The organism is Polymorphobacter megasporae (assembly GCF_018982885.2).
Classification (GTDB): domain Bacteria; phylum Pseudomonadota; class Alphaproteobacteria; order Sphingomonadales; family Sphingomonadaceae; genus Polymorphobacter_B; species Polymorphobacter_B megasporae.
Genome location: NZ_CP081848.1, coordinates 3,640,416 through 3,697,377, shown reverse-complemented (window position 1 = coordinate 3,697,377; position 56,962 = coordinate 3,640,416). Strand labels below are relative to the sequence as shown.

The 56,962-nt window shown below is 67.1% G+C and carries 49 protein-coding genes, 1 tRNA gene and 1 pseudogene (2 of these 51 only partly in view); 28 read left to right on the top strand and 23 right to left on the bottom strand.

Going from position 1 to position 56,962, the window contains the following annotated elements; genetic code table 11:
- A protein-coding gene (locus KTC28_RS17225) for an ABC transporter permease (protein WP_216709256.1) crosses the window boundary here: on the top strand, positions 1-2,415 show its 3' portion. The gene continues 66 nt to the left of window position 1, outside the view; the window shows 2,415 of its 2,481 coding nt (coding positions 67-2,481); its start codon lies off the left edge, out of view; the stop codon is at positions 2,413-2,415.
- 3 nt (positions 2,416-2,418) lie between these two features.
- Here the strand turns inward: KTC28_RS17225 and KTC28_RS17220 are convergent, their stop codons facing one another.
- Positions 2,419-3,144, bottom strand: coding sequence for a hypothetical protein (locus tag KTC28_RS17220; RefSeq protein ID WP_216709257.1), 726 nt, complete (start codon positions 3,142-3,144; stop codon positions 2,419-2,421).
- A gap of 159 nt (positions 3,145-3,303) precedes the next feature.
- On the opposite strand from KTC28_RS17220, the gene KTC28_RS17215 reads away from it, so the two are divergent.
- Positions 3,304-4,047, top strand: coding sequence for a Bax inhibitor-1/YccA family protein (locus tag KTC28_RS17215; protein WP_216709258.1), 744 nt, complete (start codon positions 3,304-3,306; stop codon positions 4,045-4,047).
- 108 nt (positions 4,048-4,155) lie between these two features.
- On the opposite strand, the gene KTC28_RS17210 is transcribed toward KTC28_RS17215, so the two are convergent.
- From KTC28_RS17210 to KTC28_RS17175, 8 genes are all read right to left on the bottom strand, one after another.
- Positions 4,156-4,629 (bottom strand): PaaI family thioesterase, encoded by a 474-nt coding sequence (locus KTC28_RS17210; protein WP_216709259.1) that lies wholly within the window; start codon positions 4,627-4,629, stop codon positions 4,156-4,158.
- Between the two features lie 27 nt (positions 4,630-4,656).
- Positions 4,657-5,541 carry a dienelactone hydrolase family protein gene (locus KTC28_RS17205; RefSeq protein ID WP_216709260.1) on the bottom strand — a complete coding sequence of 295 codons (885 nt, stop codon included), beginning with the start codon at positions 5,539-5,541 and terminating at the stop codon, positions 4,657-4,659.
- A 53-nt stretch (positions 5,542-5,594) separates the two neighbouring features.
- Positions 5,595-6,224, bottom strand: coding sequence for a glutathione S-transferase family protein (locus tag KTC28_RS17200; RefSeq protein WP_216709261.1), 630 nt, complete (start codon positions 6,222-6,224; stop codon positions 5,595-5,597).
- 71 nt (positions 6,225-6,295) lie between these two features.
- The gene (gene pstB / locus KTC28_RS17195; protein ID WP_216709364.1) at positions 6,296-7,099 is read right to left on the bottom strand and encodes a phosphate ABC transporter ATP-binding protein PstB; all 804 of its coding nucleotides are present in this window, start codon (positions 7,097-7,099) and stop codon (positions 6,296-6,298) included.
- A 27-nt stretch (positions 7,100-7,126) separates the two neighbouring features.
- On the bottom strand, positions 7,127-7,963 hold the full coding sequence (pstA, locus tag KTC28_RS17190; RefSeq protein WP_216709262.1) for a phosphate ABC transporter permease PstA: 837 nt from the start codon (positions 7,961-7,963) through the stop codon (positions 7,127-7,129).
- Complete coding sequence (gene pstC, locus KTC28_RS17185) at positions 7,963-8,940, bottom strand: phosphate ABC transporter permease subunit PstC (protein ID WP_255602122.1); 978 nt, start codon at positions 8,938-8,940, stop codon at positions 7,963-7,965. The genes pstA and pstC overlap by 1 nt, the downstream gene beginning before the upstream one ends.
- 52 nt (positions 8,941-8,992) lie before the next feature.
- Positions 8,993-10,015, bottom strand: coding sequence for a phosphate ABC transporter substrate-binding protein PstS (pstS, locus tag KTC28_RS17180; RefSeq protein ID WP_216709263.1), 1,023 nt, complete (start codon positions 10,013-10,015; stop codon positions 8,993-8,995).
- Between the two features lie 168 nt (positions 10,016-10,183).
- Entirely contained in the window at positions 10,184-11,092 is a 909-nt protein-coding gene (locus KTC28_RS17175; RefSeq protein WP_216709264.1) for a helix-turn-helix domain-containing protein, read from the bottom strand.
- A gap of 183 nt (positions 11,093-11,275) precedes the next feature.
- Here KTC28_RS17175 and KTC28_RS22925 point away from each other — a divergent pair, with 183 nt between their 5' ends.
- Entirely contained in the window at positions 11,276-12,088 is an 813-nt protein-coding gene (locus KTC28_RS22925; protein WP_255602121.1) for a PEPxxWA-CTERM sorting domain-containing protein, read from the top strand.
- Between the two features lie 51 nt (positions 12,089-12,139).
- On the opposite strand, the gene clpA is transcribed toward KTC28_RS22925, so the two are convergent.
- The 4 genes and pseudogenes from clpA to lepA all read right to left on the bottom strand — a co-directional run bounded on the left by clpA (position 12,140) and on the right by lepA (position 18,357).
- Positions 12,140-14,518, bottom strand: a complete 2,379-nt coding sequence (clpA, locus tag KTC28_RS17165) for an ATP-dependent Clp protease ATP-binding subunit ClpA (RefSeq protein ID WP_216709265.1) — start codon at positions 14,516-14,518, stop codon at positions 12,140-12,142.
- Positions 14,519-14,781: 263 nt separating this feature from the next.
- Positions 14,782-15,930, bottom strand: coding sequence for a toll/interleukin-1 receptor domain-containing protein (locus KTC28_RS17160; RefSeq protein ID WP_500797310.1), 1,149 nt, complete (start codon positions 15,928-15,930; stop codon positions 14,782-14,784).
- Positions 15,931-15,990: 60 nt separating this feature from the next.
- Positions 15,991-16,497, bottom strand: a pseudogene (locus KTC28_RS22920) (Clp protease N-terminal domain-containing protein); the annotation flags it as partial.
- Positions 16,498-16,548: 51 nt separating this feature from the next.
- Positions 16,549-18,357, bottom strand: a complete 1,809-nt coding sequence (gene lepA / locus KTC28_RS17155) for a translation elongation factor 4 (protein ID WP_216709267.1) — start codon at positions 18,355-18,357, stop codon at positions 16,549-16,551.
- Between the two features lie 74 nt (positions 18,358-18,431).
- Between lepA and KTC28_RS17150 the strand changes: the two genes are divergently transcribed.
- The 3 genes from KTC28_RS17150 (at position 18,432) to KTC28_RS17140 (ending at position 21,552) form a co-directional block, all read left to right on the top strand.
- Positions 18,432-19,751 (top strand): FAD-dependent oxidoreductase, encoded by a 1,320-nt coding sequence (locus tag KTC28_RS17150; protein ID WP_216709268.1) that lies wholly within the window; start codon positions 18,432-18,434, stop codon positions 19,749-19,751.
- A 15-nt stretch (positions 19,752-19,766) separates the two neighbouring features.
- Positions 19,767-19,843, top strand: a tRNA-Pro gene (locus tag KTC28_RS17145).
- Between the two features lie 92 nt (positions 19,844-19,935).
- The gene (locus tag KTC28_RS17140; protein ID WP_216709269.1) at positions 19,936-21,552 is read left to right on the top strand and encodes a diguanylate cyclase; all 1,617 of its coding nucleotides are present in this window, start codon (positions 19,936-19,938) and stop codon (positions 21,550-21,552) included.
- A 37-nt stretch (positions 21,553-21,589) separates the two neighbouring features.
- On the opposite strand, the gene KTC28_RS17135 is transcribed toward KTC28_RS17140, so the two are convergent.
- Positions 21,590-22,279 carry a pirin family protein gene (locus KTC28_RS17135; protein ID WP_216709270.1) on the bottom strand — a complete coding sequence of 230 codons (690 nt, stop codon included), beginning with the start codon at positions 22,277-22,279 and terminating at the stop codon, positions 21,590-21,592.
- A gap of 146 nt (positions 22,280-22,425) precedes the next feature.
- On the opposite strand from KTC28_RS17135, the gene KTC28_RS17130 reads away from it, so the two are divergent.
- From KTC28_RS17130 to KTC28_RS17115, 4 genes are all read left to right on the top strand, one after another.
- Positions 22,426-23,328: a UDP-2,3-diacylglucosamine diphosphatase gene (locus tag KTC28_RS17130; protein ID WP_216709271.1), complete on the top strand. Its 903-nt coding sequence runs from the start codon at positions 22,426-22,428 to the stop codon at positions 23,326-23,328.
- Between the two features lie 74 nt (positions 23,329-23,402).
- The gene (locus KTC28_RS17125) at positions 23,403-23,681 is read left to right on the top strand and encodes an antitoxin of toxin-antitoxin stability system (protein ID WP_216709272.1); all 279 of its coding nucleotides are present in this window, start codon (positions 23,403-23,405) and stop codon (positions 23,679-23,681) included.
- On the top strand, positions 23,678-23,959 hold the full coding sequence (locus tag KTC28_RS17120; RefSeq protein WP_216709273.1) for a type II toxin-antitoxin system RelE/ParE family toxin: 282 nt from the start codon (positions 23,678-23,680) through the stop codon (positions 23,957-23,959). The genes KTC28_RS17125 and KTC28_RS17120 overlap by 4 nt, the downstream gene beginning before the upstream one ends.
- Entirely contained in the window at positions 23,950-25,011 is a 1,062-nt protein-coding gene (locus KTC28_RS17115; protein ID WP_216709274.1) for a glycosyltransferase family 4 protein, read from the top strand. Before KTC28_RS17120 ends, KTC28_RS17115 begins: the two co-directional genes overlap by 10 nt.
- A 184-nt stretch (positions 25,012-25,195) precedes the next feature.
- Here KTC28_RS17115 and KTC28_RS17110 read toward each other — a convergent pair whose 3' ends face one another.
- The 4 genes from KTC28_RS17110 to KTC28_RS17095 are packed head-to-tail and all read right to left on the bottom strand — an operon-like array spanning position 25,196 to position 30,658.
- Positions 25,196-25,717, bottom strand: coding sequence for a GNAT family N-acetyltransferase (locus KTC28_RS17110; RefSeq protein ID WP_216709275.1), 522 nt, complete (start codon positions 25,715-25,717; stop codon positions 25,196-25,198).
- Positions 25,710-27,239, bottom strand: a complete 1,530-nt coding sequence (locus KTC28_RS17105; protein ID WP_216709276.1) for a class I adenylate-forming enzyme family protein — start codon at positions 27,237-27,239, stop codon at positions 25,710-25,712. The genes KTC28_RS17110 and KTC28_RS17105 overlap by 8 nt, the downstream gene beginning before the upstream one ends.
- A gap of 38 nt (positions 27,240-27,277) precedes the next feature.
- On the bottom strand, positions 27,278-28,303 hold the full coding sequence (locus KTC28_RS17100) for an extracellular catalytic domain type 1 short-chain-length polyhydroxyalkanoate depolymerase (protein WP_216709277.1): 1,026 nt from the start codon (positions 28,301-28,303) through the stop codon (positions 27,278-27,280).
- Positions 28,304-28,360: 57 nt separating this feature from the next.
- Positions 28,361-30,658 (bottom strand): PAS domain-containing protein, encoded by a 2,298-nt coding sequence (locus KTC28_RS17095; protein WP_216709278.1) that lies wholly within the window; start codon positions 30,656-30,658, stop codon positions 28,361-28,363.
- Between the two features lie 249 nt (positions 30,659-30,907).
- Between KTC28_RS17095 and KTC28_RS17090 the strand changes: the two genes are divergently transcribed.
- A complete protein-coding gene (locus tag KTC28_RS17090; protein ID WP_216709366.1) occupies positions 30,908-32,110 on the top strand; it encodes an MFS transporter in 1,203 nt (400 codons plus the stop codon).
- A gap of 150 nt (positions 32,111-32,260) precedes the next feature.
- On the opposite strand, the gene KTC28_RS17085 is transcribed toward KTC28_RS17090, so the two are convergent.
- Together KTC28_RS17085 and KTC28_RS17080 are read right to left on the bottom strand one after the other, a co-directional pair.
- On the bottom strand, positions 32,261-34,645 hold the full coding sequence (locus tag KTC28_RS17085; protein ID WP_216709279.1) for a TonB-dependent receptor: 2,385 nt from the start codon (positions 34,643-34,645) through the stop codon (positions 32,261-32,263).
- 296 nt (positions 34,646-34,941) lie between these two features.
- The gene (locus KTC28_RS17080) at positions 34,942-36,021 is read right to left on the bottom strand and encodes a Gfo/Idh/MocA family protein (RefSeq protein ID WP_216709280.1); all 1,080 of its coding nucleotides are present in this window, start codon (positions 36,019-36,021) and stop codon (positions 34,942-34,944) included.
- 29 nt (positions 36,022-36,050) lie between these two features.
- Between KTC28_RS17080 and KTC28_RS17075 the strand changes: the two genes are divergently transcribed.
- Genes KTC28_RS17075 through KTC28_RS17065 form a run of 3 tightly spaced genes read left to right on the top strand, consistent with a single transcriptional unit; the run spans position 36,051 to position 39,424 of the window.
- Positions 36,051-36,965 (top strand): aldo/keto reductase, encoded by a 915-nt coding sequence (locus KTC28_RS17075; protein ID WP_216709281.1) that lies wholly within the window; start codon positions 36,051-36,053, stop codon positions 36,963-36,965.
- The gene (locus tag KTC28_RS17070) at positions 36,962-38,014 is read left to right on the top strand and encodes an LLM class flavin-dependent oxidoreductase (RefSeq protein WP_216709282.1); all 1,053 of its coding nucleotides are present in this window, start codon (positions 36,962-36,964) and stop codon (positions 38,012-38,014) included. The genes KTC28_RS17075 and KTC28_RS17070 overlap by 4 nt, the downstream gene beginning before the upstream one ends.
- A gap of 57 nt (positions 38,015-38,071) precedes the next feature.
- Positions 38,072-39,424 (top strand): FAD/NAD(P)-binding protein, encoded by a 1,353-nt coding sequence (locus KTC28_RS17065; RefSeq protein ID WP_216709283.1) that lies wholly within the window; start codon positions 38,072-38,074, stop codon positions 39,422-39,424.
- Between the two features lie 137 nt (positions 39,425-39,561).
- On the opposite strand, the gene KTC28_RS17060 is transcribed toward KTC28_RS17065, so the two are convergent.
- Positions 39,562-40,275, bottom strand: coding sequence for a dienelactone hydrolase family protein (locus KTC28_RS17060; protein ID WP_216709284.1), 714 nt, complete (start codon positions 40,273-40,275; stop codon positions 39,562-39,564).
- Between the two features lie 103 nt (positions 40,276-40,378).
- Between KTC28_RS17060 and KTC28_RS17055 the strand changes: the two genes are divergently transcribed.
- The 4 genes from KTC28_RS17055 (at position 40,379) to bchO (ending at position 44,978) form a co-directional block, all read left to right on the top strand.
- The gene (locus KTC28_RS17055; protein ID WP_216709285.1) at positions 40,379-41,188 is read left to right on the top strand and encodes a DUF2189 domain-containing protein; all 810 of its coding nucleotides are present in this window, start codon (positions 40,379-40,381) and stop codon (positions 41,186-41,188) included.
- Positions 41,189-41,251: 63 nt separating this feature from the next.
- A complete protein-coding gene (bchI, locus tag KTC28_RS17050) occupies positions 41,252-42,289 on the top strand; it encodes a magnesium chelatase ATPase subunit I (RefSeq protein WP_216709286.1) in 1,038 nt (345 codons plus the stop codon).
- On the top strand, positions 42,286-44,115 hold the full coding sequence (locus KTC28_RS17045) for a magnesium chelatase subunit D (protein WP_216709287.1): 1,830 nt from the start codon (positions 42,286-42,288) through the stop codon (positions 44,113-44,115). Before bchI ends, KTC28_RS17045 begins: the two co-directional genes overlap by 4 nt.
- Positions 44,112-44,978, top strand: coding sequence for an alpha/beta fold hydrolase BchO (gene bchO / locus KTC28_RS17040; protein ID WP_369426560.1), 867 nt, complete (start codon positions 44,112-44,114; stop codon positions 44,976-44,978). Before KTC28_RS17045 ends, bchO begins: the two co-directional genes overlap by 4 nt.
- A gap of 110 nt (positions 44,979-45,088) precedes the next feature.
- Here bchO and KTC28_RS17035 read toward each other — a convergent pair whose 3' ends face one another.
- Together KTC28_RS17035 and crtD are read right to left on the bottom strand one after the other, a co-directional pair.
- Positions 45,089-45,904: a carotenoid 1,2-hydratase family protein gene (locus KTC28_RS17035; protein WP_500797309.1), complete on the bottom strand. Its 816-nt coding sequence runs from the start codon at positions 45,902-45,904 to the stop codon at positions 45,089-45,091.
- 77 nt (positions 45,905-45,981) lie between these two features.
- A complete protein-coding gene (crtD, locus tag KTC28_RS17030; protein ID WP_216709289.1) occupies positions 45,982-47,472 on the bottom strand; it encodes a 1-hydroxycarotenoid 3,4-desaturase CrtD in 1,491 nt (496 codons plus the stop codon).
- 277 nt (positions 47,473-47,749) lie between these two features.
- Here crtD and KTC28_RS17025 point away from each other — a divergent pair, with 277 nt between their 5' ends.
- The 10 genes from KTC28_RS17025 to pufC form a co-directional block, all read left to right on the top strand.
- Positions 47,750-48,811: a methyltransferase gene (locus KTC28_RS17025; protein WP_216709290.1), complete on the top strand. Its 1,062-nt coding sequence runs from the start codon at positions 47,750-47,752 to the stop codon at positions 48,809-48,811.
- Positions 48,812-48,924: 113 nt separating this feature from the next.
- On the top strand, positions 48,925-49,854 hold the full coding sequence (gene bchC / locus KTC28_RS17020; protein ID WP_216709291.1) for a chlorophyll synthesis pathway protein BchC: 930 nt from the start codon (positions 48,925-48,927) through the stop codon (positions 49,852-49,854).
- Positions 49,851-50,843, top strand: coding sequence for a chlorophyllide a reductase iron protein subunit X (locus KTC28_RS17015; RefSeq protein WP_216709292.1), 993 nt, complete (start codon positions 49,851-49,853; stop codon positions 50,841-50,843). Before bchC ends, KTC28_RS17015 begins: the two co-directional genes overlap by 4 nt.
- Positions 50,833-52,347 carry a chlorophyllide a reductase subunit Y gene (gene bchY, locus KTC28_RS17010; protein ID WP_216709293.1) on the top strand — a complete coding sequence of 505 codons (1,515 nt, stop codon included), beginning with the start codon at positions 50,833-50,835 and terminating at the stop codon, positions 52,345-52,347. The genes KTC28_RS17015 and bchY overlap by 11 nt, the downstream gene beginning before the upstream one ends.
- A complete protein-coding gene (bchZ, locus tag KTC28_RS17005) occupies positions 52,344-53,804 on the top strand; it encodes a chlorophyllide a reductase subunit Z (protein ID WP_216709294.1) in 1,461 nt (486 codons plus the stop codon). The genes bchY and bchZ overlap by 4 nt, the downstream gene beginning before the upstream one ends.
- A gap of 123 nt (positions 53,805-53,927) precedes the next feature.
- The gene (gene pufB, locus KTC28_RS17000; RefSeq protein WP_216709295.1) at positions 53,928-54,155 is read left to right on the top strand and encodes a light-harvesting antenna LH1, beta subunit; all 228 of its coding nucleotides are present in this window, start codon (positions 53,928-53,930) and stop codon (positions 54,153-54,155) included.
- Positions 54,156-54,166: 11 nt separating this feature from the next.
- Positions 54,167-54,424 carry a light-harvesting antenna LH1, alpha subunit gene (gene pufA, locus KTC28_RS23485; RefSeq protein WP_216709296.1) on the top strand — a complete coding sequence of 86 codons (258 nt, stop codon included), beginning with the start codon at positions 54,167-54,169 and terminating at the stop codon, positions 54,422-54,424.
- A 74-nt stretch (positions 54,425-54,498) separates the two neighbouring features.
- Positions 54,499-55,326 (top strand): photosynthetic reaction center subunit L, encoded by an 828-nt coding sequence (gene pufL / locus KTC28_RS16990; RefSeq protein ID WP_216709297.1) that lies wholly within the window; start codon positions 54,499-54,501, stop codon positions 55,324-55,326.
- Positions 55,327-55,340: 14 nt separating this feature from the next.
- Positions 55,341-56,312, top strand: a complete 972-nt coding sequence (pufM, locus tag KTC28_RS16985; RefSeq protein ID WP_216709298.1) for a photosynthetic reaction center subunit M — start codon at positions 55,341-55,343, stop codon at positions 56,310-56,312.
- On the top strand, positions 56,309-56,962 hold the 5' portion of the coding sequence (pufC, locus tag KTC28_RS16980; RefSeq protein WP_255602113.1) for a photosynthetic reaction center cytochrome PufC. The gene runs 549 nt beyond the window's last position; only the first 654 of its 1,203 coding nucleotides appear in the window; the start codon lies at positions 56,309-56,311; the stop codon falls past the right edge of the window. The genes pufM and pufC overlap by 4 nt, the downstream gene beginning before the upstream one ends.

The following is a 56,962-nucleotide window of genomic DNA, read 5'->3' as shown; positions in this document are numbered from 1 at the left end:
GTCTGCCTCGTCCTCGGCGTCGCCGCACTCGCCGGTGTCGGCAGCCTGAGCCGCGCGATCACCACCGGGCTGAGCGATCGCGGCCAGTCGATCCTCGGCGGCGACATCGCGGCGCAACTGACCCAGCGCCGCGCGACCGACGCCGAGCGCGCGGCGCTGGCGAAGCTCGGACCTGTTTCGGAGGTGGTCAAGCTGCGCGCGATGACCGGGCGGGCGGGGTCGGACGACCGCACGCTTGCCGAGGTCAAGGCGGTCGACGCGGCGTATCCGCTCTATGGCGCGCTGCGCCTAGCGAACGGCATGGCGCTGGTCCCCGGCAGCGTAGCGGTCGCCCCTGTGCTAGCCGACCGCTATGCCCTCCACGCCGGCGACCGGATCGCGATCGGGTCCGCAACCTTCAGCGTCGCCGGGGTCGTCGCCGACGAGCCCGACGCGACCGGCGACGGCTTCGCCTTCGGCCCGCGCGTGCTGATGCGGACGGACGATCTCGCCGCGACCGCGCTGCTCGAGCCGGGCAGCCTGTTCCGCGCCAGCTACCGGGTTCGCCTGCCCGCCAGCGTCGCCCCGAAGTCCGCCGCCGCGAGCCTCAAGGCAGCGCTCCCCGACACCGGCTGGACGCTGACCGACCGGTCGAACGGCGCGGCGGGCACGCGCCAGTTCGTCGAGCGGCTTGGCCAGTTCCTCACCCTCGTCGGGCTGACCGCGCTCGTCGTCGCCGGCGTCGGCGTCGGCAACGGCGTCACCGCGTACCTCGCGGGCAAGAGCACGACGATCGCAGCGTTGAAGGCGATGGGCGCGGGGTCGCGGCTGATCTTCCAGAGCTACCTATTCCAGATCGGCTTCGTCGCGCTCGTCGCCGTCGTCGTCGGCGCGGGCATCGGCGCAGCGGTGCCGTGGGTGATCGTGCAGGCTGCAGGCGACGCGCTACCGGTGCCGCCCGCGCTCGGCATCTACGCCGGGCCGCTGCTCACCGCCGCCGCCTACGGCCTGCTGATCGCCGCCGCCTTTGCCGTCGCCCCGCTCGCCCGCGCGCGCGACCTGCCTGCGGCACGCCTGCTGCGCGATACCGGCGAGGCGGCGCGCTGGCCCGGCTGGGGTCCGGCGGCGCTGATCGCGCTGGCGGGAGCGGGGATCGCCGGGCTCGCGGTCGGCCAGTCCGACAACCCCGAATTCGCCGCGATCTTCGTCGCCGCCGCGCTCGGCCTGCTCGCGCTGCTGACCGCGCTCGCGGCGCTGATCCGCTGGCTCGCTGCCCGCGCGCCGCGCCCAAAAGGAGTCCTAGCCCGCCTCGCGCTCGGCAATCTCCACCGCCCGGGAGCCCTGACCCGGCAGCTCGTCGTCGCGCTCGGCCTCGGTCTGACGCTGTTCGCGACGCTCAGCGTGATCGAGACCAACCTCGCCGGGCAACTCGACAAGTCGATCCCGACGCGCGCGCCGAGCTTCTTCGCGATCGACATTCCGACCGACGGCATCGACAGCTTCCGCGCCCTCGTCGCGCGCACTGCCCCGGGCGCGACGCTACGAACGGTGCCGTCGCTGCGCGGCCCGGTGACCGCGGTCAACGGCGTCCCCGTGGCGAAGCTCAAGGTGCCCGACGACGCTTGGATCCTGCGGGGCGACCGCGGCCTGAGCTACGCCGCCGCCTTCCCCGAACATAATGTCCTGACCGCGGGCAAATGGTGGCCCGCCGATTACGCCGGGCCGCCGCTCGTCTCGATCGATCAGGACGCCGCGACGGCGCTCGGGCTCAAGATCGGCGACACGCTGACGATCGCGGTCCTCGGCGTCGACATCACCGCGCGGATCGCCAGCTTCCGCAAGATCGACTGGCGCTCGTTCGGCTTCAACTTCGCGATCCTGTTTGCGCCGGGAACGCTTGAGGGCGCGCCGCACAGCTGGATGGCGACCGTCGCGATGCCGCCGGCCGACGAGAAAGCCTTTGCCGCCGCCGTCACCCACGACCTGCCGACGACGTCGCTGGTGCTGGTCAAGGACATCATCGGGCAGGTCGCGAGCGTCTTCGGGCAGTTGTCGGCGGCGGTTCGCGCGGCGGCGTCGGTGACCGTCGCCGCCGGCATCGCGGTCCTGATCGGCGCGCTCGCCGCGAGCCGCCAGGCGCGGATCTACGACGCCGTGCTGCTCAAGGTCCTCGGCGCGACGCGCGGGCAGATCGTCGTTGCGACGTTGCTCGAATACGCACTGCTCGCCGGGGTCGTCGCGGGGCTGGCGCTGCTGCTCGGGGCGGGGGCGGGGTGGTACGTCGTCACGCGGACGCTGCAGCTCGAATGGGCCCCGGCGTGGGGACCCGTGGTCGCGACGGTCGGGGTCGGGGCGGTCGTCACCGTCCTGCTTGGGCTGGCGGGGTCGTGGGCGGCGCTGTCGGCGCGGCCGAACACGGTGTTGCGGACGCTTTAGCGGTCAGTTGATATCGACTAGGATACCGCGCAGGGTGGTAAGGATGCCGGCGCTGACGTTGCCGAAGTTGACAGCCGGATAATCGATCTTCGCCGCAGCGAGCTTCGCGACGAAATCTCCGGCGCGGACCGCACCATGCGGATTGACCAGATCGATCGGGATCTTCTTTTGGTACGCCACATAGGCACCGAGCTTGAACATCCCTGGCTCGGTATCGCCGATGCAATAACACCAGGTCGAACTTATCTGTTGCCAGTACAGGATCGAATATGTTCCGAAACTGCCGCTGGTCGATTCGGGCATCGACTTTAGCTTGATTGCCTTTAGCGCGGTGCTAGAACTATACTTGAGGCCGCGCTTGATTTGTTTGGCCATCGAATTGTTGATACGCGAGAACGGGTGCGCAAGTTGGCTACGCCAGAATGTTGCGGGCGCGACGCCGCCTGGATGATCGACAAAGTGGCGTGAGTTGCAGGTGATGATCTCGACGTTTCGTAGACCAGGGTTGATGTCACGCCACGCCTTGATGAGCGCGATCATCGCCTGCGCGTTCCTGCCGCAAAGCGCGGTATCGTTGCCGTGCCCCCATAAAACCAATGTCGACAGCCCCGCCACGACGGCTGGGACGACGGTGATGATGTCGGAGACAGCGTCGTGCGCCAGCGAATTCATCAGCGTGTCGGCCCGGATCTTATGGTCGGCCTCGGACAATATCTGGATCGACGGCATCGACTTTCCCCCTTGGATTTGGCAGCGATCTATCACGGAAGCGTTACGATTAACATCTTCGGGATAGGGTCGAGGCGGCACGGCCGCCTGCTTGAAAACTTGCTCTCAAGCGCCGATATCAGTGTTGTTCGGTATATTGCCGATCCAATGGAGACCATGATGGCCAACCAGTTCGATCCCCGCGCCGCCTACCCGCGCGCGACCGGGCCGGTCGCGGACGGCGTGACGTTCGACGCCGGGCTGCGCACGTATATGCTGTCCGTTTACAATTACATGGCGTCGGGCGTCCTGCTCACCGGCGTCGTCGCGCTGCTGTTCGCGCAGTCGGGTCTGGTCTACTCGCTGTTCAACGAGGCTGGCCGCCCGTCGCTGCTCGGCTGGGTCGCGATGATCGCTCCGCTCGGCGTCGTCCTGACGATGAGCTTCGGCATCAACCGCCTGTCCGAATTCAGCGTCAAGGCGCTGTTCTGGGGCTACGCCGCGATCATGGGCGTGTCGCTGTCGACGATCTTCCTGCGCTACACCGGCAGCTCGATCGCAGTGACGTTCTTCGCCACCTCGGCATCGTTCGCCGCACTCAGCCTGTACGGCTACACGACCAAGCGCGACCTTGGCGCGATGGGCAAGTTCTTGATGATGGGCGTCGTCGGTCTCGTCGTCGCGATGCTGCTCAACGCGTTCTTCCCGTCGAACACCGCGTCGTTGATGATCTCGGCGGTCGGCGTGCTGTTGTTTGCGGCGTTGACGGTCTATGACACGCAGAAGATCAAGAACATGTACGACGTCGTCGGCAACAGCGACTTCCGCGGTAAGTCGATCGTTATGGGCGCGCTTACGCTCTATCTCGACTTCATCAACCTGTTCCTGTTCCTCCTCCGCTTCATGGGCGGCAACCGCAACTAGGCAGTTCGTGGCGATCTCGAAGGGCCTCGCGGGAAACCGCGAGGCCCTTTTTTGTGTCACACGTCCACCGCAGGAGCAAGGAGGGAGTTAGACGCGACCCCCTCTGCCCTACTTTATCTCAAAGATCAGGCACGACGACGTGCCGTGTGCGAGCACCTTGCCCGCAGCGTCGGTTAGCGTCCCGCGTACCGTCCCGACGCGCCGCCCGACGTTAATAACCTCACCGCGCGCGGTGACCGGTCCGGTCGCGTGGGTGATCGCGCGGACAAAGGTGATGTTGATGTCGATCGAGGTGTAGCCGATCCCGGCGCCGAGCATGGTATGAACCGCGCAGCCCATGCAACTGTCGAGCAGCGTCGCCGCATAGCCGCCGTGGACGCTGCCGATCGGATTGTAATGCTCGGGGCCGGGCATGCCCTCGAAGACGATGAAGCCGGGGCCGGCCTCGACCCCGCGCATGTTCATCAACCCACCGATCGGTGCCCCGGGGAGCGACCCGTCGATCATCCCGCGCATCAATTCGAGCCCGGTCATCGCACGGACGGCGTCGAGAGGCAGCGGCGCGCGAGCGACGTCGGTCACGGCTTGTTCTGGCGGCTGCATCGCAAGCTATCCGAGTGAGTCGTGCAACATCGCCGTCGTCCGACTCCACGCCAGATCGGCCGCCGCCTTGTTGTAGCGCTCGGCGGAGGTGTCGTTGTTGAAGGCGTGGTTGGCGTCAGGATAGACAAAGACCTCGTACTTGACGTTCGCCGCCTTGAGCGCGGCTTCGTACGCCGCGATGCCCGCGTCGATCCGCTGGTCGAGGCCGCCGTAATGGAGCAGCATCCGCGCCTTGATCGCGGGAACCAGCGCGACCGGCGGCTGCGGGCCGTAATACGCGACTGCAGCGCGCAGGCGCGCACCGGCGGCGCAGGCGACCGCGTTGACCATGCCGCCGCCCCAGCAGAAGCCGACTGTCCCGACCCGGGCGTTCGCGCCCCGGATCTTCGCCATATAGTCGAGCGTCGCGACGCCATCGGCGACCGTCGCGTCGCGGCCGAGTGCGCCGATCATCGCGCGCGCCTTGTCCTCGTCGGCGGGAGTGCCGCCGTCGGGCGAGAGAAAGTCGGGAGCGAGGACGATGAACCCTTCGAGTGCGAGCCGTCGCGCGACGTCGCGGATGTGCTCGGTCAGCCCGCGATTTTCGTGGATCACCATCACTGCGCCGAGCGTGAGCTTGTTGCTGACTGCCGGGCGGACGAGATAGCCGCTCAGGCGATGGACGGTGCCGCCGGGCCATTCGACCGTCTTGGCGATGACGCGCTTGTCGTCGTCGGCGACGATCGACGCGGCGGCGGGGGAGGCCTCGATCAGCGGCAGGATCGCCGCCGCCGCCGCGGTCCCGCCCGCGAGCCGCGCCAGCCCCGTCATCAGCGCGCGACGGTCGAGGCCCTCATGGGTGAAATGATCGTAGAGGTCGATCATCGCCTGGGTGATTTTCGGCGGGGTCATCGGATTTTCCTGTCGCGGACGGTCTCGAGTTGCATAGCATCAACGAGCAGTGGCTACATCTTGCCGCGCATCTCCTGCGGGAGCAACGCGTCGTCGATCTCGCGCGCGCGGATCGCAGCGGGGCGGTCGCGATGCCGGGCCGCATAAGTCGCGAGCGTCGGCCGATCCGTGATCATGCCAAAGGCGAGCCCGAAGCCGATCTGCGAGGTGACGTAGAGGTCGGTGGCGGAAAACCGGTCGCCGGCGATAAATTCGCGCCCGTCGACCGCGGTTTCGAGCGCATCGAGCGTTTCGGGGGTGCTCGCATAGCCGACCATCGCGCGCCGTTCGGGCGGCGGCACGAAGCCGAGCGATGCGTTGGTCATCGCCGGTTCGACACAGCCGGCGGCAAAGAACAGCCAGCGGTAATAGGCGCCGCGATCGCTCGGCGCGGGGGCGAGCCCGGCTTCGGGAAAGGCGTCGGCAAGATAGGCGCAGATCGCGGCGACTTCGCTGACGACGACGTCGCCGTGCGTGATCACGGGGACCTTCAACATCGGATTGAGCTTCCGGAAGGCATCGGCCTTCATCGACGTCGCATAGTCGAGGATCTCGGTCCGATACGGGGCCCCGACCTCCTCGAGCATCCACCGCACCATCCGTCCGCGCGACCGCGGGTTGGTGTAGAAGACGAGTTCGGTCATGGTCGCAATCCCCCCCTGGGTTCGGCGCAGCTTATCGCCGATGCGTGCGATCACCTATCGCCGATACGGCGTCAGCCAAAGCGCCCGGTGACATATTCGCGGGTGCGCTGCTCGCGCGGCTTGGTGAAGATATCGGCGGTCGATCCGACCTCGACGACCTCGCCGATATACATGAACGCGGTCTGGTCCGAGCATCGCGCCGCCTGCTGCATCGAATGGGTGACGATGACGATGGTGAAATCGGCGCGGAGCTCCGCGATCAGCTCCTCGACCTTGGCGGTCGAGATCGGATCGAGCGCCGAGGTCGGCTCGTCGAACAGCAGCACTTCGGGCTTCACCGCGATCGTCCGGGCGATGCACAACCGCTGCTGCTGCCCGCCCGACATGCCGAGCGCCGAGGTGTGCAACCGGTCCTTGGCCTCGTCCCAGATCGCCGCTTTCTTGAGGCTCCACTCGACGCGCTCGTCCATCGCGCTCTTGCCGAGCCGCTCGTGGAGGCGGACGCCGAACGCGATGTTCTCGTAGATCGTCATCGGAAAGGGCGTCGGCTTCTGGAAGACCATGCCGATCCGCGCACGCAGGTCGGTCGGATCGACCTTGGCGTCGATCAGGTTTTCGCCCTGCATCAGCACTTCGCCGGTTGCGCGTTGGCCGGGGTAAAGGCTGTACATCCGGTTGATCACGCGGAGCAGCGTCGACTTCCCGCACCCCGACGGGCCGATCAATGCGGTGACGCGCTTTTCCGGAAAGTCGAGATTGACCGACTTCAGCGCGTGGTTGTCGCCGTAATAGAAGTCGAGATTGCGCGTCTTGATGAACGGCGCCGTCCCCGCAAGGGTGTCATGGCGGCCGACTGCCCCGGCGAGGCTCGACATTTCGGGCGTCTCGGCCATGATATTCTCCTAGCGCCGGCGGCCGACGGTCAATTGTGCGATGATGTTGATCGCCAGCACGCCGAGCGTGATCAACAGCGCCCCGGCCCAGGCAAGCTGGACGAGGTCCTCATACGGGCTCGACGCGAATTGATAGATCGCGACCGGCAGGCTCGCCATCGGCTTGCCGAGCGAAGTCGACCAGTTGAGGTTGCCGAGCGACGTGAACAGCAGCGGCGCGGTCTCGCCCGCCGAGCGTGCGAGCGCGAGCAGGATGCCGGTCAGCATCCCCGATCCCGCCGCGCGCCAAGCGATCTGTGTCACGACCTTCCACTTCGGCGCGCCAAGTGCCGCCGCGGCTTCGCGTAGTGCGACCGGGACGAGCGACAGCATGTCCTCGGTCGTGCGGATGATGATCGGGATCGCGATAACGGCAAGCGCGACGCCGCCGGCGAACCCCGAATAGGTCTTCGTCGTCGCGACGAGGAGAACGTAGACGAACAGGCCGATCAGGATCGAGGGGGCCGACAGCAGGATGTCGCTGACGAAGCGCGTGACGTCGCCGAGCTTCGAGCCCTTGGCATATTCGGACAGATAGGTGCCGGCCAGAACGCCGATCGGTGTCGCGATCAGCATGCCGATGCCGACCTGTATCAGGCTGCCGATGATCGCGTTGGCGAGGCCGCCGTTTTCGCCGGTCGGGGCCATCGATGTCGTTAGCGTGCTGAAGCGGAGCGCCGGCGCGCCGCGCGCGATCAGTGTCCACAGGATCGACGCGAGAATTGCGAGCGACAGCAACGCCGCCCCCGTCGCCAGCGAGGCAATGACGACGTTGGTCGCCTTGCGTACCGATGTCCGCGCGCTCATCAGCTCACCGCCCGCGGGGCGACGAGCGCGCGCGACGCCGCGAGCACGATGAACGAGATGATGAACAAGGTCAGCCCCAGTCCAAGCAGTGCGGCGAGCTTCATCGTCCCGGCTCCCGCCTCGTTGAATTCATTGGCGATCGTGCTGGCGATCGTCGACCCCTGCGCGAACAGGTTAGGTGACAGCCGCGTCGCGTTGCCGATGACGAAGGTCACCGCCATCGTCTCGCCGAGCGCGCGACCGAGGCCGAGCATGATCGCGCCGATCATCGCGCGGCGGCCGTAAGGGACGGCGACACTGCGGACGACCTCGAAGCGCGTGCAGCCGAGGCCGTATGCCGATTCCTTGAGGACCACCGGGGTCGCGCCGAGGATTTCGACGAACATCGCGGTGATCAGCGGCAGGATCATGATCGCGAGCACGAGCCCTGCGGTGAAGATGCTGTTGCCGCCGCCGTAATCGAGGACCTTGTTGAGGCCGGGCACCGGCGCAGCGAGGTCGGCGACATCGAGGACGAAGTGCGCCGCGAGCCACGGCGCGAGGATGAAGAACCCCCACATGCCGTAGATGATCGACGGGATCGCCGCGAGCAGCTGGATGGCGACACCGATCGCGCGGCGGAGCGGAACCGGAAGGATTTCGGTCAGGAAATATGCGACCCCGGTCGACAGCGGAACGGCGATCACGAGCGCGAGGATCGAACTGACGAGGGTGCCGTAGATCATCACCCCGGCGCCGAACTTCTCGTTCACCGAATCCCACACCGGCGACCAGAAGAAACCGATGCCGAACGCCTTGAGCGCGGGCCACGCGCCGGTCGCGAGCATGAGGATGATTGCGCCAAGCAGCAGCAGGACGATCATCCCGCTGCCGATCACCGTCACGGAGAACAGGCGTTCGGGAACGCGCGACATCGGCAGGCGCGCGACTACGGGGTCGCGGCTGGTCGTCTGACTGGTGGCCACAGCGTCGGGCATCGATACTCCAGGGGGGTGCGGCCGTGGCCGCACCCCGATCAGCCAGACGGGTTTACTTGGGCAGCGACGCGCCGGCGACGCCCTTCCAGGCGGCGCGAACTTCCTGAAGCGCGACCGGCGGCAGCGGCACGTAGCCGAGCTCGACGGCGGTCTTCGCGCCGTTCTTGAAGCTCCAGTCGAAGAAGGCGAGCGCGGCGCTCGTCTTCTTCGGGTCGGTCGGCTTGGCGGGGACGAGGATGTACGTCGCGCTGACGATCGGCCACGTGTTCGCACCGGGCAGGGCGAGCATGTTGGCGACGCCGTTCGGCGCGTGCGCCCAGTCGGCTTGGCTCGCGGCGGCGGTGAACGACGCCGGGGTCGGGTCGATGAACTTGCCGGCGGCGTTCGACAGCTTGGTCATCGTCAGCTTGTTGGCGAAGGCGTAGTTATATTCGACATAGCCGACGCCGCCGACGGTGTTCTTGACCGTGCCGGCAACGCCGTCATTGCCCTTGCCGCCCGAACCGGCGGGCCAGCTGAGGGTCTTGCCCGCGCCGAGCGACCAGCCCTTGGCGGCCTTGGTCATGTAGTTCGAGAAGATCGCGGTCGTGCCGCTCGAGTCGGAGCGATAGACCGGCGTGATCGGCATCGGGCGCAGCGTCACGCCCTTGTTGAGCGCGACGATCGCGGGGTCGTTCCACTTAGTGATCTTGCCTTCGTAGATCGCGCCGATGACGTCGGGTGTCAGCTTGAGCTGGCCGCTGGCGACGCCGGGGAGGTTGACGATCATCACCGCCGAACCGATCACCGCGGGAAACTGGACCAGCCCGTTCGAGCTGATGTCCTCGGCCTTCATCGGGTCGTCCGAAGCGCCGAAATCGACCGTGCGCGCCTTGATCTGCGTCTGCCCGCCGCCCGAACCGATCGCCTGGTAGTTGAGTGCGTTGCCGGTGGCGGCCTTATACGCCGAGCCCCACTTGGCATACAGCGGAGCGGGAAAAGTGCCGCCCGCGCCGGTGATGTCGGCGGCGAATGCGGTGGTGCTGATGACGGCGCTGGCAAGCAGAAGCGCGGCGCGCGTGAATCGGGCGGTCATGCGAAACCCTCAAAATTTCCTGAACCAGCAGTGGCTCGGTTACCATCTGGCAGCAATAGATGACGGTTCGGTGACATAACGGTTCAGGAATGATGTATTGCGCGCCGATTACGGCGGGGCAGGCTCGCAACCGCCCATCGCCGGTCTGCCGATCTCATCCGCGCGCGATCACGGGATTTCGACGGCGATCGTCCCGCGATGCTCGTACGCCGCGCCGCGCGACATCGACCGCGCGAGCGACATCATCAGGATCGTGTCGCCACCCGCCGCCAGCGCCGTCGGCCCGACATCGTCCCACAAGTGGTTGCGCAAATATCCGGGAATCGCGGCTGCCGGGATCAACGGATAGGCGGCAGCGAGCACGTCGAGCTGGGCATCGTCGCCGGCGACGTCGCCAGTCAGGTCGCCGACCCGCTCGAGAAGGCACTTGCTCGCGATCGGAGTGCCGCTCGCGTCACGCATGCACGTCATGATCAGCCCGTCGACGACCTCCGCGCGCCGACGGACGACACCGTTGAAGATGCTGAAGACGAAAGTGCCGGTGGTGACGTCGGTTGCGACGCCGAACAATTTATTCTGCAGCGGCATCGCCCACCCGACGTAGCGGATGTCCATCACCCCGAGGCGGAAACTCATCCGCCCGTCGTCGGAGCAGCGCAGGACGATGTGATCGTGGATGAACTGGCCGGGGGCTTCGGACGAGGGGCGGGTCGTCCGCCAAAAGCCCTCGTAGCTCGCGCCGTGTGCCCGGATCGCCGCCGCCGACTCCGCGAGCATCGGCAGCGGCACCCAGTCGGCGAAACCGCGCGCAGACGATGCCGCCGTTGCCGCGACGACGCCGAACTTGGCGGCCAGCCCGTCGACCCCGGCATCCCAGTCGTGGAGCGTGAAGCCCGGGTGACGTTCGGCGATGCGCGTGGTCAGTCGTGCGAGGTTGAGCGCCGACGGCGTGACGCTTCCCGAACACCAGCGGCTGACCAGCGACTTGTCGACGCCGACGTCCGCAGCAAATTGGCCGCGACTGATCGACAACGCCTTGAGCACCAGTTCAAGTCCATCCGAGAACACCGTCGCCATTTGCCTCGTTTCGCAGATGCAACGGATGCTCGCAACTGGCTTCGCACAAGGTCTCGCACTGCGATGCACAAAGTTGCACGCGAGTTGCTTGCCGGTGCGCGCGGTGCTGCATCTTATTGCAAGGGGCCCGAAGTTCTAACGCCCGGATCGCAGGTGACACCCTTGTTGCCGCGGGGGACTACCATGATACTTCGTCTTCTTGTCGCGTTCGGCACGGCATTGTCGATCACCGTCGCGCTGGCCGTTCCAGTCGCGGCGCGCATCGTCCAGCTTACTGTCACCGGCAATATCACCGCAGGTGACGACAGCGGCACCGACTTCCTCGGCGCGCAGGTAATCAACAATGTCTACGTCGAGTCGTTCGGTCCCGGAAATTTCTTCGGCACGTCGGGCGCGCTCGGCGGCAAATCGGTCGTATTTCGCTTGCTCTACGATACCAATAGCCCCGTTTTGCCTGTCCCAACGGGCGGGGTTTTCGACGACCCGAACGGCGATTGGGCCTATGCGCTGTCGCCGGTCGTCGCCGTCGGCGGAATCCCTCACGACTTCATCGATATCGTCCCGGGCACATTCATCAACGCCGCTACCGCAATGCTCGGCGTAATCGACGGCGCTCCCGACGGGCTCACCGGCAGCTTCACCAACCTGACGTATTCGGGCAACGTCTACAGCGATTACCGCAGCAGCAGCTTTGCCTTCACCGCCGCACTGCCGCCGGGGTTCTTCTCGACCGACACGATCCTGCCCGGGGCGCTCCCTACACCGCATCACGGCTTTACCCACGGCACCGCGATCGGGACGGGAAGCTTCGCCTTTTACCGGCAGACGTGCTTCCTGACGTGCTCGCTGAAGACGGCGACTGCGAGCTTCGACGTCACCAACATCAGCTTCGCCGCCGTCCCGGAACCGGCGGTCTGGGCGATGTTGCTGGCCGGATTTGGCCTAGTCGGCGCAATGGCGCGACGCAACCGGGGAGCCGCGATCGTCGCGGCTTAGCGGCTCCGATCTCCCCCGCGCAACGGTCCGCCGCGCGGGGGAGACAGGTCTTTACGCTTCGACCAACGGTTCGCCGGTCTCCGCCGCGGGAGTGGCATCGGGGCCTGCGCCCTTCTTGACCCGCTTCGGCTTCGGCGCGGCCTTGATGATCTCGAACGCGAGAGCATCGTCCTTGACGTGGACCCGGACCTCGCCGCCGCGGACGAGCTTGCCGAACAGCAGTTCCTCGGCGAGCGGCTGCTTGATCTTCTCCTGGATCAGTCGTGCCATCGGCCGCGCGCCCATCGTCTTGTCGTAACCGCGCGCGATCAGCCACTCCTTCGCCGGCTCGTCGAGCGCGATGTGAACGTCGCGCTCCTGGAGCTGGAGTTCGAGCTGGAGCACGAACTTGTCGATGACGCGCATGATGACCGATGGCGGCAGGCTTTCGAACGGCACGACCGCATCGAGCCGGTTCCGGAATTCGGGGGTGAACATCTTCTTGATCGCCTCCTCGTCCTCGCCCTCGCGTGACGCCGCACCGAAGCCCAGTCCCTCGCGCGCCATGTCCGACGCCCCGGCGTTGGTCGTCATGATCAGGATCGTGTTCCTGAAGTCGACGGTCTTGCCGTGGTGGTCGGTCAGCTTGCCGTTATCCATCACCTGTAACAGGATGTTGAACAGGTCGGGATGCGCCTTCTCGATTTCGTCGAGCAGCAGCACGCTGTGCGGGTTCTGGTCGACCGCATCGGTCAGCAGACCGCCCTGGTCGAACCCGACGTAGCCCGGGGGCGCGCCGATGAGCCGGCTGACCGAGTGCCGCTCCATATATTCCGACATGTCGAAGCGCGTCAGCGGGATGCCGAGGATGTGCGCGAGCTGCTTCGCCACCTCGGTCTTGCCGACACCGGTCGGACCGGAGAACAGATAGTTGCCGATCGGCTTGTTCGGCTCGCGCAGCCCAGCACGGCTGAGCTTGATCGCCGACGACACCCGCTCGATCGCCTTGTCCTGCCCGAAGACGACGCGCTTGAGGTCGGCCTCGAGCGTTCCGAGCGCCTTCTTGTCGTCGGTCGAAACCGACTTCGCCGGAATCCGCGCCATCGTTGCGATAACCGCCTCGACTTCCTTGACCCCGATCACCTTCTTGCGCTTCGCGAGGGGGACGAGCATCTGCGACGCGCCGGTTTCGTCGATCACGTCGATCGCCTTGTCGGGCAGCTTGCGGTCGTTGATGTAGCGCGCCGACAGCTCGACCGCCGCCTTGATCGCCTCGGGGGTGTACTTGAGCTGGTGGTGCTTTTCGTAGCTCGACCGCAACCCCATCAGGATCTTGATTGCGTCCTCGACCGTCGGCTCGTTGACGTCGATCTTCTGGAAGCGCCGCAGCAGTGCGCGGTCTTTCTCGAAGTGATTGCGGAACTCCTTGTAGGTCGTCGAGCCGATGCAGCGGATTGCGCCGCTCGACAGCGCCGGCTTAAGCAGGTTCGACGCATCCATCGCGCCGCCCGACGTCGCCCCGGCACCGATGACGGTGTGGATCTCGTCGATGAACAGCACCGCGTGCGGCAGCTTCTCGAGCTCGTTGACGACATTCTTGAGCCGCTCCTCGAAGTCGCCGCGATACCGCGTGCCGGCTAGCAGCGCGCCCATGTCGAGCGAGTAGATCACTGCGGGCTTCAATACATCGGGGACGTCGCCCTCGATGATCTTGCGTGCGAGGCCCTCGGCGATCGCGGTCTTGCCGACGCCGGGCTCGCCGACATACAGCGGGTTGTTCTTCGACCGGCGGCAGAGGATCTGGATCGTCCGGTCGACCTCGGCATGACGCCCGATCAGCGGGTCGATCTTGCCGATCTTCGCCTTCTCGTTGAGGTTGACGGTGAACTGCTTGAGCGCGCTCTCGGCGCCGCCCTTCTTCTCACCCTTCGTCGGCTTCTCCTCGGGCTCCTCGTCCCCTGAACCCTTGGTGCCCGGACCGCTACCCTTGACCGCGCGGGTCTCCGACTGGCCCGACTTGGCGATGCCGTGAGCGATGAAGCTGACGGCGTCGAGGCGCGTCATGTCCTGCTGCTGGAGGAAGAATACCGCGTGGCTCTCGCGCTCGGAGAACAAGGCGACCAGCACGTTTGCGCCGGTTACTTCCTCGCGGCCCGACGACTGGACGTGGAGGATCGCGCGCTGGACGACGCGCTGGAAGCCTGCAGTCGGCGACGGATCGACCGAGGCGTCGGCCTTGAGGGCATTAAGCTCGGTGTCGAGATACTTGGTGACGTTCGAAGCCAGTTCCTCGACGTCGACCGAGCATGCCTTCATCACCGCGACGGCATGGCTGTCGGCGGCAAGGGCGAGCAGCAGGTGCTCGAGGGTGGCATATTCGTGATGACGACGGCTCGCTTCGGCGAGGGCGTTATGCAGCGTGTGTTCGAGTTCGCGCGTGAAAGCGGGCATGGACTTCTCCCGGGGCGGCCGCTGAGGGGCAGCGCCGCCTGCCTCCACAATGTCACCCCGGTGGGGGCAGAGTGCAAGGGGTTGGTTTTGACGCGGCGGGACGGCAGCAATAGCTCGATTGCTTCGCCCACCTGGATCGGTTGCCCGAGCCCCGTCAGAATCCGAGCCGAACGTATTTCGCGATCGCCACCGGGCTTAGCGCTGACGCGCCTGCTCGATTACAGCGATATGCGTTATAGCTGGATTCAAGCATCAAAGAATTCTCAGGAAAGCAATTTGAGAAGGTTCTCGACCGCTTGGCGCACAACGCTGATAGCATGTACCATGGTCGGAGAGTCCGCAATCTTGGCAACGTTCCCAAGTGCAGAAAGAATGCGTTCATAGAATCCTATGGTTCCTAGAACAAGTCTTTGCCGAGCCGACACGCCGAAAAAACCCTTATTTTGCACTATTTGTGGATCAAAATAAATCTGTTCGGCTTGATCCTTAAGATCTTTTACAATGCGGTCAAATGTGGGAGTAGTGAGGCCCTCGTTGGCGATCTTTGCCAATGCATCGCTTGCCTTCGCTACATTTTCCTCAATCGTTCCATTTGCAATTAGAGAATCATCAACGGATATTTCAGAAAAAAGACGTTCTCGCTCACTGTCCTTTGGAAAATTCGCTACGAATAGTCCGTGAATACGAAATAATTCGCTAATTAGTCCATCTAAGCCAGGTCCCCAGAGTGCAGAATCTTGCCCTCGATATTCTCTTTCAACTGCTGCTGCCGCCACATTTAAAACGCCTAGTATCGGGCCATTTTCATATTCATCTAAATTTTTCTTATAGACGATTAGGCATTTTGATACAATTGGCGGTGTATTCCCTGGCAAAGATTCGATTATTATGCCCGCAATTTGGGATAACGTTAGCGATAGTTCGGCAACTCCAGTATCTCTATTCGAGATGTCTAATTTACGATTGGGGATTGCATTCAGCCGACCTGCGCGAAACTCCACGTCCGGACTTGCAACACGAGCTACCTCGCGGGCGATCTCGCGTTTCGACCGAAGCGGAATCTTATAGCCGATCGCTTGAAGAACCGCGTTAGCGCGTCTAGTTTTGTTGAAGCCAATAAGTGAAGTGTACACGATTTGTCGTGCAAGAAGATTAAGCGCGGTCGGTTGAAACATGAACGCAACAATCTTGCGTTTTAGTCCGCCTGGGTCTTCGTTATAAGCAGCGCTCCATTCGGCTTGGCAATGGTCGGAGCGCTCATATGCTGGCGAATAAATAGCGATCAATTTAGCCGATGTCGCTAAAGCGTGTTGCATCTCGCGAACAAAATTTGCTCCCGCACCGAAGTCTTGAAATTGTGCCGTAATAGAATATCCAGCACCTTTGACGACGTCGAAAACTTCTCTGGCAATATCCGAATCCGAAGAGGCGTAACTTAAGAAAAAATCGAATGACTTCGGTCTGGAGTCGTCGTCGACATCAGACGAGACAGGCTCGGCCACCTGCGGTGCCTTTGTGATGCCGTGCGTAAAAAAGCTGACGGCGTCGAGGCGGGTCATGTCATGCTGTTGAAGGAAAAACACCGCTTGGCTTTCTCGCTCGCTGAACAGAGCGATTAAGACATTCGCGCCGGTGACCTCCTCGCGCCGCGCAGACTGAACGTGAAGGATCGCGCGCTGGACGACGCGCTGGAAGCTTGCGGTCGGTGAGGGATCGAGAGCAGGGTCGCTCTTTAGCGGGTCGAGCTCAGTATCGAGATATTTTGTGACATCGGCCGACAACTGTTCGACATCGACCGCACAGGCTTTAAGCACCGCAACCGCATGGGTATCACCGGTAAGGGCAAGCAATAGATGCTCAAGCGTAGCATATTCGTGATGTCGTCGGCTGGCTTCAGCCAGAGCATTATGGAGGGTATTTTCAAGGTCGCGAGCAAATGACGTCTTAGGCGCGTCGCCAAACTTAACTGGCTCATCCATGGTTGTACCCCAAGTTGCTGACTAAGCCGTGTTGCGCCTCATCGCCAGAGCCTAATTTGCGTCGCCCATCCGCAGCGCGGCGATGAAGGCTTCCTGCGGAATGTCGACGCTGCCGTACTGGCGCATCCGCTTCTTGCCTTCCTTCTGCTTGTCGAGCAGCTTCTTCTTGCGGCTGATGTCGCCGCCGTAACATTTCGCGGTCACGTCCTTGCGCATCGCGGCGATCGTCTCGCGCGCGATGACCTTGCCGCCGATCGCCGCCTGGACTGGAATCTTGAACAGGTGCCGCGGGATGAGGTCCTTCATCCGCTCGCACATGTGGCGCCCGCGCGCCTCGGCGGCGTCGCGGTGGACGATCATGCTGAGCGCGTCGACCGGCTCGGCGTTGACCATGATCGTCATTTTGACGAGGTCACCCTCGCGGTAGCCGATCTGGTGGTAGTCGAAGCTGGCATAGCCGCGGCTGATCGACTTCAGCCGGTCGTAGAAGTCGAACACGACCTCGTTCAACGGCAGTTCGTAGATCACCTGCGCGCGCCCGCCGACATAGGTCAGGTTAGTCTGGATGCCGCGCCGGTCCTGGCACAGCTTGAGGATGCTCCCGAGATATTCGTCGGGGGTGAAGATCGTCGCCTCGATCCACGGCTCCTCGATCAGCTCGATCGTGCTCGGATCGGGCATGTCCGACGGGTTGTGGAGCTCGATCAGGCTGCCGTCGCGGATCAGCATCTTGTAGACCACCGACGGCGCGGTCGTGATCAGGTCGAGGTCGTACTCGCGCGTCAGCCGCTCCTGGATGATCTCGAGGTGGAGCAGCCCGAGAAAGCCGCAGCGGAAGCCGAAGCCCAGCGCCGCCGACGATTCGGTCTCGAAGCTGAAGCTCGCATCGTTCAACCGCAGCCGCCCGAGACTGTCGCGGAGCTTTTCGAAGTCCGCCGCGTCGACCGGGAACAGCCCGCAGAACACCACCGGCTGGACGGTCTTGAAGCCGGGCAGCGCGACCGCCGCCGGGCGCTTGGCGTCGGTGATCGTGTCGCCGACGTTGGTCTGCGCGACCTCCTTGATCTGTGCAGTGATGAAGCCGATCTCGCCCGGCCCGAGCGTGTCAAGCAGTTCGATCTTCGGGCGGAAGACGCCGACGCGGTCGACGAGGTGCTGGGTGCCTTCGGCCATGAAAACGATCTGCTGGCCCTTGCGCAAAGACCCGTCGATGACGCGGACGAGGATGACGACGCCGAGATACGGATCATACCACGAATCAACGAGCATCGCCTTGAGCGGGGCGGCAGGGTCGCCCTTCGGCGGCGGGATCAGCCGGACGATCGCATCGAGAACGTCGTCGATACCGATGCCGGTCTTGGCGCTGGTCAGCACCGCGTCGTCAGTCGAGATGCCGATGACGTCCTCGATCTGTTGCTTGACGCGCTCGGGCTCGGCGGCGGGCAGGTCGACCTTATTGATGACGGGCACGATGACATGGTCGTGCTCGATCGACTGGTAGACGTTCGCCAGCGTCTGCGCCTCGACCCCCTGCGCCGCGTCGACGACGAGCAAGGCGCCCTCGCACGCGGCGAGGCTGCGGCTGACTTCGTACGCAAAGTCGACGTGGCCGGGAGTGTCCATCAAGTTGAGGACGTAATCGAGCCCGTCCTTCGCCTTGTAGTCGAGCCGGACGGTCTGCGACTTGATCGTGATGCCGCGCTCGCGCTCGATGTCCATGTTGTCGAGGACCTGCTCGCTCATCTCGCGCGCGGTCAGCCCACCGGTCTGCTGGATCAACCGGTCGGCGAGGGTCGACTTGCCGTGGTCGATATGCGCGATGATCGAGAAATTGCGGATGCGGTCGATGGGGGCGGTCATCGCCACGCTCTAGCAGAGGGGGCTTGCCAAAGAAACCGCCGCGCCGCCACATGCTGCTCAGGGGAGACACGCCGATGCTGCACGTCGCCATCGTCGGAGCTGGGCCGGCGGGTTTCTACACCGCCGAGGCACTGGCCAAGCGTCTTGGCACCGTCGCGATCGACATCATCGACCGGCTGCCGACGCCGTACGGGTTGATCCGTGCCGGAGTCGCGCCCGACCACCAGTCGATCAAGGCGGTCGACCGGCGGTATGCCGCGGTCCTCGCCGGGGGCGTCCGCTTCGTCGGCAATGTCGAGATCGGGGATGGCGGCGTCTCGATCGACGAACTGACCAGGCTGTACGACGCGGTCGTCCTCGCCACCGGTGCCCCCCGCGATCGCCCGCTCGGGATCACGGGCGAGGATTTGCCGGGCGTCATGGGCTCGGCGGCGTTCGTCGGCTGGTACAATGGTCACCCCGACTTCGCCGATCTCGACGTCCCGCTCGGACAGGCGGGGGCATGCGTCATCGGCAACGGCAATGTCGCGATCGACGTCGCCCGGCTGCTCGCCAAGACCCCCGGCGAGCTCGCCGCATCGGACATCGCACGCCATGCCCGCTCCGCCCTTGCCGCGAGCGCGGTCCGCGACATCCACATCATCGGGCGGCGCGGACCGTATCAGGCGAGCTTTACGCCGAAGGAGATGGGCGAGCTCGGCCTGCTCGAACGTGCGCAACCGCGGGTCAACCGCGCCGACCTACCCGATTCCGCCGGAGATGCCGCGCTCGACCCCGGCCTGCGCAAGGTCGTCGGACATTTGCGGAACTTCGCCGCCCAGCCGCGGACGGACAAACCGGTGACGATCGACTTCGACTTTCTCACTCGCCCGGTCGCGATCGAGCGCCACGGCGAAGCGCTGCGGCTGATCGTCGAAGCGACCCGGCTCGATGGCGACGTCGCGGTCGGCACCGGAGTCATGCGGTCGATTGACTGCGGGCTGGTCGTCGGCTGCATCGGCTACCGCACCGCCGAAATCCCCGGCGTGCCGTTCGACACCGCGCGCGGACGCTTCGTCAACGATAACGGGCACATCGCGCCGGGGCTTTACGTCACTGGCTGGGCTCGACGCGGGCCGAGCGGGACGATCGGCACCAACCGCCCCGACGGCGGCGAGGTCGCCGAGGAAATCGCGACCGAGATTAGCGCGGGTCGCCGTGCTGGGGGCGGGGGCCTCGACGCGTTGCTCGCCGCGCGCGGCATCCGCCCGGTGACCTTCGCCGGCTGGCAGGCGATCGACGCCGCCGAAATCGCCGCCGCGACCCACCCCGCGCCGCGCGACAAGCACGTTACGCGCGCCGCGTTGCTCGCCGCCGCAGACGGCGGTTGCGCTGGCGGAACCACCCCGCTATAGCCTCGCGCCTTGCGTCGGGGCGTAGCTCAGCCCGGTAGAGCGCTGCCTTCGGGAGGCAGAGGCCGGAGGTTCGAATCCTCTCGCCCCGACCATGAATTTAACGATCTATTGCTTATTCCTCTCGCCTTTTTTGGTGATTGTTAAGCCGTCGTTATGGCTCATAACGTACAATCGCACGATGAATATGGAGAATGGGTCCAGTGCGACGCTGGTGGCGCTGTCGATATCCGTTGCGGTTTTCGGCTCGTTTACGGCACTGAACCTCGCGGGCCGCATCGCCACCGCCGAAGCGTCCGCCCGGCGCTGGTGGATATTCGCCGCCGCCACCGCGCTTGGGGGCGGAACGTGGGCGATGCACTTCGTCGGCATGCTGGCGATGGACCTGCCGGCGGTCTACGGCGTCAACCTCACCCTCGTTTCATTTCTGCTGCCGATCGTCGTGAGCGGCATTGGCCTCCATGTCGTCGCGCGCTTTCCCGGGAACCGGGTCGCGCTCGCCTGCAGTGGGCTGTTCGTCGGCTGTGGCGTCGCGGCGATGCATTATACCGGCATGGCGGCGATGAAGATCCCGGGGGTCGTGGTTCGCTACGACGAGCGGCTCGTCGCTGCTTCGATCTGCATCGCCATCGCTGCCGCAACCCTGGCGCTGTGGCTCGCCTTTCGTGCGCGCGGGAGCCTCCAGCGGTTCGTCGCTGCCGTCGTCATGGGCGCGGCGATTTCCGGCATGCACTATACCGGGATGGCGGCGGCGGAGTTCGTCGTCACGCATCAACCTGCAGCCGTTGCCGGCCCGGTCATTCCGCGCGCCGTCGTCGCCTTCATCGTCTCGGGTGCCGCGACGTTCCTGCTGCTGCTCGCGCTGGTGACCGCATTCTTCGATCGCAAGCTCGCTGCGCTGACAATCCACGAGGTCGAAGCGCTCAAGGAGAGCGAGACGCGGTACCGCCTGCTGATCGAAAACGCCTCCGACGTTATCGGCGTTCTCGATAGCAACGGGCGGTTTGTCTACGAAAGTTCGAGCGCATTGTCGGTGCTCGGCTATGCCACCGACGAGATCATCGGCCGCCATCTAACCGATTTCGTTCCCGTCGACAGTCGCGACGCGGCGCAGCGCTTCCTTGGCCGGGTGTTAGAACGCCGCGACGGCCCGGCCACCTCGGAGCTACTGCTTTTTCAGAAATCGGGTGACCGCCGCGTTTTCGAGGTCGTCGCGACCAACCTGCTCGACACCCCGCCGATTTCCGGGATCGTCGTGAACCTCCGTGATATCACCGAGCGGACGCAGCTTGTCGCGCAGCTCGAGGCGCTGTCGGAGACCGATCTCCTGACGGAGACGCTCAACCGTCGCGGTTTCGGCCGGTGTGCCGAACGTGACTTCGAGCGGGCCCGGCGCGACGGCGAAATGCTCACCATCGTGATGATGGACCTCGACCATTTCAAACGGGTCAACGATCTCTACGGCCATGCCGCCGGCGACCTGGTGCTGGCGAAGGTCGCCAGCGCCTGTGCCGGGGAAATTCGGGGCGGCGACCTTCTCGGACGGATGGGCGGCGAGGAGTTCGCGCTGCTGCTCGCCGGCGGCGACATGGCTGCGGCGATACAGATCGTCGACCGTCTGCGAACCTTGGTCAGCGCGTGCACGGTCTCGACGATCCGCGGCTATGTTTCGGTCACCGCAAGCTTTGGAATCGCCCATGTCAGTCCGGCTATATCCGAGCTGAGCGACGCCCTGAGCCTCGCTGATGAAGCGCTGTACGAGGCCAAGAACGCCGGGCGCGATTGCATCAGGATACGAGCCTGACGGCCGGGGCGCTGCTCTCGCCCCGGCTCGCGCGCGTTTACGCCATGTCGAACACGAGCAGCTCGCCGTCGCCCGCGATCGCCAGCGCGGTCTCACCGGTGATCGCGGCTGCGTCGCCCGCGCTCAGGCCGACGCCGTTGATCGTCGCGTCGCCGCGCACCGTCTGGACCCAGACGCGGCGTCCGGCGGCGACGGGCAGAGTGATCGGCGCGCCCTCGCCCGGGGTCGCGCGGTACAGGTCGACATCCTGGTGGATCACAACCGCATTGTCGTGGCGCTGGCGCGACGCGATCAGGTCGAGTCCTCCGGGGCGCGGCGCGGCGATCGTCACCTGCTCATAGCCCGGCGTCAGGCCGCGGCGCTCGGGAAGGATCCAGATCTGGAACGAGTGGATCGCCTCGGTCCGGCTCGGGTTCATCTCGGCGTGGCGGATGCCGGTGCCGGCGGTCATTCGCTGGATTTCGCCGGGGCGGATAATCGTCGCGTTGCCCATCGAATCCTTGTGCGCCATCGCGCCCGAGACGATGTACGACACGATTTCCATGTCGGCATGGCCGTGCTCGCCGAAGCCCGCGCCGCCGGCGATATGGTCCTCGTTGATCACGCGCAGCGGCCCGAAGCCCATGTGCGCGGGGTCGTAATAGTCGGCGAAGCTGAAGCTGAAGCGGGCGTCCAGCCAGCCGATGTTCGAATGGCCGCGCTCGGCGGACTTGCGGACTGTGATCATGGGGGCGTCTCCGGTCGCGCGACGACGGTCGCACGCTTGCCGGTGCGATATGGGACGCCGGAGACGTGGCCGCAATCGGTGTGTCGCCAAACGGTAACAGACTAAATGTAGTGGGTGATCAGTATTGGCAGGCGGATGCTGGCCCGATGGTGACCCTTCCACTCAGAGCCTTCGCGGCGGGCGTCGCAGTCCCGGCGGAAGTGACGTCGGCGACGTCGCGAACATGGACCGCCGACGACGACGACGGCCACCCCAAGCGCAAGCTCAAGTTCCGCACCGTCTGGATTTCCGACACGCATCTCGGCACGTCGGGGTGCAACGGCGACCTGCTGCTCGATTTCCTCAAGTCGATCCAGCCCGAGACGCTGTATCTCGTCGGCGACATCATCGACGGCTGGCGGCTGAAGCGCGGTTGGTACTGGCCGCCGCGCCACAACGACATCGTCCGCCGTGTCCTCAAGCTGGCGAACAAGGGCGTTCGCGTCGTCTATGTCCCCGGCAACCACGACGAGGTGCTGCGCGACTACACCGGGCTGAGCTTCGGCGGGGTCGAGGTCGTGTCGGAGGCCATCCACACCACCGCCGACGGACGGCGGCTGCTCGTCCTCCACGGCGACGAGTTCGACGGCGTCGTGCTGTATGCCAAGTGGCTCGCGTTCCTTGGCGACTATGCCTACGCCGCGCTGCTCAAGTTGAACGTCGGCTTCAACGTCGTCCGCCGCCGCTTCGGCCTGCCATACTGGTCGCTGTCGGCGCACGTGAAGAAGAAGGTCAAGAACGCCGTCTCGTTCATCTCGCGTTTCGAGGAGGCGGTCGCGCACGCCGCCATCGAGCGCGGCGTCGACGGCGTCGTCTGCGGCCACATTCACTCGGCCGAAATCCGCCAGTTCGGCGGCGTGACTTATTACAACGACGGGGACTGGGTCGAAAGCTGCACCACGTTGGTCGAGCACACCGATGGCCGGATGGAGATCATCGACTGGGCGAAACGGACAGCCGCGCGGCGGGCGGGGGCAGAAGCGAGCGAACCGGAGCTGGAGCTGGTTTAGCGGGATTGCCGAAGCCCGCTACCAAAGTGGCGTAATATCGGTATATACGTTGTCAGTATCGCCATGAGGTCGCCATGCCGAAACCGGCTGTGTTCACAATGAAGCTCGAACCTGATCTGCGCGCCGAGTTCATGGCTGAAGCAGAAGCTGCTCACCGGCCCGCATCGCAGGTGGTGCGGGAGCTGATGCGCGAATTCGTTCAGCGACAGCAGGAACGACGCGAGCATACGGCGTTCCTGCAACAGAAGGTCGATACCGCACGTGCTTCGGTTCAGGAGGGCAGGGGCCGGTCCAACGAAGCGGTCGACGCCGAATTCACTGCCCGTGGCGCCCGGATCGCCGACGAGGCGTGAGAATTATATGGACGCCGGAAGCCGAACACGACCGATCTGCGATATGGGATTATCTTGTATCCCGCGACCCTGCCGCGGCAGTGAGGATGGACCAACTGTTCCGAACCGCAGTCGCCCAACTCGCTGACTTCCCGCTCCTTGGGCACGACGGCGAAATCGCCGGCACGCGTGAACTGACACCGCACCGGAGCTACCGCATCGTGTACGAGGTCGCGGAAGACGCAATTTGGATACTGGTGTTGATTCATACCGCGCGACAATGGCCGCCATGCGCCTGACCGTCGTCTCCGACGCGTGGACCCCGCAGGTCAACGGGGTCGTCCGCACGCTGACGACGACCGTCGCGCAGTTGCAGGCGCGCGGCCATGTCGTCCAGACGATCACGCCCGACCGGTTTTTCTCGGTGCCGTGCCCGACGTATCCCGAGATCCGGCTGGCGCTGACGACGCCGCGGCGGGTGGGGGTGATGATTGCAGAATTTCATCCCGAGGCGGTCCATATCGCGACCGAGGGGCCGCTTGGCTGGCTCGCACGGAACTGGTGCCTCAAGCGCGGGGTGCCGTTCACAACGTCGTTCCACACGCGCTTCCCCGATTATGTTGCGGCGCGGACCGGCCTGTCGCCAGCGTGGCTGTGGCGCTGGCTTGTACGGTTTCATGGCGCGGCACGACACATCCTCGTTGCGACGCCGCGGCTGGCGGAGGAATTGCACGGCCACGGTCTCACTGCGACGCGGCTGTGGTCGCGCGGCGTCGACCTTGGGCAGTTCAATCCCGGGGTGCCGCCGCCCGCAGCCTATACCGGGCTCGCGCACCCGATCATGCTCAGCGTCGGGCGGGTCGCGGTCGAGAAGAACATCGCCGCGTTCCTCGATGCGAAGGTGGCAGGGACCAAGGTCGTCGTCGGCGACGGGCCGGCGCTCGCGGCGATGCGCGCGCGGTACAAGGACGTGGTGTTCCTCGGCAACCTGTCGGGGGCCGCGCTCGCCGCAGCTTATGCCGGGGCCGATGTGTTCGTCTTCCCGAGCCTGACCGACACGTTCGGGCTGGTGATGATCGAGGCGCTGGCGAGCGGGGTGCCGGTCGCGGGGTTCCCGATCGCGGGGCCGCTCGATGTCATCGGCGCGGAGGGGAGCGGGGTGGTGCCGGGGTTCGACGCGCGGGTCGGGGCGGTCGATGATGATCTGGCGACGGCGATCGCGGCAGCGCTGATGACGAACCGGGCGGATTGTGCGGCGTATGCCGCGAACTTTCGCTGGGAGGTGTGCGTCGATCAGTTCCTCGCGGGGCTGGCGGATATCGAGGGGCCAATCGATCTGACGCCGGTGTGAGGGTGAGCTTTCTAAATCCTCCCTCGCGGTTGCGGGGGGGACCGCGCCCTTCTTGGGGCGTGGTGGAGGGCGCGGTCCACGCCAAATTTTCGTTGCGGAAGACCCCCTCCACCATCGCAAGGGCGACCGTCCCCCTCCCCCTAAGGAGGGGGAAGATTTAGAGGATGCCCGCCCGATTAAGAGTTTACCCCGCCGCTCGCTCGTACTTCATCGTGATGCTCCCCTTGTACCGCACCGCCCCCGCCTCCACGAACCCGCAGCGGCGGGCGACGCGGATCGATGCGACGTTCTCGCGGTCGATGATGCATGCGGTCTTCGCAAAGCCGTGGGCATCGCCCCACGCCAGCGCGGCGCGAATGCCCTCGCTCGCCAGCCCGCGACCGTGCGCGGCAGCGATGAACGACCAGCCCATTTCAGGGACTTCGATCGGCGGCGCGATTGCGCGCTCGAAATTGGCGAAGCCGAGCTCGCCGAGATAATTGCCGTCGTCGCGGTCCTCGACGGCCCAGAAACCGTAGCCGAACCAGTCCCAGTGCCCGGTGTAGCGGAGCAGCCGCGCCCAGCTTTCCTCGCGGGTGAACGGGCGGCCGCCGGTGAAGCGCGTGACGACGGGGTCGGCCCACTTCGCCGCCGCGGCGTCGAGGTCGCTCGCGCGGTGCCCGCGCAGCCGCAGCCGCGCAGTCTCGATGACGGGAACCTCAACCACGCCAGCCGTCCCGCAACTCGCGCTTGAGAACCTTGCCGATCGCGCTGCGCGGCAGGGCGACGAGCGCGACGATCGCCGCAAGCCGTTGGGTCTTGCCGAGCCGCTCGTTGGTCCACGCCCGCGCGCCCTCGGGATCGGCCCCGTCGCGCATGACGACGAAGCCGACCGGGGTCTCGCCCCAGGCGTCGGATGGGACGCCAACGACCGCGCCCTCGACGACTCCCGGTGCCTGCGCGAGGACGGCTTCGAGGTCGGACGGGTAGATGTTGAACCCGCCCGAGATGATCATGTCCTTCTTGCGATCGAGCAGCGTCAGGAACCCCTCGTCATCGAAGCGCCCGACGTCGCCGGTGCGGATGAAGACCTTGCCGTCGGGACTGGTCCAGCGCGCGTCGGCGGTCTTGCCGGGCTGGCCGTGGTAGCCGGTCATCATCGCGGGTGAGTGGCCGACGATCTCGCCGGTGGTGCCGGGGGGCACCTCGACGCCAGCGTCGTCGATCAGGCGAATGTCGTGCCCGGGCGCGGGCTGGCCGACGGTGTGGAGCTTATCGGGGTACAGATGCGCGATCAGGATGCAGCTGCCGCCGCCCTCGGTCATGCCGAAATATTCGACGAGGCCGCCCGGCCAGCGCGCGAGGACATCGGCCTTGAGCGCCGCCGCAAAGGGGGCGCTGGTGGCGAACTTCATCTGGTAGCGCGACAGGTCGAATGCATCGAAATCGGGCAGCTCCATGATCCGGCGGTATTGGACCGGCACGAGCATTGCGTGGGTGACGCCGTGGGCGACCGACAATTCGAGCGCGCGGCGGGCGTCGAACTTCGCCATCAGCACCAGTGCGCCGCCGTTGGCGAGTGTCGGGATGACGCTGACGAGGGTGGTATTCGAATAGAGCGGGGTCGAGACGAGCGTGACGGTGTCCGCCGCATAGCCGAGCATGGTCCCGCGCCCGACATGCGCCCAGCGCATCGCGTGACTCTGGACGATGCCCTTGGGCGCGCCGGTTGTCCCGCTCGAGTAGATGATGTTGAACGGCATGTCGGGCGTGACGTCGACCGGGGCGGGACTGTCCGCCGAAAGCCACGCGGCGAAATCGGCGAAGGCGGTGACCGGGGCGGGGAGGCGGCGGTCGCCGAGCGCGGCGGCGTTGTCGGCGTCGAGGAAAATCCGCGCGGCACCGCTGTCGGTCATCATCGTCACCAGCGCGTCGTGGGTCGACGACGGCGCGAGCGGGGCGACCGCGACCCCGGCGCGCAACGCTCCCATGAACAAGACGACATAGTCGGCGCTCGTACCCGCGGCGATCGCGATCGACCCGCCGGGGCCGATGCTGTCGCGCTGGAGGCTGGCGGCAACGCGGTTCATCGCGGTGTCGAGGTCGCGGTAGGTCAGCCGCCGGTCGCCGTCGATGATCGCGACGCGGCCGGGCGCGACGGCGGCGTGGGTGGCGATCAGGTCGGCGAGGCGGCCGAACGGCTGGTCGAGGGCGGTGGCCGGGAAGGTGGGTGTGGCGGCGGAGGTCATGCCGCTTTCGTAGCGCGGATTTCGGGCGCTTGCTCCGCCTATTTCATCAATCCCGCCGAGCGCAGTGTGTCATGGATCAGGCCGGTCACATCGAACTTGGGGTGCTTGTGCGGGTTGGCCGGTTGCGGCCGGGGTTCGGCCTTGTGCGGGGCGTGTGCGCGTGGCGCAGCTGCTGCCGCCAAGCCCCAGAATGCCGCGATCCGGGCGCTCGAGCCGATCCCGACATCGAGCATGAACGGCGCGGCGGCGCTGCCATCGAGCCCGTCGATCGGGGTGCCATGTCCCATGCCGTCGACCGTCACCATCTCGACCACCGCGACCCCTGCAGCATTGCGCCAGACATCGCCGTCGCGGGTTGCGCCATGGACATCCGCCCACTGGAGGGCGACCGCGTCGCCATTCCTGACGCTGACGGTGCGGTCGACGTCGCCGTGCCACACCGAGACGATCGGCCAAGGCCCGGTAAACGTTGACGCGGCGCGGACCCGATTGCCCAACAGCCGGGGCGACGTTTCGGTCGGGCGAGCCATCGCCTGCATCGCTTCGGGAACGCCGTGCGCTGCACCGAACGGCAGCCCGGCGATCACCGCACCACCGGCAAAGACATCGGGGTAGGTTGCCAGCATCACGCTCGCCATCGCCCCGCCCGCCGACAGGCCGGTGACGAAGACCCGCGCTGAATCGAGCCGGTGGTGCGCGACCATCGCTGCGACGGCATTGGCGATCGACGCCGCCTCACCGCTGCCCCGCCGGATATCCGACGACTCGAACCAATTAAAACAAGTGTTTGGATTGTTCGCCCGCGTCTGTTCGGGAAAGAGCAGCGCGAAGCCGTGGCGCTCGGCGAGTGTCGACCAGCCGCTCCCGGCGTCATAGCCCGCAGCGGTCTGGGTGCAGCCGTGGAGCACGACGACCAGCGGTGCAGTGTCCGGCAGCCCGGCGGGGACGAAGTTCAACATCCGCAAAGCGCCGGGGTTGTCGAACGATCCCGTAAACTCAGTCAGGGCGATGTTGACCGGCTCGGGCGAAGACGCGCGGCGTCGCGCGGGATTGGGTCGGGGCATCGAAACCTCGTTATGCTGCAATGCAACATAACACGCGAAGCCCTCATAAGTCTCGTTTCAGGCGCGTGCGAAAGCATCTTTTCCCATTGTTGCTGCAACGGCAGCAGCAAGATCGGACTGGTGAAAGGGCTTTGCCAAGCGCGGCATCGTTGGGTCCAGCGTGTCTCCCTCGGCGAATCCGGTGATGATCAACACCGGCAGCCCCGGGCGTTCGAGCCGCAACGCCGCAGCCAGCGCCGCGCCGTTCATCCCCGGCATCAGATAATCGGTAACGACCAGGGAAATGCTGTTTCTGACCAGATGCAGCGCCTCGGCGGCGGCGTCGGCTTCGACGACCTCATAGCCGAGGTCGACGAGCATCGCCGCGGTGACTGACCGCACCAGCGGCTCGTCGTCGACGAGAAGGATGCGCTGCCCGGTGCCGCGCTCCTTGCCACCCTCGTCGGCAGCGGGTTCGCCGTCGGCCGGGCGCGCTGCCGGCAGCCACAGATGCGCGCGCGTCCCTTCGCCCGGCGCGCTGTCGAGTTCGAGCCAACCCCCCGATTGTGCGGCGAGCCCGTGCACCATCGACAGGCCGAGCCCAGTGCCGCGACCCACCGCCTTGGTGGTGAAGAATGGCTCGATCGCGCGGCGCCGTGTCGGTTCATCCATGCCGCTGCCGGTATCGGCGACGGTGATGCGGATATAGTCGGCGTCGGCGTGGCGTATCGGCGCGACCGCGATCGTCAGCGTGCCCACGCCGTTCATCGCATCGCGGCCATTGATCGCGAGGTTGAGGATTGCCAGTTCGAGCTGCGCCGGGTCGACTTCGGCAAAGCTGTCGTCGCCGGCGGTAATCGCGATCTCGATATCGGGGCCGAGCGAGCGCGCGAGCAGGTCGCGGACGCCGTCGATCAGCGCGACGATGTCGACAGACCGCGATGTCAGGACCTGACGGCGCGAGAAAGCGAGGAGCCGGTGCACCAGAGTCTTCGCGCGTTCGGCGGCGGTCAGCGCGCCGTCGATCAGCTTTGCCGCGCGCGGTTCGGGGGTCCGCCGCGAGAGCAGGTCGAGGCTGCCGATGATCGGGGTCAGCAGGTTGTTGAAATCGTGCGCGACGCCGCCGGTGAGCTGACCGATCGTCTCGAGCTTCTGCGCCTCATGCAGCTGGGCCAGCGCGCGCTCACGCGCCGTGACGGCTTCGGCGACGTTCGCCTTGAGCGCTTCGCCGGCGGTGCGCGCGTCGTCGATATCGGTGTGAACGCCGACCCACTCGCGAACTGTGCCGTCGGCAATAACCGGCAGCGCGCGTACCTTGAACCAGCGGTAACTGCCGTCGGCGACGCGGACCCGGTGTTCGAAGACGAACGGCGCGCGTGCGGTGACCGCGACGTTCCACGCATCGACCGTCGCCGCGGCGTCGTCCGGATGGATCGCGGCGGCCCAGCCATAGCCGCGATATTCGTCGGGGGCCTGGCCGGTCAGCGCGCTCCACCCGCGTTGCTCGCCGATCATCTCGCCTTCGGGCGAGTTGGTCCACAGGACGCCCGCCATCGCATCGACCGCAGCGCTGAACCGAGCGACGGCGGCGCTCATTGCCTCGGCGGCAACGCGCGACTCGGTGAGGTCGAAGTTGATTCCGACGACGCGCTCGGGGGCGCCTGCAACATCGCGGATGAGGCGTGCCCGCGCGCCGAGCCAGCGCCAGCCGCCCTCGACGCGGACCCGGAAGTCGGTCGAATATGTCGCGACGCCAACCGTTGCCGGCGACGGTTCGGCGGCCGCCAAGTCATCGGGATGAACTCGTGCGCGCCATTCATCATACGTCGGCGTCGGTGTGTCGGCCGGCAGATCGTAGAGCCCGAACATCTCGCGCGACCAGATCAGCCGCCGGTCGGCGAGGCGCAGTTCCCACGCGCCGGCGTTCGCCGCTTCCATCGCCAGCCGGTTCCGCTCGCGGTCGTCATGCGCGGTAACGGCAGCGGCGCGCGTGCCGGTCAGGTCGCGAATCAACGCAATCGAACGGCGGACGACGCCGTCGTGGTCGGGGACGCATGCCGATGCGACGCGTACCCAGACGATCCGCCCGTCCTTCGTCAGCAGTCGCCCCTCGTGGTTGGGCGAGCAGTCTTCGATGCGCTCGGCGTGAAACATGCTGCTCGTGACCGTGTCGGTCGGATCGATCAGCGAGTCCGTGGTGACCCCCGTCAGCGTCCCCGGTGCATAACCGACGATCGTGCAGAACTTGGCATTTGCGGCGATAATCCGATGCGTGTCGGTCGTGAACCGCACCATCCCGACGTCGGCGCTGCCGAACAACGCTCTGAAATCGCTGGCAAGGGTTGAGTCATCGGTGCCGCCAAAATCAGGTCTCATCCGCCGAAACGCCCTCATGTCCGCGAATGTGGCACGAATATTTCAAAAACGCGCAATGATCAGCCCGGTTCCGACATTTTGACGCCCGCGTGGCGATGCATCCGGTCGACGTGGTTTTACAAGGAGTTCGGGCGCCGCCGATTGACCCGCCGCGCCGCTGTCGCCAGGGTCGACGTCAACGCGAGGGGAGAGACGATGCACGACGCCGTGTCGACCGACGACGCTGCCGTGCAGCCCGAGACCGCAGCGATGCAGGCGCGCCGCCGCACGCTCATCGCGCTGTTGTTCGTCGCGATCACGCTCAATTACGTCGACCGGCAGGTGCTGGCGCTGCTCAAGCCGACGCTCGAGGCCGAGTTCCACTGGAGCGACCAGCAGTACGCCCACCTCGGCTCGACCTTCCAGATCGCGGCGGCGGCGGCATTGCTGTTCGTCGGTCCGTTCGTCGACCGCGTCGGGGTGCGGCGCGCGCTCGGCATCGGCGTCGCAGTATGGAGCCTTGCCGGGATGGCGCACGCCTTCGCGTCGTCGGTCCAGCAGTTCGTTGTCGCCCGGGTCGCGCTCGCGGCGGCGGAATCGATCGGCACGCCGGCGGCGGTCAAGGCGGCGGCGGTGTACCTGCCGCTCAAGCAGCGGTCGCTCGCACTCGGGATCGGAAACATTGCGCCGAACATCGGGGCGATCCTTACGCCGCTGCTGATCCCGCCGCTCGCGCTCGCGTTCGGCTGGCGCGCGGCGTTCATCATGACCGGTGCGCTCGGCTTCGCGTGGCTGGTCGCGTGGATCATCGGCACGCGGCGGCTAGTCCCCGTCGACGCGGTCCCGGCGGTGCGCCCGAGGATCGACTGGAGCGAGACGCTGCGCGACCGGCGGACGTGGGCGATCGTCGGCGCGAAGGCGCTGACCGACTGCGTCTGGTGGTTCGTGCTGTTTTGGATGCCCGATTTCTTCCACCGCGTCTTCGGCATGAGCCAAGGTAAGCTTGGGCTGCCGATCGTGCTGATCTACGCGATGGCGGCGGCAGGGGCGCTGTCGTCGGGGTTGCTGTTCCCCCGGCTGCTCGACCGGGGGTTGAGCGTCGACGCCGCGCGCAAGCGGTCGATGCTGTGCTTTGCGCTGCTGATCCTGCCGATGCCGCTCGCACTGTGGAGCAGCAGTCCGTGGGGCGCGGCGCTGGCGATCGGCCTCGCGCTGTTCGCGCACCAGGGGTTTTCGACGAATATCTTCGGGCTGGCGTCGGATGTCGTCCCGACTGCGCGGGTGGGGACGGTGATTGCACTCGGCGCAGTTGCGGGGAATCTGTCGGGGAGCGCGATGCTCGAGTTGACCGGGTGGTCGCTCGGGGCAGGGCATGGCTATTGGCCGATGTTCGCGATCTGCGCAGGGGCGTATCTGGCGGCGACGTTGTGGGTGCATGTGCTGCTGCCGGTGATCCGGGTCGCGCACCCTTAAGATCCTCCCCCGTCTTCGGGGGAGGGGGTCCATCGCTCTTCGCGATGGTGGAGGGGGTTTCCGAGCCGAAGTCTCGTTGCGGAATGCCCCTCCACCACGCCTGGAGCGGCGCGGTCCCCCTCCCCCGCAAGAGCGAGGGAGGATTTTAGGTCAGAAATTCACTCGCCCCGTCACACCGTAATAGCGGTCCGCATCGCGCGGAATCTGGTACCGGTACGACCCGCCCGGCCCGCCGTTGGTGATCGCCGCGGCGAACGCCTTGTCGAACAGGTTCCGCACCTGGAACGTCAGCTTATACTTGTCGGCGTGGTCGGTGATCCCGGCCTGGAGGTTGACCAAGCCATACGCCCCGATCGTTCCCAGCCGGCGCTGAACCGCGTCGGCGGCGAACAATGCGAGCTCGCTCGACTGGAAGGACCCCTGCGCGCCGACGAAGAAGTCGACCGGCAGACTGTCGGTGCGGATACGATAGTCGGCGCCGAGGCTGCCCTTCCACTTCGGCGCGAAGCCGAGCGGGGTGCCCGGCGCGATGACCGCCGGGGCGGCGGCTCCGGGGGCGACGGCGGGGATCTTGAACTTGTCGACGTGCGCGTCGGTGTAGGCGAGGCCGCCGGTGACGTTGAGGTCGCGGATCGGGCGATAGAGCAGGTCGAGCTCGCCGCCGCGCGTTGAGACATCGCCGGCGTTGGTGAAGCGCGTGACGACGACGCCGCCCGCGAGGTCGGGGTTGTTCGCCTGGAAGTTGTGATACTTGGCGAGGTAGCCGGCGAGGTTGACCGTCAGCTTGCCGCCGAGCAGCGTGTTCTTCAGCCCGATCTCATACGCGTTCGACGTCTCGGCCTCGATCACGTTGGTCCCGGTCGTCGTCAGGTTGTAGAATACGTTATACGCCGGGCCCTTGTAGCCGCGCGCGTAGGTCGCGTACGCCGTCGAGCCGTGGCTGATGTCGTACTGCACGCCGGCCTTTCCCGAGACATTGTCCTTCGACGTGCCGGTGCGGAACGGGACGCCGTTCGGTGCGCCGCCGGCGAACACCCCCGCATCGAAGCTCGGGTTGATCCCCGGTCCGGCGAGCGTCGTGACGCGCGTCTCGAAGACGTCGAGCTTGTCGTGGGTGTACCGCAGCCCGCCGATCAGCCGGAGGTTGTCGAGCAGGCGGTACGTCCCCTGGCCGAACAGCGCGAGGTTCTCGAACTTCGAGCCGAAGTCGGCGGTCCCGGTCGGGAAAGTCGACGGCGCGGCGAGCGGGCTCGTGCATGGCGTCAGCACCGTCGGCGCGGGAGCGACGAGTGCGCCGCAGACCTGGTCGGTGCGGGTGAAGATCCGCTCCGACTTGGCGTTCGAATAATAGGCCCCGAGGACATAGGTCAGCGGCTTGTCGGCGGGCGACGTCAGGCGGAATTCCTGGCTGAACGTGTCCCCGGTCTGCGGCCCGTCGTCGTGGAGTTGGTTGAAGCCGAGATACGCCGCGGGCAGGAAATCGCCGTCGCGGATCTCCTCGTTCTTGTAGTTGCGATACGCGGTGATCGACGTGACGACCAAATCGCCGAGGTTAAGGTCGCCCTGGAGCGAGAAGCCGTAGCCGGTCTCCTTCGTCCGGGTGACGAGGTTCTGGTCGATCGTGCGGCTGTTGACGCCGAGCGGGGCCGGCAGCACCGCGGTCGTCGGGTTGGCGATGACCTGCCCGGCGGCGTTCAAGGGCGGCGTGGCGATGACCTCGGCGCAGCAGTCGTCGTTGTTGCGGTGATAGTCGCCGATCGCAGTCAGCTTGAGGGTTTCGGTCGCGTCGCCCTCGACGATCGCGCGGACGCCGTAATGCTCGAAGCCGTTGACCTTGCGGTTCACCGTCGGCGCGACGTTGAAGATGTTGCCCTTATAGTCGTCGTAGAACCCGTTGACCCGGGCGCGAACGGTCGACGAGAACGGCACGTCGACCGCGGCGCGCAGGCGGTATTCGGCGGCGCTGAAATAGCTCGCCTCGACATAGCCGCCAAGGACGTCGCCGGGCTTGACCGAGACGATGTTGATCACGCCCGCGCTTGCGTTCTTGCCGAACAGCGTGCCCTGAGGCCCGCGCAGGACTTCGATCCGCTCGACATCGACGAGGTCGCTGAACGCCTCGCCGGCACGGCTGAGGACGACGCCGTCGAGGACGGTCGACACCGACGGCTCGCCCGCGATCGAGAAGGTCGCGGTGCCGACGCCGCGCAGGAACAGCGACTGATTGAGCGTCGTCCCCGACTTGAGGAAGTTGAGCGACGGTACGAGATATTGCGCACCCTCGAGGTTGACCTTGCCGGTCGCCGCGAGCGCCGCGCCGTTGATCACCGACACTGCCACCGGCACGTCCTGCAACCGCTCGGGGCGCTTTTGCGCGGTGACGATGATGTCCGCGCCGATGTCGTCGGCGGCGGCAGCCACCGCCGCCGTGGTGTCGACTGCCGGGGCAGGGGTCGCGGCCTGCTGTGCAGTCGCCGCGAACGGCAGCGCCACCGCCCGTATGGTCCCAGCCAGCATCAACGAGCGCAGCGACATTCAATATCCTCCCCGAAATAACCGGCGGTTTGCCGCCTGATTGCGTTGCCGCTTTGGTCGCCCCGGGTCGCGAAAGCAATTCGCTGTGGCGGTAAAGCCTATCTTCGGGCGCGGATTGTCGCTTTGTGGTGACACTGCCTCCCCCTCCCCTTCAGGGGAGGGGCGAGAGACGGCGCACTTGCGCCGGCCCGGGGGTGGGGCTCGGGTGCCGGACGACGCTAACTCGGCTGCGCCCTCGTTCCCCACCCCCGACCCCTCCCCTGAAGGGGAGGGGAGGCGAAAGCAGGAGCGCTAGACTACAACCCCAGCTCCCCCATCTCCACCACGCGGTGCTCGCGCGCGCTGATCTCCGCCGCCAGCCCCATCGCCACCGCGCGCAGGCCGTCGTCGGCGGTGACCGCGACCGGCCCGTCGCCTCGGACGGCGGCGGCGAAGGCCTGGTGCTGGTAGAAGGTCGCGCCGTGGTGCTGGCCGGCGCTCAATGCCGCCGGGTCGACCGCGACGTGGCTGCGCTCGACCCGCTTGGGGTTCATGAAGCCGACGCGGGGTGAGTAGACGATCTCGCCCGCCGGGATCAGACAGTCTAGCCGCGCAGCGTCGCCGACCGCGACGATCTCCTCCTGGTTCTCCGCGCCGTCGGCGAACATGCTGAGGTCGAGCATGGCGCGGACGCCGTTGGCGAAGTCGACCGTGGTGAAGCTATTGTCGATGATGTCGGGGACCTCGCCGCCGTATGTCTCGTCGCGGTGGTTGACCCCCGCCGCGCCCGAACAGAACACGCGCACCGGCTCGCTTTCGACGATGACGCGCATCAGGTCGAAAAAGTGGCAGCATTTCTCGACCATCGTCCCGCCGGTGTTGCGGTTGAAGCGGTTCCAGTCGCCGACCTTGACGAGGAACGGGAAGCGATGCTCGCGGATCGACAGCATCTTGAGGTGGCCGACCCGCCCGCGATGAACCTGCGCGATGAACTCGGCGGCAGGCGGCATGTAGCGATATTCCATGCCGGTCCAGAACACCTTGTCGTACCCCGCCACCCGCGCGGCGATGTCGCGGGCATCGTCGAGCGTCGTCGCCAGCGGTTTTTCACACAGGATGTTGAGGCGCGCATCGAGCAGCGGCCCGAGGACTTCGTGATGCGTGAAGTTCGGCGACGCGATCAGCACCGCGTCGACCGTTCCGCTCGCCGCGAGCGCCGCCGGATCGGCATAGACCGTGACGTCCGCCCCGATCGCCGCCTGCGCCCGCTCGATCGACGTCGCCACCGGATCGACCAGCGCGACGATGCTGCTTCCGGGTGTCAGCTTGAGGTTGGCGATATGCTCGATCGCCATCATCCCCGCGCCGACGATACCCCAGCGGATCGTGTCTCCCATTCGTCGCGTCCCTGTGCCAAAAGCCGGTGATGACCGAAATCATCCTTTCGTCCGAACCGCGCCTTCTCGGCAAGTCCGGGATGCTCGTCTCGCCCCTCGCATGGGGCATGTGGCGGTTTTCCGGCGACGACGTCGCTGCCGCGCGGGTTCGGGTCGAGGCGGCGTTCGAGGCGGGCATCACGCTGTTCGACACCGCCGACATCTACGGCCCCGACAACGCCGAGCGATTTGGCGCTGCGGAGGATCTACTCGGGCGCGTCTTCACCGAAGCTCCGGCGCTGCGCGATAAGATGGTGCTGGCGTCGAAGGGCGGGATCCGGCTGGGCGTGCCGTACGATTCGTCGCCCGCCTACATCATCGAGGCGGTCGACGCCTCGCTCAAGCGGCTGCGAACCGAACGCATCGACCTTTGGCAAATACACCGCCCCGACCTGCTCGCGCATCCGGCCGAGACCGCAGCGACGCTCGAGGAGCTGGTGCTACAGGGCAAGATCGTCAGCGTCGGGGTGTCGAACCATACCCCATCGCAGACGGCAGTCCTCAAATCATATCTGAATATTCCGCTGGCCTCGACCCAGGATGAGTTCTCGCCACTTAGTCTCGCGCCGCTGTTCGATGGACGGATCGACCGGGCGATGGAATACGGGATGGCAGTTTTGGCTTGGTCGCCGCTAGGCAAGGGGCGGCTGGCGAGCAACGATGCCGCCGACGACCGGGTTACCGCAACCCGAGCCGCGCTCGACACCCATGCCGATAAATACAACGTGAGCCGCGCTGCGGTCGCCTATGCGTGGATCATGGCGCACCCGGCCAAGCCGATTCCGATCGTCGGCAGCCAGAAGCCGGCGCGGATCGTCGAGGCGGCGGACGCGTACAAGGTGCGCTTCGAGCGCGCCGAGTGGTATGCGATCCTCGTGGCGAGCCTCGGCGAGCGCCTGCCATGAGCTGCGAAGTCAGCTGGTTCTCGGCGCTGTGCGACGACGACTATGAATTCCTCGGTGTCCCCGACGCGAAGCTGAAGTCGAGCTGGGAGCATTGCCGCGACATCGTCCTCGGCGCCGAGGCGGGCGGATTCGACAACGTCCTGCTGCCGTCGGGTTATGCGCTCGGGATCGACGCGACCGCCTTCGCCGCGGGGATCGCGGTGCTGACGCGGCGGATCCGCCTGCTGCTTGCGGTGCGGGTCGCGGAGACGTGGCCGCCGCAACTCGCGCGGCAGATCGCCACGCTCGACCGGATGCTTGGCGGACGGTTGACGGTGAATATCATCAGTTCCGACATGCCCGGCGAGACGCTGGCGAGTGCGCCGCGATATGCCCGCACCGTCGAATTAATGAGCATTCTCAAGACCCTGCTCAACGGCCAGCCGCTCGATCATCAGGGCGAGCATTGGCAGCTCAAGCTCGACCCTCCCGCCGCGACGACGCTCAGCGGCAAATGCCCTTTGCTGTATTTCGGCGGCCTGTCGCCCGACGCGCGCGAAGCCGCCGCCCGCCAAGCCGACGTCTATCTGATGTGGCCCGACACGATGCCTGCCGTGCAGGCGATTCTCGACGACATGCGCGCTCGCGCTGCGAACCACGGCCGCACGCTCAAGTTCGGCTACCGCGTCCACGTCGTCGTCCGCGACACCGAAGCCGAAGCGCGCGATGCCGCCTCCCGCCTGCTGTCGAAGCTCGACGCCGCGACCGGCGACGCGATCCGCGCCAAGTCGCTCGACTCGCAGTCGGAGGGTGTCCGCCGTCAGGCCGAACTCCGCGCGAGCGCCGGCAACGAGGGCTATGCTGAGGACAACCTCTGGACCGGCATCGGCCGCGCGCGCTCGGGCTGCGGCGCGGCGATCGTCGGCGATCCTGATCAGGTGCTGGCGAAACTGCAGGCGTATCAGGCGATGGGGATCGAGGCGTTCATCCTGTCGGGCTATCCGCACGCGGCGGAGGCGGATCTGTTTGCGCGGCATGTGCTGCCGAGGATGATGCATGGGCCGCTCTGACTCTCCAAGCAGCACGGCGCTCCTTCTCCCCTCTCCCTCAAGGGGAGAGGGACGGCTATGATCTACAAATCGGTCGCGATCGTCGGCGCGGGCTTCTCCGGCTCGCTCCTCGCGATCAACATCCTCCGCCACGCCGGGCCGCAGGCGACGCTGATCGAGCGGCGCCCGGTGTTCGGGCGCGGGACTGCTTACTCCGCGCCGCACCCGTCGCACCTGCTCAACGTCCGCGCCGGCAACATGAGCGCGCTCAGCGACCGACCCGCGCATTTCGCCGAATGGTGCACCGCGCGCGGGCTCGGCGACGGCGGCAGCTTCGTCCAGCGCCAGCAGTACGGCGAATATCTCGGCGAACTCCTTGAACGCTCGTCGGCGCGCGCTGGCGACCGGCTTGTGCTGGTTCGAGACGAGGCCATCTCGGCGACGGTATCGGACGACGGGGTAATCGTCGGGCTCGCCGACGGGCGGAGCCTCCCGGTCGACGCGCTCGTCGTCGCGGTCGGCAACCTTCCGCCGCACGCGCCCCCGGGACTCGATCCCGACGCGTTGCCGGGCGACATCTACGCCCCCGACCCGTGGGACCCGGCGACGGTCGACGGGCTGACCGCCGACGACACGGTGATGCTGATCGGCACCGGGCTGACGATGGTAGACGTCGCGCTGTCGCTCGATGCGGCAGGATTCCGAGGCAAGATCGTCGCGCTGTCGCGGCGCGGATTGCTGCCGCGCCCGCACGTTCCGCCGGGGCCGGCGGGGGATCGTAACGAGAAGCCGACGACGGTCGCCTCCGCGCTCCTCGCCGAAATCCGCGAGCGCGCCGGCGACATCGGCTGGCGCGCGGCGGTCGACGAACTGCGTCCGTTCACGCAGGGCCTTTGGCTGTCGGCGAGCGAAGACGAACGCGCGCGCTTCCTCCGCCACCTGCGCCCGTGGTGGGACGTCCACCGCCACCGCCTCGCCCCCGCTGTCGCCGCCAAGATCGACGCGATGGTCGCGCGCGGGCAGCTGAGCATCGTCGGCGGCAAGCCGTCGGCGTACGTCCCCGAGGGCACCGGCGTCGCGGTCACCTACCGCCCGCGCGGGGCGGACGCCGAAACCACATTGCATGTCCGCCGCATCGTCAATTGCACCGGGCCGCAGGGCGACCTCGCGCGGTCGTCCGAGCCGGTGCTGCGGTCGCTGATCGAGGCCGGTCACGCCCGCGCCGATCCGGCCCGGCTCGGACTCGACGTCGACTCGCAGTCGCGGCTGATCGGCGCGAACGGCGAGGCGCATCCGCGGCTGTTCGGCCTCGGCCCGATGACGCGCGGCGCGTTCTGGGAGATCGTCGCGGTCCCCGACATCCGCACGCAGGTGTGGACCGTCGCGCGGCGGCTCGCGCAGGCTCACTGGGTGGGCGGTGAGGGGCTTTAGCCCTCCCCAAAATCAGTGCCGTCGTCCCCGCAAATGCCGGGGACCCATCACCGCTAAAAGGTGGGATGATGGGTCCCCGCCTTCGCGGGGATGACGATCTTCTAGCGGGCCGCTTATTGCGCGGTCGCCTCGATCCGCTACCCGAACACTTCCTCGAAATGCGCCGTCATCGCGCGCCATGACCTGCGGTTCGCCGCTTCGTTGAACTTGAGCGCCGGGTTTGCGCTGCCGTCCTGGTCGGGGCGGGTGAAGGCGTGGACGACCCCGGTGTAGGCGATCGTCTGGCAGTCGGCCTTGGCGTCGCGCATCTCGCCGAGGAACCCCGACAGCGCGGCATAGTCGATCATCGGGTCCTCGGCGCCGTGGCAGACGAGCAGCTTCGCATGGATGCCGCCGGGGGCGACCTTGGTCGAGGTCTGGAGCGCGCCGTGCATGCTCACTCCCGCGACCATCAGCGGGTTACCGGCGCGTGCGAGCTCGAGCATCACCATGCCGCCGAAGCAGAAGCCGACCGCGCCGATCCGGCCGTCGCAGCGCGTGTGCGCCTTCAACGCCTCGAGCGCCGCGCCCGAGCGCGCGTTGAGCAGCGGGATGTCGCCACGAAGTTCGCCGATCCACTTGAGCCCCTCGTTGAAATCGCCCGGGGTCCGCCCCTCGCCATAGACGTCGGCGGCGAGCGCGACATAGCCGAGCTCGGCGGCGATCCGGTCGGCCCAGCCTTGGTTGTGCGGGCCGACGCCGTTGATGTCGTGGAATAGCGCGATGCCGGGGACGCGGGCATCGCCCGCGGGCAGCGCGATGCCGCCGCGGCAGGTCGTGCCGGCGTGGTCGTAATCGAAGGCGACGGTCATGCTTGGTCTCCTGGAAAGGCCGCCGGTCAATGCCGCCGAACAAGCGACTCGACAAGTCCGCTGCGACGACGGACACTCGCGCCAATCTTTGGGAGGACGTGCCATGGCCGAAACCCTGACGACGCGCGGCGACGCCGAGCCGCAGACCCGAATGACGAACGACGCCAAGCCGCAGATCCGCACGATCGGCACCGCCGACCTGACCGACTCGCTCCGCAAAGGGCTCGACGACTTCAAATTGATGCCGACGTATCTTGTCTTGCTGACGCTGATCTACCCCGCAGTCGGGCTGATCGCGGCGCGCGCGGCGCAGGGCAACGACGTCGTGCCGCTGATCTTCCCGCTGATCTCGGGCTTCGCGCTCGTCGGGCCGCTGGCAGCGGTCGGGCTGTACGAGCTCAGTCGCCGCCGCGAAGCCGGGCTCGACACGCGCTGGACGCACGTCTTCGATGTCCTCAAGGCGAAGTCGATCTCGACGATCATCGGCCTCGGCGTCATCCTCGCGATCCTGTTCGCCGCGTGGCTGGCATCGGCGGTGGCGATCCAGCAGTGGGCGATGGGGGCGCAGAGCGCGGGTGATATCCCGACGTTCCTTCACAATGTCGTCGCGACCTCGGGCGGCCACATGCTGATCGTCGTCGGCAACCTCGTCGGGCTTATGTTCGCGGTGGTGACGCTGGCGATCGCGGCGTTCTCCTTCCCCCTCGCGCTCGACCGCGACGTCTCGCTGCCGACCGCGATCTCGACGTCGGTGCGGGCGCTGGCGGCGAACCCCGGGCCGATGGCATTGTGGGGGCTGATCGTCGTCGGTGGGCTGGTGCTCGGCGCGATCCCGCTGTTCGTGGGGCTGGCGGTGGTGATGCCGATCCTCGGGCACGCGACGTGGCATTTGTACCGGCGGGTGGTGGTCTGAGCGGACCTAGCGCGCATCGCCGCAGTCGTTGTCACAAGGTTTAGCCATGCTAAACCCACCCCCATGAGCAAATATTTCCCCTTCTCCGCGATCGTCGGCCAGTCGGAGATGAAGGCGGCGCTGCTGATCGCCGCGGTCGACCGCTCGATCGGCGGGGTGATGGTGTTCGGCGACCGGGGCACGGGCAAGTCGACCGCGGTGCGCGCGCTCGCCGCCCTGCTGCCGCCGATCCGCGTCGTCGCCGGGAGCCCCTACAACGCCGATCCCGACCGCCGCGCCGACTATGCCGCCGACCCGGCCGCCGCCGACGGCGACGCGATCGACGGCCCAGTCCCGTTCGTCGACCTGCCGCTCGGCGCGAGCGAGGACCGCGTCGTCGGCGCGCTCGACCTCGAAGCCGCGCTGACACAGGGGATCAAGCGCTTCGAACCCGGGCTGCTCGCGCGCGCCAACCGCGGCTTCCTCTACATCGACGAGATCAACCTGCTCGAGGATCACATCGTCGACCTGCTGCTCGACGTCGCGGCATCGGGCGAGAACGTCGTCGAGCGCGAGGGACTGAGTGTCCGCCACCCCGCGCGCGTCGTCCTCGTCGGCAGCGGCAACCCCGAGGAGGGCGAACTGCGCCCGCAGTTGCTCGACCGCTTCGGCCTGTCGGTCGAGGTCCGGACCCCCGACAACCTCAAGGAGCGCGTTTTGGTCGTGAAGCGCCGCGACGCGTTCGACCGCGACCCAGCCGCCTTCGCCGCCGAATGGGCCGCCGAGGATGCCAAGGTGCTCGATCGCATCGCTGCCGCGCGCGCGCTGTTGCCGCAAGTCACCGTCGAGGACGATGTCCTCGAAGCGTCGTCGCGGCTGTGCATGGCGGTCGGCGCCGACGGTCTGCGCGGGGAGTTGACGATGCTCCGCGCCGCGCGCGCGACCGCCGCGCTCGACGGCGATGCGCAAGTCAACGAGGGGCATTTGATCGAGGTCGCGGCGATGGCGCTGCGCCACCGCCTGCGCCGCAACCCGCTCGACGATGCGGGCTCTACCGCGCGGATCGAGCGCGCGCTCGCCGAGCAATTCGGTCTGGGCGAACGCACGAAATCGGCGGCGTGAGCGAGACTGGCGGGTTAGGCGAGGGCGGCGGCGAGGTTCCCCCGGCCGCTCCCGACCGCTGGGCCGACGCGCTACTTGCGGCGCGCTTGCTCGCGGCGGACCCTTTGCTCGGCGGCATCGTCGTGCGGAGCGCGGCCGGACCTGCGCGCGATGCGTGGTTGGAGGCATACCGCAGCGCACTGCCCTCGGAAGGCAGTGCCCGGATCATCCGCCGCATCCCGACGAGCATCGACGACGAACGCCTGCTTGGCGGCCTCGACCTCGCCGCGACGTTGAGTGCGGGACGCCCGATCGTGCTGCGCGGGGTGCTCGCCGAGGCCGATGGCGGCACGATCGTCGTGCCGATGGCGGAGCGGATCGACACCGCGCTCGCGGGGAAACTCGCGGCGGTGATCGATGCGGGCGAAGTCGCGGTCGAGCGCGACGGGGTCAGCCTGCGGCTGCCTGCGCGGGTGACGCTGGTGCTTCTCGACGAGGGGATCGACGACGAGGCGGTGCCGGCGGCGCTCGCCGAGCGGTGCGGGCTGTGGTTGGATTTGGCGGGTGTTGCCGCGCGAAGTGGCCCTGTTGAACTCGATGGACCAGACGAAAATTGTCATCCCCGCGAACGCGGAGACCCAAGGTCACAATCGCCGGCGACCTTGGGTTCCCGCGTTCGCGGGGATGACATCAAGATTGCCGACTCCGCACTCGAAACCCTCGTCGCGACCGCGCTCGCCTTCGGTGTCGACTCCGCCCGAGCGACATTGTTCGCGCTGCGTGCGGCACGCGGCTTCGCCGCGCTCGCCGGGCGTGCTGCAGTAGAGGAGGACGACGTCGTCACCGCCGCGCGCCTCATCCTGATGCCGCGCGCGACCCGGATGCCCGCACCGCCGGAGGCCGAGGCCGAGGAACCGCCGCCGCCGCAAGACACGGATCGCGAAGACGGCAACACCGATTCGCCCGACGACAACGAACTCACCGCCCAGACCGACATCGTCGTCGAGGCGGTGCGCGCGGCGCTCCCCCCCGGCCTCCTTGCCGCCCTCAGCGCGGGCACCGCGAGCGCGGGTAAGCGCGGCGGGGCGGGGGCTAAGCGCAAGGCGGCGACGCGCGGGCGGCCGTCGGGCAGCCGCGCCGGAACCCCCGGCGCGGGGCAAAGGCTCGCGCTGATCGACACGATCCGCGCCGCCGCCCCATGGCAAAAACTGCGCCGCGCCGGTGCGGAGGGCTCGACCCGCGTCATCGTCCGCCGCGACGACTTCCGCATCCGCCGCTTCGTCGAGCGCGCCGAATCGACGACGATCTTCGCGGTCGACGCGAGCGGGTCGGCGGCGATCGCGCGGCTCGCCGAGTCGAAGGGCGCGGTCGAACTCCTTCTCGCTGAGGCGTACGTCAAGCGCACGCAGGTCGCGCTGATCGCGTTCCGCGGCGCCGTCGCCGAGGTAATCCTGCCGCCGACGCGCTCGCTCGCGCGCGCCAAGCGCTGCCTCGCCGACATGGCGGGAGGGGGCGGCACCCCGCTCGCCGCCGGGCTCGACGCCGCATTCGGCCTCGCGCGGGCGGCGAAATCGCGCGGCCGGACCCCGTTCGTCGTCGTCCTGACCGACGGACGCGCTAACATCGCGCGCGACGGCACCGCAAGCCGCGAGCGCGCCGGGGCCGACGCGCTGACCGTCGCGCGGGGCTTCGTCGCCGACCGCATCGCAGCGGCGTTCATCGACACGTCGCCGCGCCCGCGTCTCGAAGGCGCGGGACTCGCGGCGGCGATGGGCGCGCGCTACGCCCCGCTCCCGGCGGCCGGAGCGGTGGCGATGGCGGGCGTCGTCCGGGCGCTGACACAATGATTCCGCCGTCACGCTGGCGGACCGAGGGCGGCGACGGGCCCAACCGCGAGGCGAGCCGCTTCGTCGTCGCGGGCGGGGTACGTTGGCACGTCCAAGTCGCCGGGGAAGGTTCCGTCGTGCTGCTCCTCCACGGCACCGGGGCCGCGTCGCATAGCTGGCGCGATATATTTCCCGACCTGTCTCGTGATTACACCGTCGTCGCCCCCGACCTGCCGGGACACGGCTTTTCGAGCGGCATCGGCGCGCCGACCTTGCCCGCGATGGCGCGCGCCGTGGCGGCGTTGCTGGTGGAACTCGACCTCTCGCCCGCGCTGATCGTCGGCCATTCGGCGGGCGCGGCGATCGGGCTGCGGCTGGCGATCGACGCGCATCCTGTGCCCATCGTCAGCTTCAACGGCGCACTGCTGCCGTTTCCCGGCATCGCGGCGAAGCTGTTCCCCGCGATGGCGAAGCTGCTGTTCGTCAACCCGCTGGTCCCGGCGATCTTCGCGCTCCAGGCGCGCGGCCCGGGGGTCGTCGCTGGTTTCCTCGAACGTGCGACGGGGTCGAAGATCGATGCGCGCGGGGTCGACCTCTACACGCGGCTATTCCGCCGCCGCGAGCACGTCGCGGGCGCGCTGGCGATGATGGCGAACTGGGACCTCGCCGCGCTCGCCGCCGACTTCGAGCGCGTCCGCGCCCCGGTGCAACTCGTCTACGGCGACCGCGACGCCGCGATACCGCCTTCGGTCGCGGCCGAGGTCGCCAAGCGGATCACCGGATCGACGACGCTCGCGATGCCGGGACTCGGCCACCTCGCGCACGAGGAGGAGCCCGCTGCGGCGATCCGCATCATCCGCGACGCGATGGCGGGAAGGGGCTGAGTTCGTGGCGAATTATTACGGCGCGATCGAAGGCGCGATCTTCGCGGTGATCGTCCTCGGCCTCGCCTTCTGGCAGCTCTGGTCGCTCAGGGACCGCAACAAATAGACACTCAGCCCCGCCGCGGCATCCGGAACGGCAGCATCAGCCGCACCACCGGCGACCGGAAGCGATCGAGCGACAGGCTCTCGTGCACCGCGTCGCACGCCTCGCCGAACAGCCGGGTCCGGAGCGCCGAGCGAACGTAGAACGGGCTGTCCTCCCACGTCCGCGCGACCGTCGCCGTCTCCCCCGCATCGACCCGCGTGCCCCGCGCCATCCGCCACCCGCTCGTCGGCAGGCGGAAACGCGGCGGTGCGTCGACATGCTCGACCGTCCCGTCGGGGGCGATCCGCAGCGCGAGCGCGAAGCTCGATCCGTCGCGGCGGACGCCGTCGTACAGCACCACCGTATCGCGGCTGAGGTGCGCGCGCGACCAGTCCCAGTCGGCGAACCCGTCCTCGAGCGCCTCGGTCCCCGCGTTGCTGTCGAGATAGCCCGTCCCCGACCACGATACCCCGGGCTGGTCCATCGTCACCTCGACGCGGGCGCGCGGCGCGATCGGCCGCCAGCGGTGGCGGCCGCCGGGGTCGAGCGCGAGGCTGTCGGCGACAAGCGCCTGCGGGGTCAGCCGCACCGTGCCGCGGACCCGCGACGGGATCGGCGCGCTGACTTCGTCGATCGTCGCGACGAGGGTATCGCCGTCCCAATGCAGAGAGCTCGATCCGATACTCAGCGATCCGGCGTCGCGGTCGAGCGCCGCGCGTCCGCGCTCGGTCATAGTCCAGCGCTTGGTGCCGGGGCCATACAAAGCGACGTTGACCGCGACGTGATTCGCCGGATCGCCGCGTCCGCTCCATACGTAATAGGGTGAGAAGACGCTGCCGATGAAGGCGATCAGCGTCAGCCCGTGGCGTCCGTCGTCGGACAGCGCGTCGATGTACCACCAGCGATAGCCGCCCGGCGCTACCGATCCGTCGAACGCCGGGCCGACAACAAGGCTCGCGCCGCCAGCCGCCCCGACAACGCTGCCATCGGCACCCCCGCCCCTGGATGCGTCGCGCCGCCCGCGAGGTACAGCCCGGGTATCCGCGTCGTCGATCCCGGGCGCTGGAACGACGCCCGCCAGCCGTGCGACGCCCGCCCGTACAACGCGCCCCCCGTCGCCGGGAACAGCGCGGCGAAGTCCGCCGGGGTCGTTCGCACCGTCGCGTCCGCCGTCCGCGCGACCGTCAGCCCGCTGCGTTCGAGCATCGCGAAGGTCGCCGATTCGCAAGCGTCGATCTCCCCCGGCGTCAGGCCCCGCGCGTCGGCGGTGGCGGGTGCATTGACGATCATGTGCAGCCGTTCGCGCTTGTGTCCAGTCGGCTTGTCACCGCGGTCCTCGGCGCAGATGTACACGCTCGGGGCCGCGGGGAGGCGCTGCTGGTCGAAGATCGCGTCGAATTCGGCGCGGTAATTGTCGGCGAAAAAGACATTGTGGTGGCTCAGTTCGAACCCCGAGGTCTCGGCGACGAGGGTCCACGTCAGCGCCGATAGCGAGCGTTCGCGCGCGGGCATCGTGGCCACCGCGCGCGACGCCGCAGGTCCGAAGCGTCCGCTCGCCAGCGCCTGCGGGTCGGCGTTGACGACGACCGCCGCCGCGTCGATTCGCTCGCCCGACGCGAGGACGACGCCCTCCGCGCCGCTGCGTCCGACGACGATTTCGGCGACCGGGGAGGCGTAGCGGAACGTGGTCCCGCGGCTGACCGCGAGGTCTTCAAGCGCTCGCGCAATGCGGTGCATGCCGCCGTCGACCTGCCACAACCCGCTGTTCTCGACGTGCGCGATGAGCATCAGCGTTGCCGGCGCGAGGTACGGCGACGCCCCCGAATAGGTCGCGTAACGCCCGAACAGCTGGCGCAGCCGGGGGTCGTGGAAATAGCCGCCAAGCGCCCCCCATAGCGTCTCGAACGGGCGGATGCTGAGCAGGTCACCGGGGCGCGACAGCCCGATCCGCGCGGTCAGTCCGAGCGGATTTGTCGCAGGCGCATCGAGGAAGCTCGACTCCAGCGTCGTGTAGGTCCGCTTGGCCTCGGCGGCGAAGGCGCGGAAGCGCGTCGCCTCGGCCGCTCCGGCAAAGACGCCGATCGCGTCGGCCGAGGCGTCGATGTCGGCGAACAGGTCGAGTCGCGCGTCGGGGCCCCAGGCGTGACGCGCGAGCGTCGTCACCGGGCGGAGCGTCAGATAGTCGTCGAGGCTCGCCCCCGCCGCGGCGAAGATCGCCTCGAACACCCAGCGCATCGTGAATACCGTCGGCCCGGCGTCGAGCGCGTGCCCGTCGATCGTGAACTCGCGGAGCTTGCCGCCGGGGGTCGCTGCCGCCTCGCAGACGACGACGTCCTCGCCCGTTGCCGCGAGCAAGGCCGCCGCGGTCAGCCCGCCGACGCCGGCTCCGATGATGACGATGGGGCGCATCGCGCGTTCATACGGCGAAGCGGGCGGCGACCGCAAAGCCCTGTCCTACACGCGACGATTCGGCCTAATCTTGTGGCTTGAGGGTGCCGGCATGGGCGGGCGAGCAGGGAGCGAACGGGTTGAAGGCGTCGGCCGCAAATCGAGCTAAGGTAATATTGTGTCAAGGAAGCCCGCGCGAGAGTAACTTCCAAGATGCGTTTAGTGTTACCTCTGTTACCTTAGCCGTTATGGTCCGCCGCCTAGCTCGCTCGATAACTCGGCCGAGTGGTCCGCTGCGATGACCAGCTTCCGCGAGCGGTGGATCCTGTGGCGCAACCGCCGCCTCGGCGATCCGGGGTTCCAGCGCTGGGCGGCGAAGTTTCCTTTGACCCGCCCTGTCGCCCGGCGGAAAGCGCGGGCGCTGTTCGATATCGTCGCGGGCTTTACTTACTCGCAGGTCGCCTATGCCGTGATCGACGTCGGTCTGCTGCCGTTCGTCGCGGGCACGAAACGCTCGCTCGCCGAGGTCGCGGCGCATACCGGCCTGCCGCCAGAGGGGGCCGAGCGGTTGCTCAAGGCGGCGATTGCGCTCGATCTCGTCGAGGCGACGGGGGGCGGGTACCTGCTCGGCAGCGCAGGCGCGGCGATGCTCGGGAACCCGGGCGTCCCCGAGATGATCGCGCACCACCGCTACCTCTACGCCGACCTCGCCGACCCGGTCGCGCTGCTCCGCGGCGAGGCGGGATCGCTTGCGGCATATTGGCCGTATGGCGCGGCGAGCGACGAGCGGACGGCGGCGTATTCGGCGCTGATGGCGGCGTCGCAGCCGATGCTCGCGGGACAGATCCTCGACGCGTATCCGCTGGCCAAGCACCGGCGGCTGCTCGATATCGGCGGCGGGGCAGGGGTGTTCCTCCGCGCCGCTGGGTCACGATTTCCGGCGCTGAAACTGACCTTGTTCGACCTCCCCGCGGTGGCCGCACGACTCGCCGACCCGGCGATCGACGCGGTCGGCGGGAGCTTCATCGACGACCCTCTCCCCGCCGGAGCCGACGTCATCAGCCTCGTCCGCGTCCTCCACGATCACGACGATGCCGTCGTCGTCGCGCTGCTGGCGAAGGTCCACGCTGCTCTGCCGCCCGGCGGGACGATCGTCGTCGCCGAGCCGATGGCCGAGACTCAGGGGGCCGCGCCGATCGGTGATGCCTACTTCGGGATGTACCTGCTCGCGATGGGATCGGGGCGTCCGCGATCGGTCGAAGTTCTTCATACGATGCTGCACGCCGCTGGATTCACTGCGGTTCGCGAACATGCCACCGCGATCCCGATGCTCGTCCGGGTGCTGACCGCCGTCCGATAAATCCTTGTTGACACTCCCGACCGTCAACCTAGACTGACACATATGAACTGTCAGGACAGACTGACAGTCAGCGGCGGTTAAGGGGATCATCCCGGCCGCCCCGGGGTTGGTCGATGCACACGATGGCAGTGGTTTTGGAGGCTCCCGAGCGGTTATCGCTCCGGCCCCTGACCTTGCGCCCGGTGGAGGCGCACGACGTCGTCGTCGAGGTCGACCACAGCGGGATTTCGACCGGGACCGAGCGGCTGCTCTACACCGGCACGATGCCCGCCTTCCCCGGCATGGGCTATCCGCTCGTCCCCGGTTACGAGTCGGTCGGGCGCGTCGTCGCCGCCGGAGCCGAGGCGCAGGGCCGCATCGGCGACACAGTCTTCGTCCCCGGGGCGAACTGCTACACCGACGCGCGCGGCCTATTTGGCGGCGCTGCCCGCCGGGTGATCCTGCCCGCCGCCAAGGCGCTGCGCGTCGACCCGGCGCTCGGCAGCCAAGCGGCGCTGCTTGCGCTCGCCGCCACCGCCTATCACGCCCTCGCCGGGGGCAAGCCCGCCGAACTCATTGTAGGTCACGGCGTCCTAGGCCGCCTGCTCGCCCGGATCGCGGTCGCCATGGGCGGATCGCCGACCGTCTGGGAAACCAACCCCGCCCGCGCCTCGGGGGCGATTGGCTACGCGGTCACCGACAGCGCCGCCGACGACCGCCGCGACTATGCCGCGATCTACGACGTCAGCGGTGCCGCCAACATGCTCGACCCGCTGATCGGGCGGCTGGCGAAGGGCGGCGAGGTCGTTCTCGCGGGCTTCTACGACCGGCTCGACTTCGCCTTCCCGCCCGCCTTCATGCGCGAGGCGACGATCCGCATCGCGGCCGAATTCAAGCCCGCCGACCTCGCCGCGGTCACCGCGCTGATCGCCGACGGCCGCCTCTCGCTCGACGGGCTGGTGACGCATGTCGTCCCGGCAGCCGCCGCGAACGACGCCTACGTTACCGCCTTCAGCGATGCGGCGTGTCTCAAAATGGTCCTCGACTGGAGTGACGTCGCATGAGTTTGGATGTCCTCGACCGCGTCGACGCGCTCCGTGAGGAAGCCGCCCTCGAGCCCGATCCGGTCCATACCGGCGAGGTCACCAAGGAGACGCAGATCATCGCGATCTACGGCAAGGGCGGCAGCGGCAAGTCGTTCGCTTTGTCGAACCTCAGCTACATGCTCGCCCAGCAGGGCAAGCGCGTCCTGCTGATCGGCTGCGATCCCAAGTCCGACACCACCAGCCTGTTGTTCGGCGGCAAGAGCTGCCCGACGATCATCGAGACCAGCGCCAAGAAGAAGCTCGCCGGGGAGGAGGTCCGCATCGAGGACGTCTGCTTCATGCGCGACGGCGTCTTCGCGATGGAATTGGGCGGTCCCGAGGTCGGTCGCGGCTGCGGCGGGCGCGGCATCATTCACGGCTTCGAACTGCTCGAGAAGCTCGGCTTCCACGACTGGGGTTTCGACTATGTCCTGCTCGACTTCCTCGGCGACGTCGTCTGCGGCGGCTTCGGCCTGCCGATCGCCCGCGACATGTGCCAGAAGGTCATCGTCGTCGGGTCGAACGACCTCCAGTCGCTCTACGTCGCCAACAACGTCTGCAAGGCGGTCGAATACTTCCGCAAGATGGGCGGCAACGTCGGCGTCGCGGGCATCCTGATCAACAAGGACGACGGCAGCGGCGAGGCGCAGGCGTTCGCCGAAGCGGTTGGCATCCCAGTCCTGATCTCGATCCCGGCGAACGAGGATATCCGCAAGAAGAGCGCCAACTACCAGATCATCGGCACGCCCGGTTCGCAGTGGGGTGGCCTGTTCGAGGAGCTCGCGGTCAACGTCGCCGAGGCCCCGCCGGTCCGCCCGACGCCGCTGACCGCCGACGGCCTGCTCGGGCTGTTCTCGCCCGAGGACACCGGCGCCAACGTCACGCTCCAGCCCGCGACCCAGGCCGCGATGCGTGGCGTCGCCTTCGTCCCGAAGGTCAGCCTCGAAGTGGTCTACGATGCTGTCTGAGGCCGCCTTGCCTCTGGCTGACGTCGGTTCGGCTCCGGTCGAGGGCGACTGCGCGTCGGGCAGCACGCTCGTCACTGCCGCTCGGGCTGCGGGCAAGTCGGAGGTCCTCGACCGCTATGCGGCGGACTATCCGAAGGGTCCGCACGACCAGCCGCAGTCGATGTGCCCGGCGTTCGGTTCGCTTCGGGTCGGCCTGCGGATGCGCCGCACCGCGACCGTCCTCTCGGGCAGCGCCTGCTGCGTCTATGGCCTGACTTTCACCTCGCACTTCTACGGCGCGCGCCGAACCGTCGGCTACGTCCCTTTCAACTCGGAGACGCTCGTCACCGGCAAGCTGTTCGAGGATATCCGCGACGCGGTCTTCGATCTCGCCGACCCCGCGCTCTACGACACGATCGTCGTCACCAATCTCTGCGTGCCGACCGCGAGCGGCGTCCCGCTCCAGCTCCTGCCGAAAGAGATCAACGGCGTCCGCATCATCGGCATCGACGTTCCCGGCTTCGGCATCCCGACCCACGCCGAGGCGAAGGACGTGCTTGCCGGGGCGATGCTCGCCTACGCCCGGCGCGAAGCCGAGGCCGGTCCCGTCGCCGCCCCCGCATCGCGCCCCGACCTGCCGACCGTCACCCTGCTCGGCGAAATGTTTCCCGCCGATCCGATGGGCATCGGCGCGATGCTCGCACCGATGGGCCTCGCCGCCGGTCCGGTCGTCCCGACGCGCGAATGGCGCGAGCTTTATAGCGCGCTCGACTGCGCCGTCGTCGCGGCGATCCACCCCTTCTACACCGCGAGCGTCCGTGAGTTCACCGCCGCCGGGCGGAGCGTCGTCGGCTCGGCCCCGGTCGGACGCGACGGCACCGCCGCTTGGCTCGACGCAATCGGCGCGGCGACCGGGACGGCGCAGCGACTGACCGACACCGCCAAGAACAAGGTCCTGCCCGCGATCGGCGCCGCGCTGGCGAACGCCCCGATCAAGGGCCGGATCACAGTCTCGGGCTATGAAGGCTCCGAGCTGCTCGTCGCGCGCCTGCTCGTCGAGAGCGGCGCCGATGTGCAATATGTCGGCACCGCCTGCGCGAAGACGCCGTGGTCCGAGCCCGACCGCGCGTGGCTCGAGGCGCACGGCGTCCCGGTCAAGTATCGCGCCAGCCTCGCCGACGACCTCGCCGCGGTCGACGCGTTCAAGCCCGACCTCGCGATCGGAACGACCCCGGTCGTTCAGCACGCGAAGGAGCGCTCAATCCCGGCGCTGTATTTCACCAACCTGATCTCCGCCCGCCCGCTGATGGGCGTCGCAGGGGCGGGCAGCCTCGCCACCGTGATCAACGCCGCGCTCGGCAATCAGGCACGCTTCGACAAGATGAGCGCGTTCTTCGAAGGCGTCGGCACCGGCGACACCGCGGGGGTCTGGGAAGACACGCCGCGCCTCCGCCCCGAATTCAAGGCCAAGTACGCCGGCCAGCGGATCGCTGCGGCGAAGGCCGAGGAGTCGGTCGGGTCATGACGCTGGTTCTCGATCACGACCGCGCCGGTGGCTATTGGGGGGCGGTCTACGCCTTCACCGCGATCAAGGGCCTGCAGGTCATCATCGACGGTCCGGTCGGGTGCGAGAACCTGCCGGTGACGTCGGTCCTCCACTACACCGACGCGCTCCCGCCGCACGAATTGCCGATCGTCGTCACCGGTCTCGGCGAGCAGGAGCTCGGCCGCGACGGCACCGAGGGCGCGATGAAGCGCGCGTGGAAGACGCTCGATCCTGACCTGCCCGCGGTCGTCGTCACCGGCTCGATCAGCGAAATGATCGGCGGCGGCGTCACCCCCGAAGGCACCAACATCGCGCGCTTCCTGCCGCGGACGATCGACGAGGACCAGTGGCAGGCCGCCGACCGCGCGCTGACGTGGCTGTGGACCCAGTTCGGCGCGAAGAAGGTCGCCCCGCTGCGCCCGCTCAAGGAAGGGCAGAAGCCCAAGGTCAACATTATCGGGCCGCAATATGGCTGCTTCAACCTGCCGAGCGACCTCGCCGAGATCCGCCGCCTGATCGAGGGCATCGGCGCCGACGTCCACATGGTCTTCCCGCTCGGCAGCCACCTCGCCGACGTCAAGCGGCTCCCCGAAGCGGCGGTCAACGTCTGCATGTACCGCGAGTTCGGTCGCGGCCTCTGCGAGACGCTCGAGCGGCCGTACCTCCAGGCGCCGATCGGCCTCGAGTCGACGACTTTGTTCCTCCGCAAGCTCGGCGAATTGACCGGGCTCGACCCCGAGGCGTTCATCGAGCGCGAGAAGCACACGACGATCAAGCCGGTGTGGGACTTGTGGCGGTCGGTGACGCAGGACTTCTTCGGCACCGCGAGCTTCGCCGTCGTCGCTACCGAGACCTACGCCCGCGGCATCCGCGCGTTCCTCGAGACCGATCTCGGCCTGCCGTGCACCTTCGCCTTCAGCCGCACCGCCGGGGTCAAGCCCGACAATGCCGCGGTCCGCGAGGCGATCCGGACGACGCCGCCGCTTGTCCTGTTCGGCAGCTACAACGAGCGGATGTACCTCGCCGAGCTCGGCGGCCGGTCGATCTACGTCCCCGCGAGCTTCCCCGGCGCGGTCATCCGCCGCCACACTGGCACGCCGTTCATGGGCTATTCGGGCGCGACCTTCATCATCCAGGAAGTCTGCAACGCGCTGTTCGACGCGCTGTTCAACATCCTGCCGCTGTCGACGACGATGGACGCGGCCCGGCCCGCTGCCGACGCAACGCTCTCGCGGATCCACAAGGAACTGGCGTGGGACGACGCCGCCCGTGCCGATCTCGATGCGCTCGTCGAGGCGCAGCCGGTCATTGTCCGGATCTCGGCGGCCAAGCGGCTCCGCGATGCCGCCGAGCGCAGCGCGCGGGCTGCAGGCGAGACCGAGGTCACCCCCGCCCGCGTCGCATATGCCGCGCGCCTCGAGGCGCAGGCAGCATGAGCCACGGGCACACTCTTTCGGCCGCTACGGCCAACCCATTCTTCGCGGCGGCTGGCGCCGCGTTGAACTCCGCCTCGCCGGCTGGTCGGCGACCCTTTCAGGCGGGCATCAAGGAGGCGACGAATGATTGAAAAAGACGACGGGATCGGGGTGCGGACATACCTCACCGCCGAGGAGGCAAAAGACTTCCACAAGCTGTTCATGATGAGCTTCATCATCTTCACGGTGATCGCGATCATCGCGCACTTCCTCGTGTGGCAATGGCGCCCGTGGCTGCCCGGCCCGAACGGCTACGCAACGCCGACCACCACCGCGAGCGTCGTGACGCCCGCCGCTGCAACCCATAGCTAAGGGGATCGACCATGTGGAGAATGTGGCAGACCTTTGACCCGCAGCGCGTCCTTGCCGCGCTCGGTATCTTCCTGTTCGTGCTGGCGCTGTTGATTCACTTCATCCTGCTCAGCACCAACCGGTTCAACTGGCTCGACGGTCCGAAGGCCGGTCCGGCGGCGATGGGCGTCGCTGCACAGGCCGACCCGGCGGCCGCGACCCCGGCTGCAGTCGTTGCTGCCGATCCGGCCGCTGCACCCGCGGCTGCCCCGGCGGCGGTCTCGCAGTAGTCGACCAAGCGCGACGGGTGGGGACACGGTGGTCCCCACCCGCCGCTTAACCCTGAAGGGGTTGGAGATCAGGCATGGCACTGCTGAGTTTCGAGCGGAAATACCGCGTCCGTGGCGGGACGCTGATCGGCGGCGATCTGTTCGACTTCTGGGTCGGACCGTTCTTCGTCGGGTTCTTTGGCGTCACGACGATCTTTTTCTCGATCCTCGGTACTGCCCTGATCTTTTACGGCGCATCGATCGGCGACACGTGGAATCCGTGGCTGATCAATATTGCGCCACCTGATCTCAAATACGGTTTGGCGCTGGCACCGATGACCGAAGGCGGCATCTGGCAGATAGTAACCATATGCGCGATTGGGGCTTTCAGCTCGTGGGCGCTGCGTGAGGTCGAAATCTGCCGTAAATTGGGCATCGGCTATCATGTGCCGTTCGCCTTTGCGGTTGCAATCTTCGCCTATGTCAGCCTCGAGGTGATCCGCCCGATGCTGCTTGGTGCGTGGGGCTACGGGTTTCCGTACGGTATCTTCAGCCACCTCGATTGGGTGTCGAACACCGGCTACCAATATCTCCATTTCCACTACAACCCGGCACATATGCTCGCGGTGAGCTTCTTCTTCACCACGACGCTCGCGCTTGGTCTCCATGGGTCGCTGATCCTGTCCGCCGCCAACCCGAAAAAGGGTGAGGTGATGAAGGCTCCGGAGCACGAGGACACCTTCTTCCGTGACCTGATTGGTTATTCGGTCGGAACCTTGGGCATCCACCGCGTCGGTCTGTTCCTTGCGCTCTCGGCCGGGTTCTGGAGCGCGGTTTGCATCATCATCAGCGGACCGTTCTGGTCACGCGGCTGGCCCGAATGGTGGACGTGGTGGCTCGATCTGCCAATCTGGCGCCAATAGGGGAGGACCGAGACATGGGTTATCAGAATATCTTTACCCAGATCCAGGTTCGCTCCGCGCCTGAGATGGGGGTGCCGCTGCCCAAGGGTGACTGGGCGCGTGACGGTCGGCCGGGCGACTCTTACCTGATGGGTAAGCTCGGCGAGGCGCAGATCGGCCCGTTCTATCTTGGCCGACTTGGCCTCGCATCGCTGTTCCTCGGCTTTTTGGCTTTTGAGATCATTGGCTTGAACATGTGGGCCTCGGTCAACTGGGACCCGGTGCAGTTCCTGCGCCAGCTGCCGTGGCTCGCTCTCGAGCCTCCGGCGCCGAAGTACGGTCTTAAAATCCTGCCGCCGCTGGCGGAGGGTGGATGGTGGCTGATCGCCGGTTTCTGCATGACCGCATCGGTTCTTCTGTGGTGGGCGCGAACGTTCGTTCGTGCACGCCGGCTCGGACTGGGGACGCATGTGGCTTGGGCTTTTGCCAGCGCGATTTTCCTGATGCTGTCGCTCGGGTTCATCCGGCCGGTGCTGATGGGGAGCTGGTCGGAGGCGGTACCGTTCGGGATCTTCCCGCACCTCGACTGGACCGCTGCATTCTCGATCCGCTACGGCAATTTGTTCTACAACCCGTTCCACTGCCTTTCGATCGTGTTCCTATACGGTTCGACCCTGCTGTTCGCGATGCACGGCGCGACGATCCTGGCGGTCGGGCGCTACGGCGGCGAGCGCGAGCTCGAGCAGATCACCGATCGCGGGACTGCGGCAGAACGCGCCGGGCTGTTCTGGCGCTGGACGATGGGCTTCAACGCGAGCTATGAGTCGATCCACCGCTGGGCATGGTGGTTCGCGGTGCTGACGACGCTGACCGGCGGCATCGGCATCCTGCTAACCGGGACGGTTGTCGACAACTGGTTCCTGTGGGCGCAGCAGCACGGCTATGCACCGCATTATCCGAGCACCGGGGTGGTCGACCCGGCGACGCTTCCGGGGGCACCGAAATGAGCAACGCGCGCGTGAAGACGGCGATCGGGATCGCGGCAGGAACGGCAGCACTGCTGTCGGCTTGCGGCGAAGCCCCGCCGATGAAGGGCGCCCAGCTCGGGTTTCGCGGCACCGGCCTCCAGCAGGTGTCGAACCCTCGGCTTGAAGCGGCGCTGCGCCCGGACAATCTGATCCCGGCCACGCCGTACGCGCTCGACCCCGACACCGGTGGCGAGCGCGCAGGCCACGCCTACCAGAACGTCCAGGTTCTCGGCGATCTGAGTACCGACTCGTTCAACCATCTGATGGCGTCGATCACCCAGTGGGTCGCGCCGCCAGCGCAGGGGTGCAACTACTGCCACAACCCTGAAAACATGGCGTCGGACGCGATCTACACCAAGGTCGTCGCGCGCAAGATGTTGCAAATGACGCGGAATATCAACGCCAACTGGACGAGCCACGTCCAGCAGGTCGGCGTCACCTGCTACACCTGCCATCGCGGCAACGCGGTGCCGAAGTATGTCTGGAACGAGGATCCCGACGTCGTCCGAAACGCTGGCCAGCTGCGTGGCAACAGTCGCGGGATCGCCCGCGCAGGCCAGGCTTCGGTCAAGTTCGCCTCGCTGCCATACGACCCGTTCACGCCGTATCTGCTCGGGTCGTACCCGATC

Bases quoted from the DNA above. Each gene is read 5' to 3' on its own strand.
- KTC28_RS17220 (WP_216709257.1), bottom strand. From the start codon at position 3,144: ATGCCGTCGATCCAGATATTGTCCGAGGCCGACCATAAGATCCGGGCC.
- KTC28_RS17215 (WP_216709258.1), top strand. From the start codon at position 3,304: ATGGCCAACCAGTTCGATCCCCGCGCCGCCTACCCGCGCGCGACCGGG.
- KTC28_RS17205 (WP_216709260.1), bottom strand. From the start codon at position 5,541: ATGACCCCGCCGAAAATCACCCAGGCGATGATCGACCTCTACGATCAT.
- KTC28_RS17200 (WP_216709261.1), bottom strand. From the start codon at position 6,224: ATGACCGAACTCGTCTTCTACACCAACCCGCGGTCGCGCGGACGGATG.
- pstB (WP_216709364.1), bottom strand. From the start codon at position 7,099: ATGTCGAGCCTCGCCGGGGCAGTCGGCCGCCATGACACCCTTGCGGGG.
- pstA (WP_216709262.1), bottom strand. From the start codon at position 7,963: ATGAGCGCGCGGACATCGGTACGCAAGGCGACCAACGTCGTCATTGCC.
- pstC (WP_255602122.1), bottom strand. From the start codon at position 8,940: ATGCCCGACGCTGTGGCCACCAGTCAGACGACCAGCCGCGACCCCGTA.
- pstS (WP_216709263.1), bottom strand. From the start codon at position 10,015: ATGACCGCCCGATTCACGCGCGCCGCGCTTCTGCTTGCCAGCGCCGTC.
- KTC28_RS17175 (WP_216709264.1), bottom strand. From the start codon at position 11,092: ATGGCGACGGTGTTCTCGGATGGACTTGAACTGGTGCTCAAGGCGTTG.
- KTC28_RS22925 (WP_255602121.1), top strand. From the start codon at position 11,276: ATGATACTTCGTCTTCTTGTCGCGTTCGGCACGGCATTGTCGATCACC.
- clpA (WP_216709265.1), bottom strand. From the start codon at position 14,518: ATGCCCGCTTTCACGCGCGAACTCGAACACACGCTGCATAACGCCCTC.
- lepA (WP_216709267.1), bottom strand. From the start codon at position 18,357: ATGACCGCCCCCATCGACCGCATCCGCAATTTCTCGATCATCGCGCAT.
- KTC28_RS17150 (WP_216709268.1), top strand. From the start codon at position 18,432: ATGCTGCACGTCGCCATCGTCGGAGCTGGGCCGGCGGGTTTCTACACC.
- KTC28_RS17140 (WP_216709269.1), top strand. From the start codon at position 19,936: ATGGAGAATGGGTCCAGTGCGACGCTGGTGGCGCTGTCGATATCCGTT.
- KTC28_RS17135 (WP_216709270.1), bottom strand. From the start codon at position 22,279: ATGATCACAGTCCGCAAGTCCGCCGAGCGCGGCCATTCGAACATCGGC.
- KTC28_RS17130 (WP_216709271.1), top strand. From the start codon at position 22,426: ATGGTGACCCTTCCACTCAGAGCCTTCGCGGCGGGCGTCGCAGTCCCG.
- KTC28_RS17125 (WP_216709272.1), top strand. From the start codon at position 23,403: ATGCCGAAACCGGCTGTGTTCACAATGAAGCTCGAACCTGATCTGCGC.
- KTC28_RS17115 (WP_216709274.1), top strand. From the start codon at position 23,950: ATGCGCCTGACCGTCGTCTCCGACGCGTGGACCCCGCAGGTCAACGGG.
- KTC28_RS17105 (WP_216709276.1), bottom strand. From the start codon at position 27,239: ATGACCTCCGCCGCCACACCCACCTTCCCGGCCACCGCCCTCGACCAG.
- KTC28_RS17100 (WP_216709277.1), bottom strand. From the start codon at position 28,303: ATGCCCCGACCCAATCCCGCGCGACGCCGCGCGTCTTCGCCCGAGCCG.
- KTC28_RS17095 (WP_216709278.1), bottom strand. From the start codon at position 30,658: ATGAGACCTGATTTTGGCGGCACCGATGACTCAACCCTTGCCAGCGAT.
- KTC28_RS17090 (WP_216709366.1), top strand. From the start codon at position 30,908: ATGCAGGCGCGCCGCCGCACGCTCATCGCGCTGTTGTTCGTCGCGATC.
- KTC28_RS17085 (WP_216709279.1), bottom strand. From the start codon at position 34,645: ATGTCGCTGCGCTCGTTGATGCTGGCTGGGACCATACGGGCGGTGGCG.
- KTC28_RS17080 (WP_216709280.1), bottom strand. From the start codon at position 36,021: ATGGGAGACACGATCCGCTGGGGTATCGTCGGCGCGGGGATGATGGCG.
- KTC28_RS17075 (WP_216709281.1), top strand. From the start codon at position 36,051: ATGACCGAAATCATCCTTTCGTCCGAACCGCGCCTTCTCGGCAAGTCC.
- KTC28_RS17070 (WP_216709282.1), top strand. From the start codon at position 36,962: ATGAGCTGCGAAGTCAGCTGGTTCTCGGCGCTGTGCGACGACGACTAT.
- KTC28_RS17065 (WP_216709283.1), top strand. From the start codon at position 38,072: ATGATCTACAAATCGGTCGCGATCGTCGGCGCGGGCTTCTCCGGCTCG.
- KTC28_RS17060 (WP_216709284.1), bottom strand. From the start codon at position 40,275: ATGACCGTCGCCTTCGATTACGACCACGCCGGCACGACCTGCCGCGGC.
- KTC28_RS17055 (WP_216709285.1), top strand. From the start codon at position 40,379: ATGGCCGAAACCCTGACGACGCGCGGCGACGCCGAGCCGCAGACCCGA.
- bchI (WP_216709286.1), top strand. From the start codon at position 41,252: ATGAGCAAATATTTCCCCTTCTCCGCGATCGTCGGCCAGTCGGAGATG.
- bchO (WP_369426560.1), top strand. From the start codon at position 44,112: ATGATTCCGCCGTCACGCTGGCGGACCGAGGGCGGCGACGGGCCCAAC.
- crtD (WP_216709289.1), bottom strand. From the start codon at position 47,472: ATGCGCCCCATCGTCATCATCGGAGCCGGCGTCGGCGGGCTGACCGCG.
- KTC28_RS17025 (WP_216709290.1), top strand. From the start codon at position 47,750: ATGACCAGCTTCCGCGAGCGGTGGATCCTGTGGCGCAACCGCCGCCTC.
- bchC (WP_216709291.1), top strand. From the start codon at position 48,925: ATGCACACGATGGCAGTGGTTTTGGAGGCTCCCGAGCGGTTATCGCTC.
- KTC28_RS17015 (WP_216709292.1), top strand. From the start codon at position 49,851: ATGAGTTTGGATGTCCTCGACCGCGTCGACGCGCTCCGTGAGGAAGCC.
- bchY (WP_216709293.1), top strand. From the start codon at position 50,833: ATGCTGTCTGAGGCCGCCTTGCCTCTGGCTGACGTCGGTTCGGCTCCG.
- bchZ (WP_216709294.1), top strand. From the start codon at position 52,344: ATGACGCTGGTTCTCGATCACGACCGCGCCGGTGGCTATTGGGGGGCG.
- pufB (WP_216709295.1), top strand. From the start codon at position 53,928: ATGATTGAAAAAGACGACGGGATCGGGGTGCGGACATACCTCACCGCC.
- pufA (WP_216709296.1), top strand. From the start codon at position 54,167: ATGTGGAGAATGTGGCAGACCTTTGACCCGCAGCGCGTCCTTGCCGCG.
- pufL (WP_216709297.1), top strand. From the start codon at position 54,499: ATGGCACTGCTGAGTTTCGAGCGGAAATACCGCGTCCGTGGCGGGACG.
- pufM (WP_216709298.1), top strand. From the start codon at position 55,341: ATGGGTTATCAGAATATCTTTACCCAGATCCAGGTTCGCTCCGCGCCT.